At 58.5% G+C, this 49,432-nt stretch carries 38 protein-coding genes and 3 pseudogenes (1 of these 41 running past the window's edge); 11 read left to right on the top strand and 30 right to left on the bottom strand.

The genetic code is table 11. The features are described from left to right. From ASD03_RS40135 to ASD03_RS13015, 3 genes and pseudogenes are all read left to right on the top strand, one after another. A pseudogene (locus tag ASD03_RS40135) lies at positions 1-202 on the top strand (hypothetical protein); the annotation flags it as partial. Further along, the gene (locus ASD03_RS13020) at positions 199-918 is read left to right on the top strand and encodes a hypothetical protein (protein ID WP_057214134.1); all 720 of its coding nucleotides are present in this window, start codon (positions 199-201) and stop codon (positions 916-918) included. The pseudogene ASD03_RS40135 and the gene ASD03_RS13020, both read left to right, overlap by 4 nt. Before the next feature lie 150 nt (positions 919-1,068). Beyond that, entirely contained in the window at positions 1,069-1,638 is a 570-nt protein-coding gene (locus tag ASD03_RS13015; RefSeq protein WP_156407964.1) for a hypothetical protein, read from the top strand. Between the two features lie 273 nt (positions 1,639-1,911). Here ASD03_RS13015 and ASD03_RS13010 read toward each other — a convergent pair whose 3' ends face one another. From ASD03_RS13010 to ASD03_RS12955, 12 genes are all read right to left on the bottom strand, one after another. Next, entirely contained in the window at positions 1,912-3,732 is a 1,821-nt protein-coding gene (locus tag ASD03_RS13010) for an ABC transporter ATP-binding protein (RefSeq protein ID WP_057214131.1), read from the bottom strand. 16 nt (positions 3,733-3,748) lie between these two features. Continuing rightward, complete coding sequence (locus ASD03_RS13005; protein WP_057214128.1) at positions 3,749-4,042, bottom strand: muconolactone Delta-isomerase family protein; 294 nt, start codon at positions 4,040-4,042, stop codon at positions 3,749-3,751. Positions 4,043-4,053: 11 nt separating this feature from the next. Continuing rightward, positions 4,054-5,664, bottom strand: coding sequence for an NAD(P)/FAD-dependent oxidoreductase (locus ASD03_RS13000; RefSeq protein ID WP_057214125.1), 1,611 nt, complete (start codon positions 5,662-5,664; stop codon positions 4,054-4,056). Between the two features lie 64 nt (positions 5,665-5,728). Beyond that, positions 5,729-6,703: an ABC transporter substrate-binding protein gene (locus ASD03_RS12995; RefSeq protein ID WP_162250504.1), complete on the bottom strand. Its 975-nt coding sequence runs from the start codon at positions 6,701-6,703 to the stop codon at positions 5,729-5,731. Positions 6,704-6,725: 22 nt separating this feature from the next. Beyond that, positions 6,726-7,505, bottom strand: coding sequence for an ABC transporter ATP-binding protein (locus tag ASD03_RS12990; protein ID WP_057214119.1), 780 nt, complete (start codon positions 7,503-7,505; stop codon positions 6,726-6,728). Positions 7,506-7,515: 10 nt separating this feature from the next. After that, positions 7,516-8,331, bottom strand: a complete 816-nt coding sequence (locus ASD03_RS12985; protein ID WP_082557317.1) for an ABC transporter permease — start codon at positions 8,329-8,331, stop codon at positions 7,516-7,518. Between the two features lie 66 nt (positions 8,332-8,397). Next, positions 8,398-9,423 carry a membrane dipeptidase gene (locus tag ASD03_RS12980; RefSeq protein ID WP_200957324.1) on the bottom strand — a complete coding sequence of 342 codons (1,026 nt, stop codon included), beginning with the start codon at positions 9,421-9,423 and terminating at the stop codon, positions 8,398-8,400. Positions 9,424-9,446: 23 nt separating this feature from the next. Further along, entirely contained in the window at positions 9,447-10,928 is a 1,482-nt protein-coding gene (locus ASD03_RS12975) for an aldehyde dehydrogenase family protein (protein ID WP_057214112.1), read from the bottom strand. 50 nt (positions 10,929-10,978) lie between these two features. Continuing rightward, positions 10,979-11,926 (bottom strand): ABC transporter permease, encoded by a 948-nt coding sequence (locus tag ASD03_RS12970; protein ID WP_057214111.1) that lies wholly within the window; start codon positions 11,924-11,926, stop codon positions 10,979-10,981. Positions 11,927-11,930: 4 nt separating this feature from the next. Beyond that, entirely contained in the window at positions 11,931-12,818 is an 888-nt protein-coding gene (locus ASD03_RS12965; RefSeq protein WP_082557316.1) for an ABC transporter permease, read from the bottom strand. A 20-nt stretch (positions 12,819-12,838) separates the two neighbouring features. After that, positions 12,839-13,561: an aspartate/glutamate racemase family protein gene (locus tag ASD03_RS12960; RefSeq protein WP_057214108.1), complete on the bottom strand. Its 723-nt coding sequence runs from the start codon at positions 13,559-13,561 to the stop codon at positions 12,839-12,841. Between the two features lie 41 nt (positions 13,562-13,602). Next, positions 13,603-15,183 (bottom strand): ABC transporter substrate-binding protein, encoded by a 1,581-nt coding sequence (locus ASD03_RS12955; protein ID WP_200957323.1) that lies wholly within the window; start codon positions 15,181-15,183, stop codon positions 13,603-13,605. A gap of 158 nt (positions 15,184-15,341) precedes the next feature. On the opposite strand from ASD03_RS12955, the gene ASD03_RS12950 reads away from it, so the two are divergent. Then, a complete protein-coding gene (locus ASD03_RS12950) occupies positions 15,342-16,313 on the top strand; it encodes a LysR family transcriptional regulator (protein WP_057214103.1) in 972 nt (323 codons plus the stop codon). Positions 16,314-17,166: 853 nt separating this feature from the next. On the opposite strand, the gene ASD03_RS12945 is transcribed toward ASD03_RS12950, so the two are convergent. The 9 genes and pseudogenes from ASD03_RS12945 to ASD03_RS12895 form a co-directional block, all read right to left on the bottom strand. Next, entirely contained in the window at positions 17,167-17,451 is a 285-nt protein-coding gene (locus tag ASD03_RS12945; protein ID WP_057214101.1) for a hypothetical protein, read from the bottom strand. Positions 17,452-17,535: 84 nt separating this feature from the next. After that, positions 17,536-18,786, bottom strand: coding sequence for an AGE family epimerase/isomerase (locus ASD03_RS12940; RefSeq protein WP_057214099.1), 1,251 nt, complete (start codon positions 18,784-18,786; stop codon positions 17,536-17,538). Positions 18,787-19,296: 510 nt separating this feature from the next. Continuing rightward, on the bottom strand, positions 19,297-21,333 hold the full coding sequence (locus ASD03_RS12935; RefSeq protein ID WP_057214096.1) for a DUF5054 domain-containing protein: 2,037 nt from the start codon (positions 21,331-21,333) through the stop codon (positions 19,297-19,299). Between the two features lie 49 nt (positions 21,334-21,382). Further along, complete coding sequence (locus ASD03_RS12930) at positions 21,383-22,477, bottom strand: ABC transporter ATP-binding protein (RefSeq protein WP_057214093.1); 1,095 nt, start codon at positions 22,475-22,477, stop codon at positions 21,383-21,385. Positions 22,478-22,489: 12 nt separating this feature from the next. Continuing rightward, a complete protein-coding gene (locus tag ASD03_RS12925) occupies positions 22,490-23,347 on the bottom strand; it encodes a carbohydrate ABC transporter permease (RefSeq protein ID WP_244494639.1) in 858 nt (285 codons plus the stop codon). Between the two features lie 2 nt (positions 23,348-23,349). After that, positions 23,350-24,246, bottom strand: a complete 897-nt coding sequence (locus ASD03_RS12920; protein ID WP_057214090.1) for a sugar ABC transporter permease — start codon at positions 24,244-24,246, stop codon at positions 23,350-23,352. Between the two features lie 77 nt (positions 24,247-24,323). Next, a complete protein-coding gene (locus tag ASD03_RS12915; protein ID WP_057214087.1) occupies positions 24,324-25,709 on the bottom strand; it encodes an extracellular solute-binding protein in 1,386 nt (461 codons plus the stop codon). 49 nt (positions 25,710-25,758) lie between these two features. After that, the gene (locus tag ASD03_RS12910; protein WP_082557314.1) at positions 25,759-26,838 is read right to left on the bottom strand and encodes a LacI family DNA-binding transcriptional regulator; all 1,080 of its coding nucleotides are present in this window, start codon (positions 26,836-26,838) and stop codon (positions 25,759-25,761) included. A 581-nt stretch (positions 26,839-27,419) separates the two neighbouring features. After that, positions 27,420-27,840: pseudogene (locus tag ASD03_RS12895) on the bottom strand (LysR substrate-binding domain-containing protein); the annotation flags it as partial. Positions 27,841-27,945: 105 nt separating this feature from the next. Here ASD03_RS12895 and ASD03_RS12890 point away from each other — a divergent pair. Continuing rightward, entirely contained in the window at positions 27,946-28,281 is a 336-nt protein-coding gene (locus ASD03_RS12890) for a hypothetical protein (RefSeq protein WP_156407963.1), read from the top strand. Between the two features lie 518 nt (positions 28,282-28,799). Here the strand turns inward: ASD03_RS12890 and ASD03_RS12885 are convergent. The 3 genes from ASD03_RS12885 to ASD03_RS12870 all read right to left on the bottom strand — a co-directional run bounded on the left by ASD03_RS12885 (position 28,800) and on the right by ASD03_RS12870 (position 34,105). Continuing rightward, complete coding sequence (locus tag ASD03_RS12885; protein ID WP_156407962.1) at positions 28,800-31,382, bottom strand: hypothetical protein; 2,583 nt, start codon at positions 31,380-31,382, stop codon at positions 28,800-28,802. Positions 31,383-32,497: 1,115 nt separating this feature from the next. Further along, positions 32,498-33,139: a hypothetical protein gene (locus ASD03_RS12875; RefSeq protein WP_057214066.1), complete on the bottom strand. Its 642-nt coding sequence runs from the start codon at positions 33,137-33,139 to the stop codon at positions 32,498-32,500. Positions 33,140-33,193: 54 nt separating this feature from the next. After that, the gene (locus ASD03_RS12870) at positions 33,194-34,105 is read right to left on the bottom strand and encodes an HNH endonuclease (RefSeq protein ID WP_057214063.1); all 912 of its coding nucleotides are present in this window, start codon (positions 34,103-34,105) and stop codon (positions 33,194-33,196) included. A gap of 143 nt (positions 34,106-34,248) precedes the next feature. Between ASD03_RS12870 and ASD03_RS12865 the strand changes: the two genes are divergently transcribed. The 5 genes and pseudogenes from ASD03_RS12865 (at position 34,249) to ASD03_RS12845 (ending at position 41,413) form a co-directional block, all read left to right on the top strand. Next, positions 34,249-36,597, top strand: a complete 2,349-nt coding sequence (locus ASD03_RS12865; protein ID WP_057214060.1) for a hypothetical protein — start codon at positions 34,249-34,251, stop codon at positions 36,595-36,597. A 57-nt stretch (positions 36,598-36,654) separates the two neighbouring features. Further along, positions 36,655-37,013, top strand: a pseudogene (locus tag ASD03_RS38920) (type II toxin-antitoxin system RelE/ParE family toxin). Then, a complete protein-coding gene (locus ASD03_RS38915) occupies positions 37,003-37,326 on the top strand; it encodes a DNA-binding transcriptional regulator (RefSeq protein WP_057214057.1) in 324 nt (107 codons plus the stop codon). Before ASD03_RS38920 ends, ASD03_RS38915 begins: the two are co-directional and overlap by 11 nt. Positions 37,327-37,663: 337 nt before the next feature. Then, positions 37,664-39,475 (top strand): hypothetical protein, encoded by a 1,812-nt coding sequence (locus ASD03_RS12850; protein ID WP_156407961.1) that lies wholly within the window; start codon positions 37,664-37,666, stop codon positions 39,473-39,475. A 324-nt stretch (positions 39,476-39,799) separates the two neighbouring features. Then, positions 39,800-41,413, top strand: coding sequence for a hypothetical protein (locus ASD03_RS12845; protein WP_057214051.1), 1,614 nt, complete (start codon positions 39,800-39,802; stop codon positions 41,411-41,413). A gap of 251 nt (positions 41,414-41,664) precedes the next feature. Here the strand turns inward: ASD03_RS12845 and ASD03_RS12840 are convergent, their stop codons facing one another. The 6 genes from ASD03_RS12840 to ASD03_RS12815 form a co-directional block, all read right to left on the bottom strand. After that, positions 41,665-42,957: a hypothetical protein gene (locus ASD03_RS12840; RefSeq protein WP_057214049.1), complete on the bottom strand. Its 1,293-nt coding sequence runs from the start codon at positions 42,955-42,957 to the stop codon at positions 41,665-41,667. Between the two features lie 158 nt (positions 42,958-43,115). Next, entirely contained in the window at positions 43,116-43,847 is a 732-nt protein-coding gene (locus tag ASD03_RS12835) for an Abi family protein (protein ID WP_244494638.1), read from the bottom strand. A gap of 52 nt (positions 43,848-43,899) precedes the next feature. Beyond that, entirely contained in the window at positions 43,900-44,382 is a 483-nt protein-coding gene (locus ASD03_RS12830) for a helix-turn-helix domain-containing protein (RefSeq protein WP_057214042.1), read from the bottom strand. A 344-nt stretch (positions 44,383-44,726) separates the two neighbouring features. Next, positions 44,727-45,569, bottom strand: a complete 843-nt coding sequence (locus ASD03_RS12825; RefSeq protein WP_057214039.1) for a hypothetical protein — start codon at positions 45,567-45,569, stop codon at positions 44,727-44,729. Positions 45,570-45,578: 9 nt separating this feature from the next. Then, complete coding sequence (locus tag ASD03_RS12820) at positions 45,579-46,304, bottom strand: DUF6602 domain-containing protein (protein ID WP_057214036.1); 726 nt, start codon at positions 46,302-46,304, stop codon at positions 45,579-45,581. Then, on the bottom strand, positions 46,301-47,056 hold the full coding sequence (locus ASD03_RS12815) for a hypothetical protein (RefSeq protein WP_057214033.1): 756 nt from the start codon (positions 47,054-47,056) through the stop codon (positions 46,301-46,303). The genes ASD03_RS12820 and ASD03_RS12815 overlap by 4 nt, the downstream gene beginning before the upstream one ends. Positions 47,057-47,578: 522 nt before the next feature. Here ASD03_RS12815 and ASD03_RS12810 point away from each other — a divergent pair. Next, positions 47,579-49,432, top strand: the 5' portion of a protein-coding gene (locus ASD03_RS12810) for an NERD domain-containing protein (protein ID WP_057214031.1). Its footprint extends 1,404 nt past the window's final position; the window shows 1,854 of its 3,258 coding nt (coding positions 1-1,854); its start codon is at positions 47,579-47,581; its stop codon lies off the right edge, out of view.

Genomic DNA, 49,432 nt, shown 5'->3' with positions numbered 1-49,432 from the left:
CTATAACTACGTCTGGCCCTACTCCGCTGGACGAGAGATGGGTCAAGCGGTCGATCCCCTTTTCAAAAGCGTGCCGGAGGCCGCTTTGAAAGACGAGCGACTTTATGAGTACCTGGCACTGGTAGATGCGATTAGGCTCGGGAACCAGCGGGAAGTCGGTCGCGCCACCGATCACCTCAAGTCGAAGATCATGAGTAAATGACAGCGATCCGCGCTCAATTGCTAGAAATGCTCAAAGCCGTTGCAGCCGCACTTGGCGAGGACCTGCGTGAGCGCCTGGTCTTCGTCGGCGGCTGTACTACTGCGCTATTCATCACCGATCCCGTAACGCTCGAGGATGTTCGCGCCACCGATGATATTGATCTCATCGTTGATCTGACAGGCCAAGCGGCATGGGCACACCTTCAGAAAGAGCTTCGACAGCGCGGTTTTATGGAGGCGGCTGACGAGGAGGTGATATGCCGGATGCGTCTTGGTGCTCTCAAAGTCGATTTCATGCCCGACGACGAAGAGATCCTCGGCTTCAGCAATCGCTGGTACGCGAAAGGCATCGAAACGGCGACGAAGCATCAGCTTTCAGAAGACCTATCCATTCAGGTGCTGACGCCGGCGCTGTTTCTTGCGACAAAGCTCGAAGCCTTTGCCGGGCGCGGAAACGATGATCTTTTCATGAGCCGGGATGCGGAAGACATCCTTCTTATCGTCGACGGAAGAGAAAGCCTCTTCGACGAAATTACCACAACAGAGGACGACGTTCGGGAGTTCATAGCCGGCCAATTTCGCGCGCTGTTGGAGCACCGTGACTTCGATGACTTCCTTGAAGGCAACATCCGTGGTCCCGCCGGTCGCGTCGATATCGTGCGGGATCGCTTCGTCGAAATGAGCCATAGTGCGGATGGTGTCGTAAATGGACATTGAAGCCCTCTGGCTAACTCAACAAGGCACGCGGACCTCCGACAATCGCGATCATGCGGGGTTCGGCATGCGCCAGAATGAGTTCTTGGGCGTCGTGGTGACGGGTCCACGAACGGTGCAGCCAACGGTGGCTACGCCCGGGCAATCGTACAGATGCTGGTGGACTGGTTTGTCGAAACCGCCGAGGCTATAACCGCTGATCTGATGGTGAATGTTCTCAGGCAATTGCATGAGAACTTGCGCGAGCAGTTTCCAAGAGGGTCCGCCAGCGTCCTCCTCATCCATGCGACAGGGCGCAATTCCATCACCGTCTTTCATTCCGGTGATTGTGTGCTCGGGGAACTCGACACGAACGATGTCATCGCCTGGCAAACCAGGCCGCATACTTTGACTAATGCTGTGGCCGAGATGCCCTTGAAGGTCATCGCACAATCCCCCACCCGACACCTGCTGACCAGAAGCTTCCGCTCTCGGGCGTTCGAGCCCCCCGACATCCTCGAACGCGAGGAGTTTTCGGGGACGCTTCTGCTTGCCTCCGACGGGTTTTGGGCTGAGCTGCTCGAGAAGGATCAGGCCAAATTCCTTGCGGGCGACCAATCATCGGCTGAGACGGACCGGGACGATCGAAGCGTTTTGCGGCTGCGCATTTCGTTCAGCGATCACCTCATGTTTGCCATGCACGATAAGTCCTCAAAGAATCTCTATCTTCGAACCCAACCATAGGGCCGACGCTCACATACTAGGAACTTTTCCAGCCCCCCAGCCGGCCGGGATCTGCGGCTCGATCGTTCTTCGATGCGTTCGAGAAGAGCGGCAAAGCCCTTGCGCAGACGTGCTGTTATATGCTGCGCGCGTCCCTCCGATGACTCGATTTTGCGTTTGTGGGCGCTGTTCACCTCTGTGCCAGGTTGACCAAACAGTACATGTCACTCGATTGGAGTAATCGGCGACACATCTCCGGATGAGAACCGCTCAAAAGAGTGCCCATTTGCGAATTCAAACCTGGACGAGGTGACCTTCGGAGACCTGCCGGTATTGGCGCTTGGGCGGTATGTAGTCGATGGACTGCACCGGACTTCTGATCTCGTCGATCTTCATGGACCGTTTGACGTTGCGCCGTACCGGATCCGGTACGGGGACGGCTGCCATCAGTTTGCGCGTATAGGAATGCTGCGGGTTTTCAAACACCGCCTGACGCGGGCCGATTTCGACGATCTCGCCGAGATACATCACGGCGACCCGATGGCTCACCCGCTCAACAACGGCCATGTCATGGCTGATAAACAGATAGGCGAGATTAAAGCTTTGCTGGAGGTCGAGGAGCAGGTTGCAGACTTGTGCCTTGATCGACACGTCGAGCGCCGACACCGCCTCGTCGGCCACGATTACTTTCGGATCGAGCATTAGGGAGCGCGCGATCGCGATGCGCTGTCGCTGGCCACCGGAAAACTCGTGCGGATAGCGCCGCATGAGATCCGGGTTGAGTCCGACTCGTGTCAGGAGATCAGCCGCCTTGTCACGTGCTTGCAGCCTCGTGCCGAGACCGTGCTCGATGAAAGGCTCCATGACCGCCGGGCCAATTGTCATCCGAGGGTCGAGACTTGCGAACGGATCCTGGAAGACCATCTGGACGGTGCGCCGCATTTTGCGCAACTGCCCGCGCCGAAGGTCCATCACATCGTTGCCGTCGAGCAGGATCGTTCCCGCTGTCGGTTCGACCAGCCGAGTGATCGAACGCCCCGTCGTCGACTTGCCGCAGCCGGATTCGCCGACAAGCGACAAAGTCTCGCCGGGCTTGAGGTCGAATGATACATCCTCGACCGCATGCACGGCACCGCTCTTGCGGCCGAGCAGCCCGGAACGGATGTCGAAGCGTGTGGTCAAATTTTTGACCTCGAGCACTGGGCGTTGACCGGCCGCCGGCAGCACTGCCTCGCCTTCCTCCTGGGTCGCCCGACCGGTGACGATGTCGATGACTGGAAAACGCATGGGCCGCTCACGTCCCGCCATGGATCCAAGCCTGGGTACCGCCGACAGCAGCGCCCTTGTATAGGGGTGTTTGCCGCGCTTGAAGATGTCGTCGGTAGCACCCGTTTCCACAGCATCGCCGCGGAACATCACGATCGTCCGGTCGGCGACTTCGGCCACCACGCCCATGTCGTGGGTGATGAACAGAACCGCCATTCCCTCCTCTTCCTGGAGCACCTTGATCAGATCGAGGATCTGGCCCTGGATTGTCACGTCGAGCGCCGTCGTCGGCTCGTCCGCAATCAGGAGTTTGGGCTTCGACGCGAGCGCCATGGCGATCATCACGCGCTGGCGCATGCCGCCGGAAAACTGATGCGGATATTCGTCGAACCGGCCCTTGGCGTTCGGAATACGCACCTTTTCCAGAAGCCGGATCACCTCCGCCCTCGCCTCAGCCCTGGAGATGTTGCGATGGCAGGTGATTGCCTCGGCGATCTGCCTGCCAATCGGGTAGATCGGGTTGAGCGAGGTCATCGGCTCCTGGAAGACCATCGCGATTTCGTTGCCGCGAACCTTGCGCATTTCCTCGTCGTCGAGTGTGAGCAGGTCGCGGCCGCCAAGACACACTTTGCCTTCTATCCGACTCGAATATTTCGGCAGCAACCGCATGATCGACAAGGATGTCACGCTCTTGCCAGATCCGGATTCCCCGACGATCGCCACCGTCTCGCGCGGGGCGATCGAGAAAGACAGGTTGCGTACAACCGGCTTCCATTGGTCACCCAGTCTGAACGAGGTCGTCAGGTCGCTGACTGATAGAACGGGAGGCTGAGCGGCAGATGTGTCCATCTCGCTTTTTTCCTTCTCAAGCGGCGGTTTGGATCGGGTCTACCGGATGCTTGGCCAGGGGAAGAACGTCAATGTCGTACATCCATGGATTGGCCGGCAGACTGGTAATGATCTCGTGCAACTGCGTCGCATCGGCGGCGCGCCAGAGACCCCAGTTCTCGAAGCGGCAAGGTACGCGCCACATGCGGACTAAATGCCCCTCCTTGATCAACTCCGCCGCATGGGCGCGTTCGTCATGGATCACCTTCGCCTTCAAATCGGGGTCCATGTCTTCGGACCAGCGAAGCTTGATGTTGACCAGAAATTCCATTGCGTTTTCCCTCATTGTTTGAACTCCAGATCCTTGATGATGGTGTTTGCGGCGTTGTAGCCGGGAATGCCGGTGACATAGCCACCCGGCCAGGTGCCTCCGCCCGACAGGTAAAGTCCGGCGAGCGGCGTGCGGTAATCGTGCGCCTTGCGATGCGGACGCGCGCCGAAGAGTGCATTCGGCAGCATGTCGCCATGCGTGATGTTCGACTGGACGAGACCCAATTCGCTTTCGATCTCGACGGGGTTGAAGTAGCGCAAGCCGACCAGCCGATGCCGCAAGTCCGGCATGTAATGCGTAAGCTCGTCAATGCAGATGTTGGCGAAGCGCTCGCCCGCCTCGGGCCAGCTGCCTTCGGAGAGCGTATAGGGGGCATGCCAGGCGTTGACGCTGAGAAGATGCCGACCCTCGGGCGCAAGATCCGAAGACGTAGCCGACGGCATCAGGCCCCACATGATCGGTCGCTGAGCTAGCCTGCCGGCCAGTCCGTCCGCTATTGCCCGTTCGATGTAGTCCAGAGACGGCGCGATACGGAACTGGACCTGCCCTGCCTGCCCGGGATCGACGTCCGCCGGCAAGCCGGCATATTGGGGCATACCGTCGAGCGCCAGGACCAGTTTGAATGCCGACCCTCGCATCGGAACGGCGGCGATTTCGCGCCTGACGTCTGCGCCCACTGCCTCGTCATCGAGCATCTGACCGAAAAGGGTCTTCGGGTTCATGGCCGAGAGTACGATCGGCGCGCGGAATTCGTCGCCTTCGACCGTAACCACGCCCCGGGCCCCGCCCGACGCATGCAGGACCCGTTCGACCGGCGCGGCCTTGAGGATCGTGGCACCATGCGCCACGCAGCAAGCTTCGAGCGCATCGATAATAGCGCCCATTCCACCCACCGGCAGCCCGGTGGAGCCGCGCAGCGCCGCCCTTCGCGGATCATCATCGTCCAGCGCCGCATAGGAAGCCAGCGAGATCGGACGCATCATCAGACCCACGGCCGAACCAGGAGCGGATGGCGGGGTGAGCGTCGCGTTGAGCGCCAGCATCCCGAGGAGAGCCTTGGCCTCTTCCGACTTCAGCCGCTCGTCCAGCAACTGACGCAAGCTGCCGCACATGACGCGGTCGAAAAGCCCGGCAAGGCGTTCAGGCACATCACGGGCTGCCCGAGCCAGATCGGGAGAGGGCGTGAACATCGACGCACCCAAATGCCCTCCCAATTCTTCCAGATCGGACAACAGACCGAAGTAGCGTTTTGCCTCGCCGGATGAATAGGCGTTGAGCTGCTGGGTTAGCCGCTCCCTGTCGCGCCAGCCGATAAAGGCGCCCCGCGGGAAAGGGTGGACGACCGTTGGGTCGGTGCGGATGAATTTCAGGCCGAAATGTTCGAGCTGCAATTCAGCAATGAATCGCGGCTCGAAACTACCGGGAGAATTGGTGAAGGCGCAGCGGTAACCGGGGAGGAACTCGAAGGTTCCGCAAGGGCCTCCGAGCGTTGGCCGCGCCTCGATCAACAACGGGCGCAATCCGGCCTTGGCGAGATAGGCGGTCGCAACGAGACCATTGTGCCCTCCCCCCACGACGATGACGTCGTATGTGCCAATCGATCTATCGACGATGTCAGACATTCGGTTTCCATCTGGTTTGCAAAGAATGCCGGCGGCATGCCGCCGGGTTGACTTCAAGGTGGCGCTACTGGGGAAGCTGGTCGTTAGAGAAGTAGGCCGTTGCGTCCTTCTTGCCGATCATCGTGCCGAACTGCGCGAGCGTCTCGTTCATCGACTCCCAGTCCGCCTCCGCCATCCAGCCGAGCGGCTTGCCGTCGCTGCGTTTGGTGTGAAGCGATGCCTCGTAAGCATCGAGGACGCCGCGATGAAACTCGGCCGACTGGGTGTTGCCGGACACCTTGAGGAAAATCCCGATGGCTTCGTCCTTGTTGGCGAAGGTGTATTCCATGCCCCTTTTCGTCGCGGCGAGGAAACGCTTCACGATGTCTGGGTTCTGCGCCAGGTAGTCGTTGTTGACGACGATGCCGAAGCCGAGATTGGTCACACCCCAGTCCGCATATTTCAGCACCGAGACTTCCTTGCCCTGCGCCTTCAACTGCGGGACGTAGAAGTAGTCGTCCCCGCTGATGCAATCGAGCTGACCGGAGGCGATCCCCGCGAACTTCGCGTCGCCCGGCATGTTCACAAGCGTTATGTCGGTCAATTCCAGACCATTGGCCTTGAGAAACGCAGGTAGGATCTGGCCGTCGGAGCCGGTCGGTGTGGAACCGATGCGCTTGCCCTTAACGTCGGCCGGGGTTTTGATGGCCGGGTCGACACAGATCAGCGAGATCGGGCCCTGCTGCCACCAGCCAGCAACGGCAGTGATCGGCACGCCAGCGGATATCGACTGCGCGACAGTGGAGAGATTGGCGTGACCGATCGGATCGGCGTTTTCGCCGACCACCATGGTCGTCGTCTTCGATCCCTGCCCCTGGACAATATCGACATCCAGATCGACCTCGTCATAAAAGCCCTTTTCCTTGGCGAGGATCATCGGGGTCTGTCCGGCCCACCAGCTCCAGTCCAGGCGCAGGCGGAGGCTGTCAGTTGCCAAAGCCGTCGTGCTCATCAATGCGAAGGCGAAGAGCGCACCGCCTGCATGCTTGAAGTATCTCATGTCCAGTTCCTTTTTGCTGGTGTCAGGCTGCGTCTTCGGCGTCATCGCGAATGACGCCCATGCGTTCGAAATGAATGAGGATCTGGTCGACGATCGCGTTGAACTCCGGCGTGCTGCGGACGGAAAGCCGCCGGCGGCGTGGCAGGGGCACATCGAGAACCGCCTCGACGCGACCGGGGCGAGGTGCCATCACCACGATGCGATCGGACAGGAAAACAGCCTCCTGAATACTATGGGTGACGAAGACGACGGTCGGACGGGAGCGCAGCCAGAGCGACTGGAGATCCACCATCATCTGATCGCGGGTGAGCGCATCTAGAGCGCCAAACGGCTCGTCCATCAGGAGTAGCGAGGGATCGTGCACAAGCGCGCGGCAGACGCTGACACGCTGGCTCATGCCGCCGGAAAGCTGATGCGGATAAGCATTCTCGAAACCCGCAAGGCCAGCGGCTGCAAGCAGATCCCCCGCCTTGGCACGATACTCGCCGTCCGGCAGTCCGCGCGCTTCGGCCTGCAGCATCACATTGCCGATGACGCTCCGCCAGTCCAGCAAGACCGGCGATTGAAAGACGAAACCGAGGTCAGTTTCCGCCTTGGCGACGCGCTGCCCCCCCACCCGGAGTGTCCCCGAGGTGGGAAAATCCAGACCTGAGATGATGCGCAGCAACGTGCTCTTGCCGCATCCGCTCGGCCCGACGATCGAAAGGAACTCGCCCGGCTCGATGTCGAGTGAGGTCGGCACCAAGGCCTCCAGCCCGGCATAGGACCTCGAGACCTTATCAATGGTGATGGACTTGCCCATGTCGTGCTCCTCAATGTCCAACGTTGCGCTGCGAGCGATGCCAGGGCATGACACGCGCCTCGACCATTTGGACGATGGCAAAGCTGACGACACCGATCAGTACCAGCAGGATGAGGGCCGCAAACATCAGCGCGGTCTGCAACTGCCCGCTGGACAGTAGGATCAGGTAGCCGAGCCCGCGGTCAGAGCCTACGAATTCGCCCACAACGGCCCCCACCACGGCGAGTGTCACGCAGACCTTCAGACCGCCAAACAGGCTTGGCAGTGCGTGCGGCAAATAGATCTTGCGGAACATTTGCGCCGACGAAAGACCCATGGTTTTACCTAGGAAGATCATGTCCTGCGGCACGCTTTTAAGACCGACCACCCCGCTGATGACGACAGGAAAGAAAGCCATCAACACGCCGACCACAATATTGGTGTGCAGGCCGAAGCCCAGCCAGACAAGAATGAGAGGAGCAAGCGCAACCTTCGGGACCGCCTGGCTTGTAACGAGAAGCGGATAGACGGCATCCTCGAACCATCGGAACCGGGCGATCAATACTGCTAGCGGCAGTGCAATGGCTACGCTGAAGAAGAAGGCGATGACGGTCTCGAGCGCCGTGATGCCCGAATGGTAGATCAACAGCGGAAACTGCGAGACCAGTGTGGTGGCGACCGCACCGGGCGACGGCAAGAGATAAGGTGCCGGCTTCAGGACCGAGACGACGAATTGCCATAGCGCGATGATCACGATCAGCGACAGGATCGGATAGACGATACGGGAAACCCCGACGGGAAATCCCATGCCTCCGCTCTGCTGCATTGTTAAATCGGTTTGGCTCATCTTACTCTCCGGTGCTCGTTTGGTGATGGCGGACTATATCGCGCGTGGCCGCCATCACCGGATTTTTTAGGCCGCGTTGGCCGTTCTCACCGAAGCGGCAGGAACGAAGCCTTCGTGGAAAAACTTGAGCCAGTTTCCGCCGGCAATCTTGGCGATCTCGTCGCTGGAAAAACCGCGCGTTTCGAGGCCCTCCAGAATATTTGGGAAGTCGACCGGCGACTTGAACCAGGACGGCCACTTGGAGAAGCCCTTGATCGGAATTGCGCTCTCGCGCGCCCAGCGACCCGCACGCCACCACTTGATCTGGCTTTCCGGCCAACCATCGTAAAAGTCTGTACCGAGGCCGACATGGTCGGCGCCAACCAGGTCTACGGTCCATGAAACCATGTCGAGGAAGGTGTCGAGCGTGCAGTCTGATCCGTGCTTCATGATCTTCGGGTAGTTGCTGAGGCCGATGACGCCGCCGGTCTCGGCCAGTCGCTTGATCAGTGCCGTTGACTTGTTGCGGCGGTTCAGCTCGATGTCGGTGCCCACGAACTCCTGCGGATTGGCGTGGGTGACTGCGATCGGACGCGAGGAATATTCGATCGCATCGAAGCAGGTGCGCTCCGTGCAATGCGAGACATCCACGACCATGCCGACGCGGTTCATTTCCGCAATGACGTTGCGACCGAAGAACTTGGAAACACCAGCCTCATCCGGTTCCCAGCAACCCGAGGCAACCCGGTTTTGAACGTTGTAGGTAAGTTGCGCGACGCGGACGCCAAGCTGATGGAAGATTTCGATCAGTTCGATGTCGTCTTCGAAGGGCGACGTATCCTGGAAACCGTAGACCACGGCCGTGCGCCCGGAAGCAGCGATACGCTCGATATCCTCGCCGGTCGTGGCAAGCGCGATCAAGTCGGCGTTCTTCTCCAGCAGGCGGTTCCATTCACCGATCACGGTCAACGTTTCGCGCGCGTTCTCCCAGATCGACAGCGTCACATGCACACAGCCGATGCCTCCACGCTTCCACTCCTCGAACCGTGCGCGCTCCGGCTTGTTGTATTGCAGTGCATCGATCAGCAGGGGCTTCTTTGCCGACAGTGTCATCGGATTTCCTTTCCGTTCATGAGTCAATTTGAGAAGGGGTCGACCGCCGGGCCATGTTCCACGACGATCGCCTTGATCTGGGAGAATTCCTCCATGGCCTCGACGCCGTTCTCACGGCCGATGCCGGACTGCTTGTAGCCGCCGAAGGGCACACGTAAATTGATGGCCCGATAGGTGTTCACCCAGACGGTGCCGGCCTGCAATTGGCGCGAGACACGACGGACACGGCCGATGTCGCGTGTCCAGAAACCGGCAGCCAGACCATATTCGACACCGTTTGCCATGGAGATCGCCTCGTCTTCGCTCTCGAAGCGCTGCACGGTGACCACCGGCCCGAAGATCTCCTCCCGGCAGATCCGCATATCGCCTGAGACGTCGAGGACGACGGTCGGCTGGACCCAGTAGCCGCCTGCCAGCTCGGATCCGAGATCGGGCTTTTGTCCGCCTAAAACCACGCGCGCTCCCGCCTCCACGGCCTCGCTGACAAAACCGCTGATGCGCTCGTATTGGCGCTTGTTCGCGACCGGCCCAATGTGCGCCCTGGGCGAAGAGGGATGGCCGACGCGGATACGGCTGACGGAAGCAATGTATCGTTCCACGAAGGTGTCGTAGATCTCCGACTGCACGAGAATGCGCGAGCCGGCGACGCAGGTCTGGCCACTGCCGGAGAAAGCGCCTTGGGTCGCAGCGATCACGGCACCGTCGATGTCACCATCGGCAAAGACGATATGCGCCGACTTGCCGCCCGCTTCGCAGACGAAACGCTTCATGCCGGCGGCGACTTTCGCCCCCAGAACCTTGGCCGTCGCCGTACTGCCGGTAAAGCTCACCATTTGTACGTGCCGATGTGTTGCAAGCGCCTCGCTGGCGATGGCATCGCCGATGACGACATTGACGATGCCAACCGGGAAGCCCGCCGCGATTGCCAGCTCAGCCAGCGCAATGCTGGAGCCCGGGGCTTCGGCCGGCGGCTTCAGGATGACCGCGTTGCCCATGGCAAGCGCCGGCGCCAGTTTCCAGGAGCCCAGCGAAAGCGCACCGTTGAACGGTGTTATCGCGACAACGACGCCGAGCGGTTCCCGCACGATGCGGGCATCGGCTGTGCGCGATACGGTGCGCAGGATGTCATCGTGGGTATCAAGCGCGCTCGCATAGTAGTCGTACCAGGTGGCGGTCGCCTTCATCTCGGCGGAGGTTGCGGCATGGCTCTTGCCGTTGGCAAGGCTTTCCAGCGCGCCCAATCGATCGGCGTTGGCAGCGATCAAGGCACCCAGCTTGCGAAGGAGGGCGCCGCGCTCGTAACCGGTCATCGACGCCCAGGGTTCGGAGACGAAGGCCTTTGCTGCACTAGTCGTTGCAAGATCCACCGCGTCGTCCGATACGAAAGCCGTTGCCCAGACAGCGCCCGTCGAGGGATCGTGAAGGGGAATTTCCCTGCCGGCGGGCGGGATCGCCACGCCGGCGATATACGAAGTGAAATTGTCCTGTTGGGAGGATGTAGGCATATTCGAAACCGGTTCCGTTTGTAGAGCGTGGGAGCGCATCGTCAGCCCCGTTACAGTTTGAGCTTCGGATTGAAGCAGGTGTAGAGAACGTCGACAGCGAAGTTGATCAGCACGAAGGCGACCGCCAGGATCAGGATCCCGCCCTGGATCAGCGGTATGTCGCGGGTGGAGATCGCCTGGTACATGGCGAGACCGATGCCGGGCCACGAGAAAATGGTCTCGGTGAGAACGGCGCCACTCAAAAGGAAGCCCATCTGCATACCGATCACCGTGATGATCTGCGGCATTGCATTCGGCAGCGCATGACACAGCACGACGCGCGATTCACGCATGCCCTTGGCACGAGCCGTGCGGATGTAATCGCTGTTGATCACTTCAAGCAGGGATGAGCGGGTCATGCGGGCGATTGTCGCCAACGACCACGCGGCAAGCGTGATGGAGGGTAAGATCATGTGGGCGGCCAGACCGAGCACACCGTCGCCACCGCCCACACTCTGCATGCCGCTGACCGGCAAAAGGCGCAGGTTGAGGCCGAAGATCATGATCAATACGAGGCCCAACCAGAAGGACGGCATCGAATTGAAGAACAGCACGACGACCGAAAGCGACTGGTCGCGAAGTGAGCCCGGTTTCAGCGCGGCCCAGGTGCCTGCTGCGACACCGGCGAAGGCGGCCAGGATGATTGCGGCAATCGCGAGAATGGCCGTGTTGCCGAGGCGTTCGACGATGACGTTGGCGACGGGCTGCGCGAAGGTAAATGACTGACCGAGATCGCCCTGCAGTAGATTTCCGACATAGATGAGGTACTGGACATGGGCAGCCTCATGCAGTCCCATGCTCGAACGCAACGCTTCCTTGGCTTCTTCCGAGGCTGTCGCGCCGAGCAGCATGTCGGCCGGATCGCCGGGAATGATCTTGGCGAGCAGGAAGGTCGCGATCGTGACCCCGATGATGACCGGAACGATCTGAAGCGCGCGTCTGATGGCGAATACGATCATCGTCTTAGTCCCGCTGCTTGTTGAAACGTGGATCGAGGTAATCGCGGGCACCGTCGCCGATGAGATTGAAGGCGACTGCGAGGACGACGATGGCCAGGCCCGGAATGGTTGCCACATGAGCGGCGGTCGCAAGCGCAGTTCGACCGCTCGAAAGCATCTGGCCCCATTCAGGCGTCGGCGGCTGGGGTCCAAGCCCGAGAAAGCTCAGACTTGACGACAGGATGACGTTTCGCCCGGTCTGCAACGTGCCGTAGACGATCGCCGGGCCGAGAATGTTCGGCAGGATATGTCGAAACGCAATCCGCCTTCCGCGAAAACCGAGGGCATGGGAAGCCTCGATGAACACCTCTTCCTTCACCTGCAGCACTGCACCGCGAATGATGCGGCCGAAAGCAGGAACAGTAACGACAACCATTGCGATGATCATCGAAGACAGGCCCGGCCCGAGCGCCGCACTGATGCCGAGCGCCAGAAGGATGCCCGGGAAAGCGAACATGACGTCGAAGAACCGCATGATTGCCGTGTCGAGGAACCCGCCGACATAACCAGAGACCATTCCGAGAAACCCGCCGATGACAAGAGCGACGATGGTCGGCACGATCGCGACAAGGAGCGCGTAGCGCGTGCCATGGATGAGGCGGCTCAGGATATCGCGCCCGAGTTCATCCGTGCCGAGGATATTCCAGCCCGAGAACACCCCCTTGTAGCGATCGAGCGGATTGGCCCGCAGAGGGTCGAAGGGCGATATCCAGTCGGCGAAAATCGCGGCGAAAACGATGGCGACCAGGATGCCGAAGCCGATCGCCAGCGATGGGTTGCTCCGGACGCTCCGCAGCGCGGCTTGCCATCTGCGCGTCGGGCTGACAGTCGTCTGTTCGATCATGATCGTCATCGTTCTCTTCCGTCTCGCGGTCAGGCGGTGTGCCAGAGCTTGCCGAGGTTCGGGATTTGATCCTTCAGGCCGACGGCCCTGAGGGCGCGCCAAAGCGTGGCCTGGTTGCTCGAGACGACGGCAGCACCAGTGTCCATTTCCAGGTATGGAAGGATCGGGAACGTGCGGTAGGTGCCGCAGGAGATCAGGATCGCGTCGCATTTGCCGGCAGCCTTGAAGGCCTGCTTGCCGAGCTTGTAGGCACTGTCGGCGTCATGCACGCTGGCATCGAAGGGATCGGTTATCTGCAGGCCGACCATGGATGCAATCTTGAAGCCCTTGGCCTCCATGAAGGCGGCCATCTTCTCATTGACTTCGTCCGAGTAAATCGTCGCGACGGCAACCGACGTGGCACCGAGCGCCTTCAGCGCATCCATCTGGGCAGCCATCATCGTGATCGCCGGAATACCGGTTTCGGCCTCGATCTCAGCGCAAACCTGTTCATCGTGACCGACGCCGCGCAGGAATGTTCCCGGCGCACCACACTGGACGATGAGATCCACTCTGGCGGTGGCGAGCTGACGCGACGCCTCGAGCACCTGAGACATCATCACCTTCAGGCCTTCTTCGTCGACCCGTGGCACGATGGTGCGGGCATCGGCGAAGGCGACACCTACGGGCGCAACCGAACGCCACTCCTCGGCCCCCTCAATCGCCGTCGCCGGCCTCATCTGTCCGATACGTGCGCGCCAACCTAACATCATCTGCGAATTCTCCTCTTTTAAATGCTAACTAAAACAGCAGGTTACCTGACCTGAATGCGGGGGTAATCGATGAAGACCGACCTTGCCGGCGAGATACCGCTGACGCGGGCGCTCAGCACCCTCGGCAGGCGATCCTGATAGAGAAAGATCCAGGGGCTATCGTCCGCCAGGCGTTCCGCGGCCTGTCGGTAGAGGTCGAGACGCTTGGTCTCGTCGCTCTCACCGCGGGCTCGCGCGAAGACCTGATCGGCTTGCGCATTCGAGAACCAGCCACGATTGACGCCGCGCGGAGGCTGTTGGTCACCGGCGAACATGCGTTCCAGCCAGTAGGCGCTGTCGGCGCCCGTCGTCCAGCCGTTGAATGAACCCTGGATGTCGTCCTTGTAACCCGGCCCCTCGGTCGACACGAGGGTGGCGAACTCCAGGAACTGCGGCTCCAGATTGATGCCGACCTCGCCCAGATCCTGTTGCAAAAGGGTGATGATCTCGGACGCCTGCCCGAAGCCGGGGCCGCTATTCGGCGCAAGGAGCCTTATGGTGACGCCGGTCGAAATACCCGCCTGGGCCAGCAGTTCCTTCGCCTTCGTCGGATCATAGGTATAGGACATGCCGGAATTGCCCGGCAGTTCGTTGCCCGAGGGCACGGGGCCGCCGAGTGGCGTAACCTGTCCATTGAGCAGTGCCGCCAGATTGTCCCGGTTGACGGCGTAGTTCAACGCTTGACGGAAGAGCTTGTTGTCGGTGTATTGCGCCTTGGTGTTCAACCGCACGAAATACTGGTTCGCAGGCTCCGGGTATTGGATCTGCAGGCTCGGATCGACGGAAAGCTGGGCTATTTGCTGGGAGCTGGCGCTCGGGATAATGTCCACCTGGCCGGTCTGCATGGCGATCGCCATCGCCGTTGGATCCGTCACTGGTCGGAAGATGAGGCTTTCGACGCCGGCGGCACCGCCCCAATAGGCATCATTCCGCTTGAGTTCGAGTTGCTGCCCCTGCTGAAACGCCTTGAGTGTGAAAGGCCCGGTTCCAACGGGGTTCAGACCGATGCCATCCCCCTTGTGGGCGCTGATGTTGGCGGGGCTGATGATGCCGGAGCGCCGATCGCTGAGGAGCCGCAGGAGACCGGCGAAGGGCTCCTTCAACGTGATTTCGAACGTCCCGGCATCGATTGCCGCGGTTTTTTCGATCCAGCGCGTCAGGAAGGTCATGTTTCCGGCGGCGCGCTCGTCGTAGGCGTCGGATGCCTTGTCCATGACCCGAGCGAAATTGGCTTGCACGGCGTTAGCATCGAAGTCGGTACCGTCGTGGAACTTGACGCCGGAGCGAAGCGTGAAGTGATAGATCAAGCCGTCGTCGCTGACCGTCCATTTTTCAGCAAGGCTCGCCTTCAGTGCGGGTGCGGTATCCGTGACTTCAGAAAGATCTTCGCGCACGAGTGGATCGTAGATGGCATCGATCACCCGCAAACCCTGCGTGCCCGTCATGCGATGCGGGTCGAGAGGCGGTATCGCGCCTTCGGAACCGATGACAACGGTCTGAGCAAGGGCTTGGACCGGGGTCATGAGGGCAGAACTGGCGACAAGGCATGCGAATGCGGTCGCCAAATGGCGTTTCATCAACATATTCAACATCCTGTTCCCCTATTGGTTGGCTTTTTTCACAGCGAGGATGAGTGGCTGCGACCCGTGACAATCATTAAATGCGCCGGGCTTCGATAAATCAAATTGAAAAATTTCGAGGATTGATCAGTATTACCTATAAATAGAAGCGGAGAGACCCGATGTCCGATTCACCGGCCCAGCCAATGGCTGCACCGTCCTACAGCGCAACGATCCGTCATCTGCGCGCGTTCCTCAGCGTCGCAAGACATCGCAGCTTCACCCGCGCGGCGACGGAACTGCATCTGTCGCAGCCTTCACTCACGATGACGATCCAGCAATTGGAGGATATCGTCGGCGGGACGCTTTTCGACAGGACCACGCGCAATATCCTCCTGACGCAGGAGGGAACCGATCTCTTTCCGGTCGCCGAGCGGGTCGTCGATGATTTCGACCTGGCCATTCGCAACATCCGGTTGACCGCCTCGAGCCGCAATAGCTGTATCCGTGTCGGGGTTGTCAGTTCGATTGCGACCAAGATCATGCCACGCATTCTCGAGGGCTTTCTCGCCACGCGGCCAGGGGTGCGCGTCCAGCTGCGTGAAGGAAATTCGAACGACGTGCGCCGCCTCGTTCGGCGCAACGAGGTGGACATCGGCTTTGCCAGCATGGACGGTGCTGAAGCCGAACTCGTCTTCAAGCCGCTTTTCAAGGACCAGCTCGGTCTCTTCCTTCGCCATACCCATCCCTTGTATGAGCGCGCGAAGGACGGCGTTCTGCGGTGGGCCGATCTTGCGAACCACAACTTCGTCGGCCTGACGCTGGACACGGCGACAGGCCCGATCCTGTCGCAGATGGAGCACCTGCCGGAATCCATTCGCGTGCCGAAATACGAGGTATCGACCTATCCAACGCTTTGGGCGCTGATTGAGAATGGTCTCGGGATCACGACGGCGCCGGCACTGGCGGCGGAATTCATACCCGACAGCCGTATCGCTTTCCTCGGGCTCACCGAACCGGTGGCCTGGCGCAACGTTTATATCGTCAGCAGGCTTGGACGGACCGTCCCCCCGATGGTGACGGCTCTTGTGAAGGCGATCGAGGCGGAGCTTGCCGTCATCGCAAAGGGACATTCGAGGATCAGCACGTTCTAGAATGGCAGAATCGAACCGGCAGGCTCAGAGACTTCCCGCTAAAGCTTCTGAAGATAGGCGGACCAATGTAGCGCTGCTGTTGACGTCGAACAGGCATAGTCGACGCTCTCGACATGCCGACGAACACCGTCAGCGCGAGGGTGCTAGCAACATGAGCGTACCAGGCGCCGGCAGCGTCGATGCCAGAGCCCGTTCGCGCGCTGCTTGACCGGTTAAAAAGCCTCGTCTCGGAGGATCAGCATCGCGACGGCCAACGGCCGGGACCCGGGAAGCCTAGGCCCGGCAAGCCGCTCCGTTTGATTAATGCGATTGCAGAAAAACGACTTTCTCGGCACATCGCGCATCACTTCCCCGCTCGGACCAGCGACCGGGCGATATCGATGTGTCGTCACGAGCGAGTGGGGTCGAGCAAGACGAGGCCGGCCCGCGGGGACCACCGCCTGTCACTGTCGCGGCGATCAAATGGGTGTATGAAGCGCGCGGCATCGTGTTCTTCGACGAGGGTCCTGCGCCCCACGGCGGCCCCGGTGTAAGATTGGCTAAGGGCTAAGTCTTCCCAGGGTCGGGAAGACAACATCCGCAACCAGTCAATACAATATGCGATCTTCGGAGCACATAACGAGAAACTGCCATCGTTACGACTACCTGCGTTGCGCCTTCATCTTTTAAGGGCAAAGAACCCCTGCTCCGTTACATTGGCTTCCTCCATCATGTGCTCCGTATGAACTGACCGATCATTGCCAAGCTCGGCAAGAACCACCTTGTCAACGTGGTACAGGTGGCTCGTTTCTCTTAGGCAGTACGACATGCACCGGAGAATTTGTTCCAAACGGTTCAAGACTTGCGACGCACGTCAGTAGCGTCTCCTTGATAACGATTGCGACCGATATCCATCTGCGTCGCCCTGCGATGGATTTCCACGATGTCGGGCGCGAAGACCCTGTTGCGGCGCTCGAGGTTGAACATGTTCGGCAAGATAGGCCGGAATTAGCTCGACAATCTCGTCGAAGACAGCTTGTTCGTTGATCGTAGTCAGACGCCCATCCTGCATGACGATCCGGCAGACGACCATCACGGTCCCAATCGCCCAGCCGTTTTCCGAATTGACCAACTGCTTCGCGCCGTCATTGAGCGGCACGAAGAGATAGCCGCGAACCCGCCCTCAACAACACCCTCTGTTCCGCTGATTGGAACAGGGGGCGCAAACACATTCCCTCCGGTATCAGTGCTCCCTGCCAAGTACCGCGAGGCCGCGCACCGGATATGAGATACCCGGCGTCAAGGGATAGAGCACAGCCTGAATGGAATGGTAGAGGTCGGGCTTTCCTCGGAATTGTTTGTCCGCTGGCCGGTTGCCGGTGTCAAGTTCCGGAAACCAGCCGCCATTCTGGTGGTCGATCAACCGGTCGGCGGCGAAATTCCACAGGCGCCGGTACCACTCCTCGTCCCCGCTCCGCCGCTCCAGTTTGATGACGGCGGCGACCGCGCCGATCGCTTCGGTCACCGGCCACCAGTAGCGGTCCGCGCGAGCCACGGTCCCGTCATGGGCAAGGGTGTATATGAAGCCGCCGCGCTCCGTGTCCCAAGCATCCTTTAAAGCCTGTTCCATCAGGCGCCGTGCCTTGGCCGGCGAACCGTCGTGAGGACGGCCGGAAAGGTCCCAATATTGCAACAGAAGTCGGCTGAGCTCGAAAGAGTGGCCCGGCGTGCTTCCGGCGGGCCGAAACATGGGATTGCCTTCATAGAGCCGGTCGATCTGCCAGTCGGCTGTATAGTGTTCGGGCAGGCGCCACCCTTCGCGAGGAGCTATCCCTTCGATGAAGAAGTCAAGGATTCTGCCGGCTTTGCGGAGATAGGAGGTCTGGCCCGTCGCCTCGAAGGCGGTTAGCATCGCTTCGATAGCATGCATATTTGCATTCATGCCGCGATAGGTGGAAAACGGGGTCCAGTCCCGGTTCCATTCGTCGGCGAAGAGACCCGGCTCCTCCTCCCAGAAATACCGATCCAGAACGTCGGTGACATCTTCAAGCAGATATTTTGCATCGGGATGACCGCAGGTCATGGCGCTTGCGGCGGCCAGGAGCACGAAAACATGGCCATAGGCGAGCTTTCGACCGTCGGATACCTCGCGGCCGCGCGTGGCATAGACATAACCACCATGATCTCGATCCCGATGGACATTCAGCAGATGACGCATCCCTTGCTCGATCATCACATCGGCCCCCGGCGTGCCAATATGCCGTCCGAGGGCGAAGGAATGCACTATGCGAGTGGTTGAGTGCAGATCTTGCGTGCGATCTTCCAGCGGGTTGCCCGGGCTGTCCAGATTGAAGAACCCGCCCCTGGGATCGAGGCTTTTTCGGAAGAAGGCGAATTGTTGCCCGGCGTCGGCAAGCAGCCATGCGCGGTGCTCTGCCTGGTCGAGCCAGAAGTCGGGCAGCTTTGAGCCGGTCGAGTTGGAGGAAGTGATCATGGAATCAGGCCTAGTCTTGTTGCAAGGATGGGCGCGGCATCGTCCGGTAAAGGAGAGGTGGTTGGGTTTGCCCGAACAGTTTGAGGCGTTTCGCTAAGTGGATTTCCGTCGATTAATGTGCCGCGACTATTCGCGTCAGCGTATTGAAATAGGCTTGATCCGCCGTATGCTTTCGATTGACCTCCAGAGCCGCTCGACGAAGACAGTGTCCCGCCACGCCCCTAGCACCGATCGAGATCCAGGTCGCAAGCGACGGAGCGCTGATTCCGATTGTCGGAACCGGAATTGCGATTGTCACTTTGAGGGCAAATGTCTCGACCTCTCAACGCGCAGTTCCATTAGCTTCCAAGCGAGACCGTCTTGAGGAGTGACTGATTGTGTGGCGGACGCCGCTTATGGTCGTGCATAAGGACAGTCCGCCGTCTTGAGATCATCGAAACGGGTCGTCGGCTACGTTCTCCGCAGAAGCGGCCGTGCGCATTTTCGAGGATTGCGGAAGTGGCTCAGGTTTTAGCGAGTAGGCGTCTTAGCGGCCGGATCAAGGGTTTGTGCCACATGACGTTCTCCGCGTTCGAACGCCAGACGGAACTGAAACTGGCCATCCTCATCATACCAAGCGGGAAAATTCGTTCCCCAGACATTGTTGTGAAGATTAATGCTGATGCCTTCAAAGCCATTTGCCGGACGCTGGAAATTGAGAAGCTGAGGATAGCCCGGTGCAATCAATGGCGCATCTGGCGTCTCAATCGTCACGATGCCATCATGGCTGGCATAACGCGCGCCCGACATAACACCGTGGAGGTGGAAGCCGCCGCCACTCGTCACCTCGAACGGCGAGATCCATTGGTCCATCTTATCGAATGCCCAGGCTTTTGAATCGGCGAGTGCGGGGGTGAACCGCAGCCAACTGGCTTCCGGCAAGCGAGTGGCAAGTTTGCCCTGCCAATTCACCCGTAATTCGACCTGCTCCCCTGCGGCTGGAAAGCTATAGAGCAATTGCCAGTTTGGGGGGGCGCCTATCGCAGTAGCTTCATCCGCCATCTCGAGGCTAACAAGAACCTCTGTTTTGCCCGCAACATCCCGACACCAAACCGCTTTTAGTGCCGGACGCCATGCTTCGCCCGTTGCCCTATGCGCCGCCAATCCCGGTTTACAATAGTCCTTGGACGACCAGGCAACAATTTCTGGGCGGTCCCGATTGGCAATGTACTGCGACCAAAACCGGTCGTAGTCGTCCTCGCCAAAGCCCTGATAGAGAATGTCGACCAAGCCTTCGGCACTGGCCCATTCCCGGCCATCGCCTTGCGATTTGAGACTTGCAATCCGCCCGTTGCGACCAACCCTCATGGTGAAACACCCTGCTGCAATCTCTTTCTCCGGATCGATCGCGCGCCAGTCTTCCCCGATAATTGCCACAGAGGGCATCACCGCCGCCAACGCAGTCTCCGCCTGCATTGCGCGCGCCTCATCAAGGGTTGCGACGGCTGCGCCAAGATAGGCGCGCTGTTCTTCCCATGATTGTTCCACAACGCCAAATGCTCCTTTGCCGCGTACGTCGGCAAGCTGCGCCGGCGCATAGGACTCCCACTCGGGAAGATAGGTCTTGTGATCCATGCTCCAGGTATGTTCAGGCACCATCATTAGTTGATCGCTAAAGGCGACGATTGCTGGATCATCCGCCAAAGAGGCGTCTTGGTCGATCCAAGACCGACGCAAACGCAGAAGACTTCGATATCGGGCCATTTTAAGTGGGTCACTGCCGGCACCATGGATCCAGCTGTCACCGATCTCGTTCTCAACAACAGGGAGATCTTCGCGCACACTGCGCAATGCCAAGGCGAAGTCATCCAGTGACGAGGCACGAACCTCCGCGTCAGGAAAGCGGTTACGCGCACCTTTGAATACCTGCAGTATTTCATCGACAGACTGCGGGCCTAGATTGTCGTTCGTGTGGCCGAAACCAAGGACGTCGTTGAGCCCCGCAACACGGCAATCCTCGCCATAGGCGTGCTGACAAATCACTGTGACAGCATGCTCGCCGACCTTCCAGCGAAATACCGGCGGGACGTCAGGCCTGGTGGATGCCTCATTGATGCCGATATGAAGAAACTCGATCCCTGCCTCTGCGAGGATGGGGACAATACCCTTGGTATGCCCTGGGACGTCAGTCATTTTTGCGGCAATTGTCGTGCGCCCGAAACGATGATCGAGTCGACGCGACACGGTTAGTCCATGGCGGAACAGAGATGAGTCCATCAATTCGCTGTGGAAGGTAAAAGGCAAGGCATGCCAGACAAGATCGCCAGCTAGAATACCTGCCTCAAGCGCCCGTCGCCGGGACGTATCACTCACTTCAAGAGCGCGGAAAATCATCCAGGCCGGCAACGTCCACACGAGGCGTTCCATGCCATCGGCCTGCCGCAGCTCCGCTGCGGCTTGGAGAGCGTTCGGAATATATTGCGTAACATACCGGTCCACAACCCGGGCGGCTGTGTCTGTGAACCCCAAATCAAGGTGGGTTTTGAAAATAAGATGCACTCTTTTCACGAGGTGTTTCCGATCTCGAGCTTGGTCTGTGGGAGAACTTGTTTCCGTGCTAGCTGCCTGAAACAACGTTGCCATCGGCCCCATAAAGCAGGCATCGGTCTGCTTTCGGACGCACGTGCACCACGTCTGACAAATGGCCCGGCTCATCCGAGTTCAGCCGAACGATGATCAGAGTCCCCTCAATTTCGACCGAGACAAGTGTCTCGGCACCAAGGACTTCCACAAGGCGAAGCTTGCCCGATAGACTTTTGCCAGTCACGGGGCTATCGCAGATTTCGATGTGCTCGGGTCTTACGCCGAGTAAAAGCTTCTGCCCGGCCTGCACATCGTCGGAACCGACAATTCCGGAGCCGTCCAGGACCTGCCCGCCTCCAAGATCAAGCGCCGGGACGCCCGCGAGGGATGTCACCGTTGCCGGCAACAGATTCATCGGCGGACTACCGATGAAGCGGGCGACAAAGGTGTTGGCGGGCCGCCGGTAAACATCCATCGGCTTACCAACCTGCTGTGCGACACCTTTGTTCATCACCACCATCCGGTCCGCCATTGCCATCGCCTCGACCTGATCGTGAGTGACGTAAATGATCGTCATGCCGATTTCGCGCTGTAGTCGTTTGAGAAATGCACGAGCTTCGAACCGCAGTTGCGCATCCAAATTCGAAAGCGGTTCATCGAACAAAAATACATCGGCAGGGTAAGCAACCGCCCTGCCGACTGCCGCGCGCTGTTGCTGGCCGCCAGACAACTGCCCCGGTCTCCGATCAAGAAAGTTTTCGAGTTGCAAATGCTTGGCAATGGCACGGACCCGATCATCCCGTTCGGCCTTTCCAACCCCCCGCACCTTGAGCGGATAGCCGACATTTTCGGTCAGTGTCATATGCGGATAGAGAGCATAGTCCTGGAACACCATCGCCACATTGCGACGGGCGGGCTCAATATCCGTGACATCGCGCCCATTGATCATGATCTTCCCGGCAGAGGGCAGTTGCAGTCCAGCAATCATCCGCATGGTAGTCGTCTTGCCGCAACCGGAAGGCCCGAGCAGCGCGAAAAACTCTCCGTCCTCGACATCAAGATTGAGATCCTGCACTGCTTTGAAATTGGTGAAGAATTTTTCGACACCGCGAAGGCTGAGATTGGCCATGATTACAGGTCCTTACTGTTTGATGCCGCCAAAGAAACGGAAGCCGTAACGGGCATTGACCCACAGATACATTGCGAGGATCGGAAGCGCGTAAAGCAGCGAATAGGCCGAAAGCGTGGTGAAAACCGGCGTTCCGGACGACGTATAGAATGAGAAGGTTGCCACCGACGCCGGGAATTTTTCCGGGCTGCGCAACAGAATGAATGGGATCAAAAAATTGCCCCACACATTCATAAATGTCCAAATACCGACGACCATCAGCGCCGGCCGCAGAAGGGGAAAGAGTACGTCGCGTAGCATTTGCCCAGTGCTGGCGCCGCAGATTTGGGCGGCTTCTTCGTAAGACTTCGGCAAAGCGTCAACGAAATCCTTCATCAGGAAGATCGCAACAGGCAACAATCCGCCGGTGAAAACCAGAATCACACCGACATGTGAATCGATCAATCCGATCTGATGACAGAGCAAGAACAAAGGCACCATCGCAACTGTGCCCGTCACCACCGACGAGAACAAAATCAGTGCATAGACGAATAAATCTTGCCCAGGCAGACGGCTGCGCGACAATGAATAAGCCGCAAGAGCCGCTACCAATGTCGTCAATACGGTAACGCCAATTCCTTGGATCAAACTGTTAACTAGGCCGCGCATCGCCAACTCGTTGTGCATTACCGTGACAAAATTGTCCAAGGTCAGCTGTGCCGGCCAGACAAGCCGTAACGACGCCTGCGCGTTGAATGGCGCGGAGAACAGCCACAGCAAAGGAATGACAAAGACCGACCCGATCAACGCGCACAATAGATTGAAGCCGATCCGTCCTAACACCTGACTGACACGCACGAAGCGGGTGCGCCGTTTTGAAACCGGATACATGGTTAGTGTTCCTTCCGTTGGACACGCAGATGAATCGTGACCAAGACAAAATTGAGCAACATTACGAGGAGCGCGATGGCGCCACCGGCACCGAAATCGAACTCTTTGAATGCCAATCGGTAGGTAAGAATGGACAGGACTTCGCTCTTGAATGCGGGCCCGCCACCAGTGATGAGATAGGGTGAGAACAAAGTGAAAGTCCAAAGGGTCGTCAGCAGCGTGGAACTCAGCAAGTGCCGGCGCACCAACGGTAAAGTGATGTCAAAGAATATCGCCCAGCGCGATGCTCCAAGCACCTTGGCGTTCTCGAAATAGGATGGTGGCAGGCTTTCAAGCGCGGCGGAAAACAGAAGAAGCGAAAAGGCCGTGCCGCGCCAAATATTGAAAACACAAATCGACAGCAAGGGATGGTCGATCTGCCAGTCTATCGGATTGAACCCTAGTCCGGCCGCAGCAGCGTTCAACAAACCGTCATCGTAATCCAGCACGGATTTCCAAGAAAAGGCCACGGCAACATCGGGCAATATCCACACTAGTGTTATCAGCGTGAAGATGACGCTTTTCACGATCCCCTTACGCCCCAGGAACATGAGCGCGACAGAGAAGCCAATCCCTGCTTGGCCGATAACAGAAGCCAAAACGAATGCACACGTGATGACGAAGGCGTTGCCGAAGTTTCCGGGCTCCATGAACGTGGCAAAATCGAAGAGCCGTACGTAGTTGCTTAGGCCAACAAACTCGTAATGGGTTGCCGTCGCGCCCAGGAGCGTTTGATTGGTGAAGCTAATCGCAAAAACCCACAAGAACGGCAAAATTAGAAAAACCGTCATGAACACGATGGCAGGCGCGAGCAATACGGCCCCGAGGCCAGGTCGGACGATGCTGGATGTCGAAGTCAATGGTGCAATCCTCTTGGCGAAAGCGGGTCAAACGGGCACGCCAGCCCGACAGGTTGGCGTGCCGTCGTCATGTCAACTTATGGCGTCGAGGTTATCCGCTCCGGTCCCACGATCTTGACAACGCTTTCGCTGAAACGTCTGCCTGCCTCTGCTGGGCTGGCACCACCCGAGACGACCTGCTCGGTTGCCAGCTGGGCGGCGGAGCTGACCTTGCTATAGGCGGGACTCAATGGCCGAACCGTCGTAACGTCGAGAAGCGCCTTCATTTGCGCCGCAATCACCGGATCCGGGATTGCGATATCGCGACGTACCGAAATACTTGGCTCGAGCTTTTCGTAGGCATCGATCATCGGCTTACTGTTCATAAAGGCGAACAGTTTCCAGGCGGCATCGGCCGACTTCGTATTCGGGTTGATGAGATAGCCATTGCCACCCGACACCGAAACAAAATCCTGTCCCTTGATCCCTTTCCCAGGCGCCTCAGCCGGCATCTTCGCCCAGCCGACGACTTCGTCCCGATTTGCAATGCCAAATTCAGCACCGGGGACAATTACGCTACTGTAGAACCAGTTGCCTTCCACCAGCATGGCGATTTTGCCATCGCGAAATTTACCGAAGCTCTTTTCACGACCACCGGGACTGAGCTGAAGCCGAGCGTCTCCCAGTTTTTCGTCAACATAGACTTTTTTGTAAAAGTCGAGAACGCCGACAACACCTGGGTTGTCAGCAAGCCATTTGTTGCCGTCTGCATTAACGAACGGGGCATTGGCACCGAGGGCAAGCATGGTCCAGCCCTGCATCGTCGTGGCTTCGCCCATGGCGGTGCCCGCGTCAATCTGAAGCGGCGTAGTCTGGGCATCTGCTGCTTTGAGCTTCCGAGCTGTATCAAGAATGTCCTGCCAGCTCGTTGGCTGCCATGGGACTGGAATTCCGGCCTTGGCGAACACGTCCTTGCGGTAATAGATCACGCGGGTATCGGTCGTGGTAGCAAGGCCATAGCGCTGCCCCTTGTAACTCATCAGAGCTTGAAGACCTTCAGGCACTTGAGTCCAAGCATCCCAGCTGTCGACCCTATCTCCCGCGATCGCCTTTAGCGGCTTCAATAGTCCAGCTTCGACGAAATCTGGTATCCAAAAACCATCGAAGAAAAGGATATCGGAGCCGCCACCGACTTTGAGATCAAGCGCATGCTGTTGTTTTAGAGCTTCATCGCTGCCGCCGAACTCGACAAGCGTCACAACCACGTCACGACCGGCCGTCTTTTCCTGCGTTTCGAACGCGGGGAAAACGGAGTTCTTTAGCCAGTTTGCCATGCTGCTGCTGACGCCTCCGCTGACGCAGCGGCAGGTAATTGAGAGTTCAACCGGATCGGCCAGGGCACTTCCAAAAGTCGACAATCCGATGGCTGCGGCAAGCCCAATAGCAGCGCTGGTTTTTACTGCGAACTTCAAGTATTTCGTCATCGTTTCCTCCTCCTAGTTTTTGCTTCCTCGTCCCAAAATCAGTCGTCGCTCACGTGCTCGAACGAATTTTGAGCTCGTGATTGATCCAAGTGACGGGCTCCAACGGCCTGCACTCGATCAAATCCATCAACACCGTGACGGCGGCCGCTCCGAGCTGTTCGGGATGCAGCGCGACACTTGTTACCGGCGGATTGAAATATTGAGCGATGTCGTCGGCGGTGCTCGCGAGCGCGACATCTGTCGGCACCGCGCAGCCGCGGCGTTGAAGTTCATGCAGCGCACCGAGAGCGAGCATGTCGTCACCGGTGACAATGGCGTCAATCGAAATGCCGGAATTGAGCGCCTCGGCAAGAGCCATTTCGGCTCCGGAGGTCGAGGGCTGCGTGTCGATCCAACGCAGTTTTTCTTCATAAATCTGCTGCAAGCCGATGAAGCGGTCTTCAGCATAAGTGAGGTGGCGTGGGGCGAGAAACACTGGAGCGCGGCGCCCCCGCGCAACTAGATGCTCGGCCACTTCCCGGCCAAGCCGAACGTTGTCGGTATCAATGCGAACCAAAGAACTCTCGGCAACGGGCGGGCGGCCGACAACCACATGCGGAACATTTTCTTCGCGAAGGATTGCGTAGATATCTCGGTGCCCGGGACTGAAGAACACAAAGCCGTCAGCGGCGCGTTCTTTAGCGAGACGCTCAACGCGCTCGACCAGGGCCGCCTCTGTCGAGATTACGTTCATGCCAAGGCGGTAACCCCGCGCCTCAGCCGCCGCATCGGCGCCAACCAAGATACCACTGGTGAAACCACTCAAGTTCTGACCACCGGCGGGGATGACAAGGTCAAGCTTGCGACTCCTCCCCTCCGACATCGACCGGGCGGTATAGGAGCGCACGTATCCAATACGCGCTGCCGCTTCGAGGACAAGGCTGCGGGTTTCCGGCCTGACGCTAGACCGCCCATTGAGTGCCGCCGAAACAGTTCCGATCGACAAATTGAGCTCCTTGGCCAACTCTTTAATTGTTGTGTTTCGCCGCTGCATCCGCAAACCTATCAATCTGTTCAGGTTGAACCGGTTCAGATTTGAATTGAACCGGTTCAAATCTGCTGGCTTGAGGTATATTAGAATATCGAACATGGCAAGTGAAAAATTGTCTCTGCCCTGGAGTGCACGCCTGAGGGCGGACAGATATGGCTGCGCGATCGACTACCGGAAGACAGGATGATCCTGCTGAGACAGGGCAGCCGCCGGCCTGGGACCAGAAGCCCGGTTAGGGAGATAATTGAAAACCTGGAAACGCGCGATAATGCCCGAAAGACGCCTTCAGCGGCACATACGGCCGCCCTGCCCGTCCCGCTGGCAAAGGCCGATAGGATCCGCGCTGCTCTGTTCAATCGGAACCACCTGCCGCGCTAAATCAGGAGAGCGGCATTTTCGGTTCGGGTGGCAGCGCCGTTCACCTGCAAAATGTCTTGGTCACCGCGCATATCATGCGGACGAAGCCAGTCGGCTTCGAGGTGCCGGCAAAAATGAGCGTACCAGGCGCCGGCAGCAGCGCTGCCAGAGCCCGTTCGCGCGCGGTTTGACCGGTTAAAAGCCTCGTCTCGGAGGATCAGCATCGCGACGGCTAACGGCCGGGATCCGGGAAGCCTAGGCCCGGCAAGCCGCTCCGTTTGATTGAGGGTCGCACAGGGAGCGACCATTGGTACCTCGTCCCCTCACTTCCCCGCCCTGACCAGCGACCGAGCAATGTCGATGATGTCGTCACGGGCCGCCGTCGGATCGTCCTTGGACCAGGCGACCCCAAGCCCGATCCGGAAGTCGACGCCCCTCACCTTCCTCAGCTCGAAATTGCGGTTGGGAAGATCCAGCGTCCATTCCGGCGCAAAGCCGATGCCAAGACCGGCCGACACCAGTGACACCAGCGAGAAGGTGTCGTCGCAGCTGTAGGCAACGCTCTTCGACAGATCGTGCTCCTCGAATTTTTCCGTGAAGTAGCGCTCGGTATAACTAAGGTTCTGGCGCGAGAACGAGATGATCTTCCCCCTTCAGGTCCTCGATGCCGATCTCGCTTCGGGCAAGCAGTGTGCTGTTCTTTTCCACCGCCAGCAGATAGCTGCTTCTGTAATGGGCCTTTGTTCGTCAAGTCCCAGTGGGTCGTATCGTTAACTACCGCACAGTCGTTGACCCTGTTGCAGACCGAGGCGTGAAAAACTCGCCAACTCAAAGGACCTAACGCCCGAGTTGCAAAAAATCCTGTCCAAGAAAATGAGTGATTTCGCGCGCTTCGATATCCATGTTGATGAGGTGCTCATTGGCAAAGCTCCAAAGACGCTGCCTGTCACCTGGGACAACTCTACCTTTGGTGAACCCGAGGAGATGCTTACCGGACCTTTTCTGATCGGCCTGCGCAAGGCAACTTCTCAACTCCCGCCGTTGCGGGGCCCAAGCGCCACGGTTTTCCCCAATCCAGATCCCACCGCAATGACAGTCCTCCAGGCCCCCTGCTCGAACGCATTCATAATCGAAGTTGGAACGAATGAGGCAAACGCGATTCGCGGCATTTTGGACGCTCGTTAAAATGGGTTCGCGGCGCAGCGGTCCTCCTCTCTTGCGAGAGGTTGGAGAACCAAATGCGGCTCGATCTCACGATTTCAGTTGATACATTATGCGATCTTCGAGGCCCAAAAAGTGAACGTTCCGGCAACAGGCCGTCCAGGGCTCATGGGAGCACGATCGGTCCGCCCTAAGGCGCGTCCACGCTTAGACTAGGTCTGCGAACGGCAGCATTGCGCCGCCAAGTCGGACAGTTGGGCAAACTGTGTCTTCGCCTAGAACGGGCGTAGGAAGCTCCAATCAGTACCCTTATCGCTGTCATGCAAGTGGCCGGAGGCCGCACTGTCGTCCTCTGCATCAAGGCGCACTAGGCCGAACAATGGCCCGCCGCGCTGCAAAGCGAAACCGCACACGAGACGACCGTGTGCAGGTGACTACCTCCGACATCCGACCTGACGAGGAAACCGCCTGTGGGAATGACGGCCACATGTGGCTCGAACTCGGCCCGGAAGCCTTTCGATTTCTCGGAACTGACCTAAACATCAGAGCCACGGAGCATGGGATTGGGACATCGTCTGTGTGAAGAACAGCGTGTTCTTCACATCCTCATGCCTCTTCTTAATGGCGCTATTCAGGTCGGTTGCGTTGGCGTTCCAATGACGTTGCAGGAACTCCGGGCGACCGTCCAGGTCGTTCCCTTTCAACCAATAGACGGACCGACGATCGGCGCAAGATAACAGCAACTCGTACGCGGCGTAGGCATCGGCGGGGTCTTCTGCATTGAGATAAGCGTGATACCAATGCCGTGCCCACCGGTTATGGTCATATTGTTTGCGACTTTCCCCATACACATGGGCCAGCCACCCGCGCTCGGGCTTTCTCTTCGAAAAATCTTTCCAAACCGCGTCAAATTCCGGACTGACGTCTGCAAACCCCAGCAAGGTGTAGGCCCGGGCCATGTCTGCGGCTCGCCCTGTTGCCTCGCCGTCACGAATGACCCGTTCAAGCCACGTTGCATGGCCGAACTTCAGCGCGCTTCGCGCCGTAGCCGCCAAATCCTGATCCGTAGTTGCGGATGTGATGACACCCATCCGGACAGCATTCCATGTGTTGCCCGCGGGTGACCTCATCGGAATCTGCGACAGCTCTGGATTTTTGAACACGCCACTCGCCATCGCATTCATGACCTTGGCCCAAAATCGCTCTGCGAGCGGATCGCCGGCCTCGAAGAGAGCTTGGCAAAGCCAAATCAAAGGGAACTCACCCACGAAAAATGCGTGGTTAGGAATCTCCGGGGTCCGGTCAAGCCAATCTGCCAGCCAAGGGGAAAATGTGCTTCCACTACGCGACACCAGCGTCCGCATGGGTTCACCGTGCAATACCCAATGGTCCGCAATTGGTCCTGGTTTGACGACCGTGATCCCTTCAAGTGCGGCCCGAACGTATTGTTCGTATCCGGCCAAACCCGCCGGATCGTCCGGATTGCGCAAGAGTTGCAGGGCTACGACTTCCGGGTCCGCCCGATCCAGCAGTTCAGGGCGGCGCAATATCCCGCTGGCCGTGAGCAAAGCGCCAGAGCCGTAGGCCCGGTCGGCTCGGCTTAACTCACTTCGCGAAGCCCATCCGCTCGCGGCGACGGCCTCACATACCGCTCGATTTTCATTCTCGGACGCCAGTTCCCACGCAAGCTGCCTGACATCAGCGTCTTCATCCGTGAGAAGCGGAGCGAGCCTATCCAAGCGTTTCAGCGTCTCTCGATAAGCCCGCTTGCTGAGGTAGTAGAGGTCAATCAGTTTGCCCTGTCGCGTCTCCTTCTTGAGGAATTGCGAAAGATGGCGATGGAGGACTGCCTGATCGGCACGCGGCAATGCCTTGTCGAGCAAGGCGAGTTCATTGGCGTCAAGACATTTATCGTGGATGACCGTCAGTTGCTCCTCCGTCGGGGCGTCCCAAAGTAAAATTTCAAGCCGCCGGGCGCGCCACCAGACCAACTCCTTGTCGTCCTTGATCACGTCGCTCGCAACAACCTGGTCGATTGCATGGGCGAGTTTCTGGCGACCGTCAGCAGGGATCAATATGAGAACCCTACGGAGTGCGTTCAGAAGACCCCATAGCTGTTCGGCAGTTCGGCCATCCGCACTGTTCGCCGCCGCTGCTGCTACTGTCTTGAAGGCTTGACGATCAATCCGAGCCAGACGAGTCTTGTTGCGTGCAAAACAGAGGTCGGCATCACCGATTTGGCGGTGGTGCATCCAGAGCTGCGCCCCATCGACCATCTCGACCTGCTTGATTTCCGGAGGCGGTGATGAGGGATCGCAGGGATCAACCCAATGCTCGTGCTCCTGGGGCAGCGTCGGTTCTGACACTTCCAGGATATCGAGCTTTGCCTGGGCGGCAGGATCTCCGGCCGCTTCCAGCAGATACTTCGCGGCAGTTACTGCGACATGGTCGCCTACCGCGATCAGGCCGTCGATCAATTCATCCAGGACGGGACGAAAAGCGTCTTGATCTTCGTCGTTCAGCCTGAGAACCCAGCCGACCTCGTCAATGTGGCGAGGGACGCCCATAATAGCACGGCCCAGGCTCCAAGCGGCAAACGCCCGGGCAAACGGCCGTCGCGGCAGAAACGACAGGATCCCAAGTACCCGACGACTGAACCAACTGACGTCGCCATCCAGGCGCGGCTCTATGGGCGGCAATTCGGGCCGGGTGATCGCTTGCCATTTTTCGAGATTGGCCCTCGTCCGGGCCCGATTGTCTTTGGAACGCTGGGACTCGGGATTGACTTGCCCAAGAAAGCGTCCCTGATCCGGATCGGCCCAAATCCACCCAAGCCATCTTTCAGCCCGCTGCACCAAGTGATGGGCAACCTCGGGGAACCGATAGGCCTGTGCCATTCCCTTGATCAGAATCTCGTCCGTAAGGACGCCCGTGCCCCCGCGAGCCAACCACGTCTCTTCGGCGTTCTCGCAAATGAGATCGACATCTAGGCCGATCAGCCGCCAGTAAGCGTCAAAATCTGGCTGGTGAAAGTTTTGTTCGGCGAGCCAGCGTTTGAGGATGGCGCGCCTCGCCCCGCGTCCAACCTGCGGATCGAGTAGCGCAACCGTCGTGGCGGCGCGCAAGATTGCAACGCCAAGCTCTGCCCCTTGAACGGGTCAAGGAACTCGGCCACCGTGGTGCCAGTCTGCGCGTCCTCGGGAATGCCCTTCAATTCGTTCGCCAAGGTTAATCCTAGGACGAAAGGCGTCAATTTGGGGTTGACGCGAAACTGGTGCGGTTTCGACCCCACCTCCAGCCAACGTCCGGCAACGATTTCGCCCAGTGTCTCCGAAAGATCAGCTCGATCCCGCCCGCTGTCGCGTCCCAAGCGCTCCAGAAGGTCTTTTCGCGTGAAGAAAGAACCGTCGACGGAGCTTTTTAGGGCTTCTCCCAATTCCCCGACGAACGAGAGGAACTCGTCGTCGCCGATGGCAAGGGCCGCGCCGCGCCGCGACACCCGGTGCTTCCAGTCTTCATATGCGAGGCGCTCAGGCGTTACATCGCCGCTCGCGGCGAGTGCCTGATGCCGTGCAATGGCCAGCCGCGAAAGCCGCGGGACCTTCATCAGCGTCAACATAGGTTCTGCAAAACGCTCACGGGATAGGCCATTAGCAGCTAACACAAGATCAAGCTCGGGGTCGCTGAACGATCCGACCGGTACTTCCAGGGGCTCGGGGGTTAGCGGTGCCAGCTTTCGAAGATTGGCCCAGTGATCAGGCCAACAGGTCATCAAGACGACGACGCGGCGATCCCAACGCTCGTCATAGAGGGGTTGTAGGAACTCCGCCCAATCGGTCTTGGTCCAATTCTGGTTCAGCCCGTCGATCACGAGAATGAATTGCGGTCCGTCGGCCACCGCTTTCCGCCATTGCCCGACCCGTCGCCGCCAAAAGTCTACATCCCGGATGTCCAGTCGTGCCGTCAGTAGACGAACCATCATTTCCTCGGCCGTTTCATCGCGGACATCTTTGGCCGAAACAAAAATGGTCAACGGAAGGCTTCCACTTCCCGAGCTCCTTTCGACCCACCACGACAGAAAGGACCATGTCTTTCCCATGCCCTCATCGCCGACGAGGGCGCCAGGCGTGCGATTCTCGAACCATTTGTCCAGTTGGTCACTTAGACTCTTCCTCGGAACTCGCTTGTCCGCTTCAGCAAGGACATTGTGACCCCGGCCACCCAACCGGGAACCCGCGCTTTACTCGCTTGCCAAGCCACCTTGTATCCATGTGCGCATAGCTGCCACTGCTGCGGCGTATCCTATGTCCGGTACAATGAGGCGTTTACGTAGCCGTGCTCGCCCTTCTACGAAGGCGGGATGTGACTGTACCGCCAAGACTACGTCAGTCAGTTTGGCCACATGACCGAGATGGTGGTTAAGGGCCACTGGCGCAATGATGCAGATGACGGCTAGGTCAGGGATGGTCGCTCCTGATGGCCAATCGAGAACCATGGTCGAAAGCCCCTGAGATCGTCCCGTCTTCTCCAGCGCCTCCTGGTCGGTCGCCGAGATTTCCCTTGTTGCCGCCAATATCCACAAGTCCACAGGGTCGTCCTGAGACGCGGCATCAAGAACCTTAGCGCGCAATTCATCCAGCCCGAGCCGCGTGTTCTCGCCATACCGCTTTCCTTCGAGCCCGATCTTGAAGGTATTGGTGTTGACGGCCCGTACATCAGAGCCCCCTTGGGGGCCCGACTTGGCAAGGCGGAATGACTGGCCCGTAATCTCGGTCAGCACATCCCGCATCAACCCCTCAAAGCCTTCAGGCCCGGCGGCATCGAGTTGCCGGAGCGAGTCGGCCAGAATTTGTTTAGCCTCGTCAAACGTGAACATCGTCATGGATGCGCTCATTACAAGATCAGGGTGATGCAAACGCGAAGCGCGCAAGTCCCCCTACTGTTTGAAACAATTCTCGCGATGCCAGCGCAGGAAATGTGGATGCGGCCTCTCAAATGCCCGCGTCGGCACGATCGCCCGCCCGGTCTTGTTGATCAGTCCTAGAATGCTGTCTGGGTCGTTGGCATGCCTCGAGACTAGGATGTCGAGGTCATCGGAAAGGCTGATCAGGCCGCGATCGAACATCCAGTGCGCCGTGCCGGACAGAGCGATACCATTGGTCAGGATATCGGGCCCTTTCGCCTCAACCGGCCGTATGTGCGCTGCATCGACTTCGGCGCGTCCACCGCTGTTGATGAGCTTCAAGCCAGTGATTGCACAGCGCTTGTCGTAGGCCTGAACGACGAGGCGGCGGAACAACCGGTCACGAACAATCCGTGACGAGAGCTGTGTGACGCGGTTGCGCTCTTGCTCGAATACGAAGGGCGTTTGAACGCCTTCCCCCAGTCCTCCACCCGAGACCCTGGTGTCCAATTCCCCGGTCCGCGGCAACTCTGGCTCTTGCTCGTCAAGACCAATGCCTACGATACGGTTGAAGTCGGCGTTCGAAATAGGCCTTACCGCAGACTGTGCCCTGCCAGATATCTTGCCCTCTTCGTTTAGAACGCCGCGTTCGACCACACCTTCTGTTCCGCTGAAAGGAACCGGATTGATGAAGTCGAGATAGCTGCCCGGTTCGATGAGCGCGAGATACATGCCCGGCGCCTTTGGATCTGGGATGACCTCGGCCACCTTGGCGACAGCGAAATAGCCTCGCGTCGCCGCAACCTTGCGCGGCTCGTAGTAGACAATCCAATCGCCAAGGCAGGCCCGCACCCGTCCAAGATATTGGCTTGGAAACTGGTACTGTTCAGCCGGGCTGTCGTCGTAGATCGAATCTGAGCGATGAATGAAAACCCCGAATCCCATGACAGACGCTTAGCACAGCCTGAGCGTTTGCCGATACGATTTCACACGCATCTCTGTGTCGAATTTAGAGTTCGTTTACCACATGGCCTTAGCAGGCCACGCCCCGGCACCCGTGCCGATCAGCGATACGAATTCTGGATCTCATGAAAACCCAATCTGCTTCATCCCTTCATTTTCAGCGTAAGATTTTCGACTTCTGCGATGTCCGCGTCGCGCCACTTGTTTCCGGGCGGACCCTGGAGAACATCAAGCCCTATCTCTCTAGCTTGATCCTTTACCGCAAGTATCCGCCGACGCGGATGGGCCGTATCGACTGGCGATCCGTTTCTGACGCCTGCGGGTTGGAAGACGAGATGCCCCCCGCCCTCAAAAAGGGCCTGCAATCCGGGCTCGAAGCGATCATCCGCTGGATCGACCAGGAGCGACCGGTCGAGCACGACCGGCCCACGCCGACACCGCCGATCGAAAGGCCGCGCCGCGCGACCCGCGAACCTATCGTGAATGCGAGATCTTCGAGCGCACCACGACCAACACCGTCGACGCAGCCGAGGGCAAAGCCCGGGGTCCCACCGCGGGCGGTCGAGGAACACCCGGCGCCTCTCTTCGACTGGACTGAAAATCCGTCAGATTTCCAAGAAGCGCTGAACTACCACATGCGCCGACACGGTGACACGTACTGGCATCTTCACCGGGCAGTCGCCGGTGACCACCCGACCTTCGACAACAAGACGCTGCTCAGTTGGACGAACGGCACGCGCGTCCCAAGATCGACAGACAGCTTAGAGATCCTCACCCTCATTGAGCGACGGTATCGGCTCCCTGGCGGATACTTCAAAGAGCGGTTGCCACATCAATCGCGCTCCGCATCCGGACATGAGTTCGACAGTGACGTTAGCCCTGCAGAACGGCGGCGGCTTGCCTGGCACCTGCCCGATGACTTCAACAGTTTGCCCTTCAGCAAGCGCGAAGAAATCATCGCTTGGGTACGCCGCGTAATCATTTCCGGCACCACCGACTATCGACGCTTCCAGGCAGCCGCGATCCGGCAGCGATACGCCATTCGCTTTCCTGGCATCTCTTATGGAAGCTCGCTTTCGCCGCGGCTTGCATCGAACGATATGGAGTGGACTGGAGGATCCGATCATGCGGCGATTGAAGATCCGGACCTGCTTGCTGGCGTTGTCGATGCCCCTCCCCGGCTCGCGATGGAGATGGCAAACCTCGTACGCTTCAAGACGGCGACCCTGACGACGCTCGGGTTCCAGCGTAACGGTGTCTGGGGAGAGGAGACGGCTGCACAGAAGATTGAGCATCTGGGCCTCATGTTCGGCGCACTGGCAGCTTCACCAAAGAGCGCTGTCAAAGGCTATGGTGTGCCGCTCAGCCAGCTGACCTTTGGTCTGCTTGTCTTCCCCGGGATCTGGGATTGGTATCTGCAGTGGCGAGAAAGGCGCCGTGGCTTCTACACCAAATGGGAAGAAGACATGCTGAGCGTGCTTCTTGGCATGGTTCGGCCCGAAACGGGTTGGATGTGGCAGCATCCGGAACTCGTCCAGAACACCAAACCAATCCCCGGCCTGGTGACATCTGCAGAGATAGCTGCCGCTGAAAAGGACTGGCATGCGTCGTGTGACATCGTCTTCAAGCATGCGTCGCAACGCTCGAGGGAGATTCAGCGTGTCGCGCGTGTACACCGCGACCCCTTCGAGCCGATCATGGCCGTGCTCGAGGCTGACAGTCCGCTCGCCGAGTATCGCAAGATCACCGACGAAATCATCAGGCGAATGCCGGACAAGGATCGCTATCCGCGGCCAGCGGCGGAATCCGTTCGATCCTTCCTTATGCTGCGCCTTGGCCTCCATCTCGGTCTTCGCCAGAAGAACCTGAGGCAATTGCTTGTTTGCCCGCGAGGACGTTTCCCGACATCGGAGCGTCGTCTTGAAGACATGAAGCGTGGTGAGATCCGTTGGAGTGACCGCGATGGCGGTTGGGAAGTCCTTATCCCCTCCAACGCCTTCAAGAACGCAAACTCATCATTCTTCGGTTCGAAGCCGTTCCGTCTCGTGCTTCCGAACCTGCAGGACCTCTATCCCCATCTGAACGCCTATATCGAGCGTCATCGTGCCGTATTGCTCGCCGGCGCCGAAGATCCGGGCACCCTGTTCGTGAAGACAGTCAAAACCAAGACCAAAGATGCGTCTTACGACCAGACGACATTCTACGAGGCTTGGCGGACGGCGATTCAACGCTATGGCATTTACAATCCATATACCGGTCGCGGCGCCATCAAGGGCTTGCTTCCGCATGGTCCCCATAACGTCCGAGATGTCCTTGCGACGCATACCCTCAAGCAAACCGGATCCTACGAGCAGGCAAGCTACGCCATCCAGGACACGCCGGAGATGGTTGCCAACCATTACGGCCGCTTCTTGCCGCAGGACAAAGCGGCGCTTGCGGCCAGGATTTTGAATCAGGTATGGGAAGCAGCGTAGTCTCCGCAATCTTTCCCGACAACTTGATAGGTGTAGCACCCAGTGCTATATAAAGCGATGTCAGAACGGACTTTCAAAACGGCGTGGTTTTCCAAGGCAGCGAAGAAAGCGCGGATCTTCGACGAAGCCCTTTGCAAGGCGATTGAGCAAGTCGCACGCCGACAGGCAGACGATCTCGGTGGCGGCGTGTTCAAGAAGCGGCTCAACGATAACATGCACCGTTCGATCGTTCTGGCAAAAGCCGGTGAATATTGGGTGTTCGCCTATCTGTTCGCGAAGAAGGACCGCGCAAACATCGATGACGACGAGCTCATGGCTTTCCGGAAGCTCGCTGAACTCTATCGGCGCAAGACACAGGCCGAGCTTGATGCCGAAATCGGGACCGCGCCCTATTGGAGATTTGCAATGTCGACTAAGCGCAAGTTCAAGAGCGATGCCTTTGAGGCGATCCATAGCGCCGTCGAAGATATGTATGCGGCAGGCAGCATCGACAAGGAAACCATGAAAACCTTCGACGAGACTTGCCTGTCCGTCCCGCAGGAGCTGACGCCGGGTGAAATCAAGGCGCTGCGCGAGAACAACCATGTCAGCCAGCCAGTCTTCGCGCGCTACCTGAACACCAGCGAGTCGACCGTACAAAAGTGGGAAACCGGTGCTAAGAGGCCGAGCGGGCCCGCACTGAAGTTGCTCTCGATCGTGCAAAAGCATGGTCTCGATATGCTGTCTTAGAAGGACGCTGCCACCTTCGACCCCAAGCGGGCATCAGTGGTGCAGAGACGACAGATTTGCGACTTGATTGCGGTCATTCGGGCCGCTTCGAAGAATTCCTCAAGCTTCCTCGTCAGACTTGATGGCTTTACGGTGACTTGGTCCCAAGCCTCCGCCGCACCACGTCGATTACTCGTTCGCCGACAAGCCCCAGGTAAACAAGGGGGATCTCGTTAATTGCGTCTCGTCACGCGCCAGAAAATCCGCGCGCGTATTCGGCCTTGACACTCAACTACAGCGCGATTACGGGCTTTGCAGTAAGACGATGCAAAAAGCGTCGCCCAGACGGAATATGGCCGTGGCAAAAGCAACGTTAGACACCAAAAAACTGACCCCCTTTCTTGCGCCGGCCTTGTTGGACAGCTCCGACAAATCCGCCGACGCGGTCCTGCGTGATAGGCTCGGAAAGGCGGCGAGGGCGAAGATTAAAGGGTCTGACGGCGTCGCTCGTCGTGTGATCAGCGACGGCGATGATCAGGTGCGCGACTTCTATCTTCGGACTATTATCTATGAAGAAGTGCGTTCGCCGGCATGGGCCCCGGCGAATACTCTAACTGATAAAACTCATCAATTCATCATCATCGCCGTTCAAGGCGCGCGGGCGGCCTTGAATGCTTCGGACGGCGCGATGCGTGACCGCATTTTGAAGGGCTTGAAACTCGCCCGGCCCGTACCGCGCGCTATCATCGAATCCTTTGTCGGCGACGAGGCGTCGGTCCTGCATCTTAGCGGCGTCCACACCCCAACCGCGGTCAAGCCTAACAGCAAGTCACTGACCGGATCGGCTCTGGAACATGCCCTAGATCCCCTCGGCGACCAGACCTTCGTCCTCTCGGCTGTAAGGAGTCGGCCGAGCGTACCGGGGCTAACGGACGCCAAAAATCGCCCGGTCTCGATTGGCGCCGCTCCCAGCAGCGGACGAATCTGGATTGGACGCCAGAAGTCTCTAGACGAGTTCGTGGAAACGATGGAGCGCGTCTTCCTCCACGCGCAAACGGCACCAGCCTCGCCGCGCTTTGCAATGCTGGCTCAGCAGATCACCGATGTATCGGCTGTACAGGACGCCTACGAGATCAGCGTGACACCCAAGGATCTTCTCTCTGAAGACGTAGTCGACCCGGCCGACTACGCCTTCGCTCGTAAATGGGCCTATGACGCGACCTTCGAAGTAATTCCCCCTGCCAAAGGAGCGGCATCGGGGCTTTCGTTCACGGTCGAATGCACCCTTCTGGGCGTGGCTCTGGGGCAGGCGGACATCGCGGTGACCTTTACCGACGGCGTTGTGGGGCTGGCATTGACCTGGAAGAACCCCGCGGCGTCCAGCACGGTAGACCACCAAGAGTGCCGACGAGCGCTGACCGATGTGGACATGGTCAAGATCCACTACGAAAGCGGTCACGCGATTGCGCAGGGTCGTTGCTATTCTAGCCAGTACACGGATCAGCCGTTTGATTGGACATTCCAGTCTTTCCAAGGCTTCGATGTGGAGAAGGAGAAGCCGGCCCTCGTTAAAGGGCAGTCGCTGGCGAGCGCGATCGGCGTGAACGGGGACAACTCGCTGTTCGCATTCGTCTTGGAAAAAGTGTTCGTTGACGCCGCTGGACGGCCGGCAGGTTGGCTCGCGTGCGACGATGGATCGATGGAACTGGCCGACTTTATCCACCTTGATCCCACGAAGAAGGTCGTCACACTGGTTCATGTGAAGGCCTCCGGCAGCGCAAAGGTCAATCGCCAGGCCTCGGTCTCTGATTTCGAGATTGTAGTTTCGCAGGCCGTCAAAAACCTGCGCCACCTCGAGCGCCGCCCCTTGGGGACGGAGTTGACCAAGGGTAAGGGCAAGAAGATCGGCTCGGCGGTTTGGAAGGATGGCGTCCGGCAGAAGAACCGCGACGACTTCATCAAGGCCATCGAGCAGCTTCCTGATCGTTACAAGAAAGTCGCTATGGTAGTTCAGCCTCGACTGACGCAGTCCGAAGTCACAGCCTGTGAAGCCCTCACGAACGGCAGTAACAGGCTGCTTCGGATGAAGCAGCTGAGCACCCTGCTCTTGGCATCTCGCCTCTCAGCCATGGCCTGTGGCGCCGAGTTGTACGCTGTGGTGGACATTTAGTTGGCAAAGTCACCATTACTAACCCGCTGAGACCCCAGCGGCCACTGCGCGTGCGCCGGAGAACTCTCTCGGGTGCTGAGCCGGTTCTATGCCGGAATCTCGAGCAAAAAGGCCGAGTTGTTGAAGGGACTCGAACTGCCGACCCTTTTGATATAAGAGCTATCTCTATGAAATTGTATAGGATATCGGCTTTGCCTGCAGGGAATATCTGATTTGAGGCCGTGAGCGGACTGGCTGTTTTGGCGCTAGGAACGAGATACACAAGTAATTCTTGCTGGTTCTTCAATATAATCGAAAAATTGATTCTTTCGGTAGCACCCTCAAATGACCCTCGACGGATTCCTAACCTTCCTTGGACTAGCCGCTGCTGTCTTCGCGATTATTCCGCCAGTTGCGAGGTTACGGATCCGCTTGCAGCTTGTTCCGCAAGCCATCTTGGCGGGCGCGGCATTAGTACTCGCCCTCTACTTCGAGTTTTTTCAGTTTGTCTCCCAGCCTTGCCTACCGGCTTTTCGGATGGTCTGCGACGGGCTCGTAATCCAGCCCGGCGCCGCCTTTACACCCGCGATGGCCGCGTTTCTCGTTGTTTTGGTCTGGATGTTACTCGCCTGCTTGGTGGCGATATGCCTTCCACCAAGCCAGCGATCGATCCGCGCAATGGCAGATCTCGTCGAGCAGTTGTTTCATCAGCAGCGCTATGGTGAGGCGGTGGACTTCGTCCTTCCGCATCTGGGCTTCTTGGAGCGCGCCCAAAACCGCAAGCTCTGGAATCAAAAATCGAAAGACTGGCTCACCGGCAAGCGCATCCCCGATCTTGAGGAATGGCTAAGTAATCCCGAACGCGCGGAGAGGAAGCGAAGGTGGCTGAGGCCGTTTCGGGTATTATCGAGGGGCATTTCAGGGGGGGAACATGCGCAGGAGCACGCCGAGCGAATCTTGAATTCCCTCTACCTGAGCCGGCAATTCATGGACTACGCTGCCCTTCAGCGGCCTAGTGTTACAGCGGTGCTCCTGACGCTCGATGCCCATCAGCGTTTTGACTTCTCCAATCGACTTTTGGCCAGCCTGGCTTCGTCGCCAGGAAGCCGCCTGTATGAGGAAGTTGAACGAAACGCCAAATATGAAGGCCTCGGCGACAATCTCGTGGTCGGCCACAATTTCATCCTGCGAGCGTATTTCTTGGACGCAAGCGTGGCCGAGACCCTTGCGGCCTGGAAGCCCATCGGCGATTTCGTGATCGATTATATTAGGAGTGATGACGCCGTCGTTCGAGCAAAGCTCAACGGAAAAAGCGATGGTTTCGACCAACGAAGGTGGCGAGATCCGGTTGCTTTTGCCATTGCCTATTTCGACTTGATGATCCGTTCGGCGTTCAGTCAGGACATCAAGGATCACATGTGGCTGGCCTACCTGGATCACTTCGTGGACGAGCTCGTCGAAATCTTCGATGCCACCGGTCCTGAGACCGATCAGGGTGACGAATTCCCAACTTGGAATGCTCATCTGATCTATGAATGTATCGACACCTTGGGACACTGGGTTCAGTTTACTCGCAAGGCGCCGGCGGGATCGGTTCATCGTAGTTTTCCGGGAAGCCTCCACCAGGGATCGGCGGGCATTCCGGCGAATGCGGCACGCAGTCTTGGCACGTGCCTCTACCATGTCCTCCAATCCCACCGTGTCGGCGATACGTTTGCAATGTATTTGGTCGAATGCGTCTTGAGGGACATCAGGTATCTCGTCCAGCCTGGGGACGAGGAAGCTCGGAAGTTCCTCATCCGTTCAATTGTCACGGGCGGCGGCCGCGACAATGAACATGATTATGGGGCAAGGCTGGCACACCTACTGGGTGGCATCGATTATATCCTTCTGAATGATGTCCCGGATTTTCTCGCTGCAGCGAGGGTTGCCCACCCCCGAGCAGAATTTCCCGATTGATAGGCTTATGCCAATCTCGGCAATGCAGGAGACGATGTCGATGTAATTGTTGAGCCTTGCCGATTGCGACGCTTGCGGCCCAGACATTGTTGCATCTTTGTGGGGAGGTGCGCTTGCAGCCGCGAAAAGGACCGAGGACGAGATCGGAATCGAGAACCTCGGACCGTGGGCGATTTCGAATGGAGCATGATCAACGGAAAGCTCTCGGCTTTACGTTGGGTCACGGGTGATGAGTGGGACATGCTCGGCACCTAGCCTGTCAATGCGCACCGTGCCGCCTCACGGGTGAGTGCCCGAAGCAGATCGGCTAGATCGAGGATAATCTGGTCATCCTCTTTGCTGGAATAAGGTGAAACGAGCTTGCCGTGCATCACGCTGTTACGAATTTTAATCCAGGACTTGACATGGGCGCCGGTCCCTACCCCCTGGTCCGCCAGCATATAAAGCGCCCGCTGCACGGAAACCCCATCCGCTCTTTTCACCGCGGATAGGGCCGCATCTCTTATCCTCGATGCGCCTTGCCACTCTTCGATGTGCGCGACCAGGGAATCGATGGCCGCCTGATCGGCATCGGTTCTGAGCGTCCCTTCAGGAACCAAACGACGCGCCAGGCCTTCGATGCTGCTGGCCAGCGTCAATGCCATCACCCGTCTGGAACCCTGCGCGGATTGGATGACTTCCTCGTAGAACGTCGTGATCGTATGGCTTTCCCATTCTGCGTCGCGCGCGATCAGCGTCAGGAGGCCGGCGTAAAGAGCAAAGAAATCGCCGTCGTTCGTAAAATGGTCGTCACCGTTCCACAAAGCGGTCCATGTCGAATCTGCAGTCCAGGCGGGAGACTGTCGCACCCAGAGCATCGACCGCCCGTCCGGAAACCGACGCTCGACCAGACGCGGAAACACCAACTGTCCGAAAAGAATCCGGAGCGGTTCCCCGAACCAGTTCTCCGCGTTGTGCGCGGGCAGAGCCGTGCTGCTACCAGCCGAGATCGAAAGCACGTTGGTTTCGCTGTCGAACGCGAACCCGACCGGTACGCCAAGAGCTTCGATGGTGCGAATGGCTTGTAATCCGCCCTTCCCGTCGTCGCTTTGCACAAAGCGACGGAAAATGATCGAGGCGCTATGATTTCGGGGAATGAGAAAGCGGGCTTCGGCGCTGCCTTCCCCCATCGCAGGCCCCTGAACGCCGGCGCTCAGACTTTGAACCGTGCCTTGAAGCACCCATTGATCGCCATCCGGATCTACATCGGGCACCGTCCAGCCGCCCATCCATTCTGTTCCGTCCGCGTCGGTCATTACGAGACGGAACCTGTTGAGAGGGTCGTACGGCTCATCCCGCTCCCGATTGAGAGCTTGTAGGCTATGCTTCAGATCGACAGGCAGCCCCGTCATGCGATAGCGGAATTCCCGGTCGGACACGATCTCGAACTCGCCTTCCCCCTCCGCCAAGGGCGGTTCGAAGTCCCGGGCTAAGAGCGTCATTTTCGGGGCACGGATCGTGACAGGGCCCTGCAGATAGGGGTTCAGGCGATCGATTTGTGACATCGGGATTAGCGCGTTTCTGATGAAGTGGAATAGTTCTTAAACTCTGCGATCGTAGGTCTTGGTTCTTTAAGACGACGCCCGTCTTCCTCCATTTGTGGTCGATCAGCGTGGCATGGTTGGCGCAAAGCCCGATGGCGTTGTCGCGGTTGCTCATCCTATCAGGATTCCCCGGCTTTCGCTTCCTTGGGCGGCTGATGCAGCACGATCGGTTCCGCCGGATATACCTGCTGAAACCGGCAATGCGTCTGGCACCATTCGGCGGCAGGAGGGGACAGCCAGCCGGTCATCTCCATCATGCTGTCGTGACGCTTCGGCAGGTTCCACATGATGACAGGCTCGTGATGGGCGATGCGATTGCGCAGGCTGCGGACTTGCGCCAGCGGGCCCGAGAAATCCTTTCTTCGCAGCCCCTTTCCGTCTGGCTTACGGCCGATCTTGTGCAGCGTCGTCTGCCACAACGTTTCATAGTCCTTGCCGAACATGGCGGTCCAGAAGCTGAACGTCAACGCCGCGACGACCCGGCCGGGCGTCGGCTCCTTCTTGGCTTCCTCAATGTCCTGAATCGCCTTGGCGAGCTGTTCGGGCTGCCATTCGCCGAGCAGCAATCCCGGTTCGTGAAACCAGCTTTCATTGACCGCTTCGGTCATGACTGCATGAATTCGGTTGCGCAGCGCCACTTCAAGCATCTGCAGCGGCGTATAAAGGCTTTCCGAAATCAACGTATTGAGCGTATATAGCTCAATAGCACGGCTACGGTCGCCGTTCGCCCAGTCGAGGTAACGGCCAAACCGCTCCAGGGAAAGCGCCATTTCCAGCGCATCATAGGAAACTGGCTTCCCTACTTCCCCTTGCATTTTTTCCCCACCTCTTCTATATCGGTAATCGTACACCCCGGTACCGTCTCTGCCCTAGGCATGCGGCCGGGGTAATTTTTTGCCCTAATCACTTGACGTGCTTCGGAATTTGCAAAGCTGCCTTGGCTTCCTTCCGCTGCTTCTTTTCAGCCGCGAATTCCGGCTCAAGCGCCTGGATCTTCGTCACCAGGCCGTCGAGGTGGTAGATATTGCTGTTCCAGTCTCCGGCAGCCGTCTTGCGCATTTCGCGCCTGATATAGCCGGCCTTCTCCAGGGCGCGCATATTGTTCTGGATGGTTTTCTCGGTGACATCCATGCGTTTCGCCAGCTCCTTTTTGGCCGGAAACGGCTTGCGCGTCGGCTCGTGCCAGTAATCCAGGAGCTGGATGATGATGTTCATCTGCATCGCGTTGATGCCGAGGCGCCGCTGTGCCTGGATCAAGATGGAGGGGATGCCCGCATAGCCGTGACTATAAACAGCCTTGCCCCAGATGCGCTCCGTAGAGGACGACTTCTTGGCTGCGGGCTTTGGAAAATTGATGACTTCTGCATCGGTAGGGGTTGCGCTCATGTTGGTTTAAATCTCCTTCGGTTGCAAAGAAGATACGCAGGCGCATACCAGCTTTCAATGAGGCGGGCTGTCGGGGGTATGGAAAACGCAGGGGCTACCCCTATCTGCGTTAATTGTGCTGTGTCCACCACTAAAGCTATATGGTTCACGATGCTTTACTGGTCGGATTTCGCCCCTACCTTGGGAAGCCTCGTTCCCGACGGGTGGGGTTGCTAGTTTCCATACTTAAGCATCCTTTTTTGTACCGCGAAGCGGTTGTAACATGCTCGAACACCAATCGGAACGGAAAATACGCCCTGTTCCAATCCAATTCGACCGATTCAAAGCGATGCACTCGCGCCGCTTCACGCTGCAGTGGTTCTCATCTTCTGAAGACGCTCGTGTTCCTCGATGAGATAGGTGATGTAGCTCCGGATCAGATTGCAATACAGTCGCGCCTCATTCTGCTGGATGGCGACCCCGGCCTTGAGATCCATACCGTGACGTACGCCGCCGCCGGTTGGCGAGGACAGATAGCCGTGCAGTTTCGTCATCCAGTCAAGGATCTGCTCCTGAGACGTGCCGCGATTGCCGGATCTCATTTCGCCGACTATCTTGTTGAAATATTTCCCCTGAACTGTGCGATCACTCGTGCCGGTTCCCCGGAACACGGTCGCAACAGACTCCAGAAGCCAGAGGATTTCAGAAACCGCCTGGCGGCTTTTCCCTTCTCCGAGGAGCCGGTTCGAATCCTCGAGCGATGCTTCAATCAGCTCCCGCGCCTGCGCGTCGAGGGAAGGTGCGGCGTCGGGCACGGAAATCGGTGGGGCCAGCGGGTTTGTGGCGACCAGATGGGGCGGTTCGATCCGATAGCCCGCGCCGTGTTCCGCAAGTACGCGATTGATCATCGCCACGTCGGGCACGCCCAGGCCGTCATCAGCGCACTCCATGCAGACCGTATAAAACGCCTCGATGAACAGTGGCGCGTTGTCTTCCGCCCGGCGCATTGCGCTATCCATATCGGACCACGCCCAGCTAAGGCTGCTGCTGTTCCCCGAACCGCCGAACGCTTCCTTAAAGCGTTCGACGATCCCCCAGGTATTTCCCTGAGAGCCGATTTTTTCGATGAAATCATAGAATGCGCGCGACAGCGTCGCCGGCGCCGGTCCAGGGCTGGAAAACCGCCATGCAGGGTCAAATTTAAGCATCAAGCGCTCCTAGTCTTCCGCCAGCCAGCGAGCATAAGCCCGCACGTCGATCATCGGTACGGTTCCGATCTCCTGCAGCCGGGCGATCAGCTCCAACAGAAAGCCGGTGACGGACTTGCTGTTGAGCGTCACCGCCGTAACGCCGTCGGCGTTGCGGCCGAACCAGCCGTGCGCCGCCACGCAGCCGATATCGAGCAGACTTTCATCCGGTGCGCTGTCGAGCAGGTCCGTCATGGTTTTGCCCATCGGCGGGCTCCACTCGCTTTCGAACGTCAGGATGCCACCGAGAATCCAGTGCCGCTTCTTTGGTTCCGACTTCCCGCCGAGCCACGTCACCGCCAGGCTGGTGCGGTCGAGCTTACGGACGCTCGCCGCCTTGTCGCGGGCATATCCCACATAAGTCGCGTTCAGCGTCTGCTTGGCCTCAAATACGGCATAGACGCTTTCGGCCGGAATGATTTTGATGCCGTGCATCTCGAAAATCAGCGGCGTGTATTGCCGGTCGTAAATGACGACGTCGATCTGCTGACTGAACGTGCCGTGATTGTCCACGATATGGGCGGTGTCTACCTGATACCGCTTCGGCAGATAGGTATCCAGCAAATCGACCCAAACGGCTTCGCTGGCGTCGCCTTTCGTGCCCGAATGGGCGAACGACCTGCGCGCCCGGTTCAGGTCCTCCTGCACCTTGTCGTGCAGCCCGGCCAGTAATTCCTGCAGCGACCACCCACTCATGTGACAAACTGCTCCCAACTACCACTAAGCGCCTGCCCCGCGGCTGCGCTGATCCTCTGTTTTTCCGCAGCCGTCAGATCGTCCGAAATCACGTTGTTGGTGTTGGCCGGATCGACAAACCGCGCATTCGAAAATGTGTCGCGCAGATAGGTGAGGCACGCGACGATCCGATCGCTCAAGGTCGGGTAATTCGTATTGCTCAGCGCCACGATGACGGCCAGCTCAATGTAGAAGGACAGAAAATCCAGCCCTTTCTGGTCTCGCCACAGCTTGATGAGGCGCGACTCCTGCTGCCGGGCGCCCGCCCAGACAGTCGTGATATGCGTCTGGACGTTGGTTTTGGTCCATGTGCTGGCCTTGCGCCGATAAAGGCTGTGATCGTTCGACAAGGCGTTCTGCCGCTTGGCCGGGACCAGGTCCACGTCGTAGCCGCCGACCCTGATGTTTATGGAAACGTCCTGTCGTTTCGGCGCGTATCCCACCCCTGCGAGCTTGGCGAACAGCTTGTCGTATATCTCCTGGAGCGTATCAGGCGTGTTCTCCGACAGCGAGATGAACAGGTCGATATCCGTGCCGCTGTGGTTGGCTGTTCCCTTGGAAAATGATCCACTCGCGCTAATCGAAATCAGGTTGCCTTTCGCCCACTCGCCAACCAGCGGCGCCAGGATCCCCTGAACACCCCGCACCGGCGAATATGGCCCGGTATCGACGGCCTCGCGGGCCAATATTCCCTGCAAATAGGCGTCGCTCATGCGTGTGGGTCAGTTCCTTGAAGATGGGCGAGTGTAACGTCACATTTTACACAATATCTCGCAAGAAGCCTTTTCGTGGCCGATTTCAGATCAGGACAGGCAGTGAGCAACGTGGACCGTTCCACGCCCGTCGTCCAAAATTAGGCGGTATGAGCTGGATTACTGCGTTTGGGACATCGCAGAACTTGACGCACGGCCGAAATGGACGACGCGAAGTCATTGGACAGATCCATTGCAAATTTCGGGACATTTCCGAAGACCATAGCTTTCAAAGGTCTTGATGGCGAAAAGACGAGCCCTCGTTTGCCAGCCCCAAAAGCCGCCTGCGATCGATGAATGCGCCGAATACACCGCCCAGCGTTGCCGGATAAATTCTTATGCCGCCGATATTTCGGATGGTATGCAGGCCCACGATTCAGGTCCGTCCGTGGCGCCAGGGCGGGAGCTTTCCACGCTTCCCGCGCTCGCCCGTCCAGATCGGCGTTGGTGCGTGTCAGCTAAAACTTTGCTAGAATAAGTCGCATGAGTCACGATGAATATTTGGACGTTTTTATAGGCGACCCAATCGCGCACCGCTCAGAAGTAAAGCTTCTCAGAGCTTTGAGTAAATTCTCCAACGAACACAAACAGCCACTTCTGGTATTCGCCAATTTTGAGCTTTTAGGCCGGCAGTTCGACTTCGTTGTCATCACAGCTGCCCGCGTTGTCGTTACGGAGGTCAAGTCAAGCGCCTTGCCGGTGCGCGGCGATATCGAGGGCACGTGGGAGTACGCGACGGCCGACGGCAGTTGGGCTTCCGTCACCAATGGCTACAAGCAGGCTCTCCAGCGGAAGAACATCCTCCGTGATGCCATGGGGCGCTTGCCGGAAAGATTTCATCCAGAGGCACACGTCGTTTTCAGCGATAACATTCCTGAAGGGTCCGATCTCACGCCCGGAAACTTCAAGGTGCATGTTGGCGGTTTGCCGGACTTTCTTGCAGCTCTTTCTCTGGAGGACGGCAATCCCTGGTCTCTTGAGGAGTGGAGGCGATGGGCTGAACGTCAGCGCCTCAGGCGGGTGCCCTTAATCGAGGCATTCGACAATGCGCCGGCCGAACTCATGGGGCGGTATCGAGATGCTCTCGTCAGGGACTATCAGCCGCAGGCCGATGGCTGGATCGCCGCCAGCGATCAGCAACGTGATGCCATTGCGTCTGCACTGGTTGGGGGAAGTGCGGGAGTATTCGTCACAGGCCCTTCAGGATGCGGCAAGACCCTGATGGCGAAGGCGGCTGCGGTACATCTCGCGCGGGATGGTGCAGTAGTCCTGTTTGTGCAGGCAAAAGACATTTCGGAATCGCTTGCCGATGCTCTGAAAACCGAAATTGCGCTCGTGGCGGATATCCCCTTGGCCTCGCTGCTAAAAGCTGTCCGGCAGACGTCTGGGCGTGCGTGCATCTTTCTTGACGGCATAAACGAGCTACCCGGCGCCCTTTTCGAAAAAACGCTACGCGGATTGAGAATCCTTGCTAGGAGATACGGAGCGCAGCTGGTCGTTACCAGCCAGGGCAAGAGACCCGTCATTCTGGAAGGACTGGCACTGATCGCAGTGAGTGAACCGGATAATGACCTGAAGAACAGGATCGCGACATCTGCAGCAGCCTCCTCTCTGTCCGGCGAGGCGAAGAAGGTTCTCGCTGGGGTGCGAAGCGGCCTCGAGGCGAGGATGGTGGCCGAACTTCAAGACGTGCTAGGTCCCGATGCCACGAGAAGCAGCCTTGTTGATCAAATCATCCGCAAACGCTTGGGAGAGAAAACAAGAACCTGCTACGCCGGCCTGAGATCCTTTGCCCTTCAGCTCTTTGGTCAGTTCTCTTATTCAGTCACCGAGACGGCATTCGACGATATCATGATCGCGAACGGCCTTAGCGATGAGCAGTGCGAGATAATGCTTTCGTCCGGCCTGCTCGAACGTCGCGCTGGACGCATCTCTTTCTTCCACGAAATGTTCCTGTTTGGCTGCGCCGCGCAGGCTTATGCACAGCTTGCCCGTTCGGAAACAGGCGCAGTCTCGCAAACGCTGAATACCGCCTTTGCCGAGGCCTTGGCACCGGATGTCTTGGCGGCAGTCGACGACGAGACAACAGCCTGTGAAATTCTGGGCTCCCTGACAAGCGCCGATATTTTAGCAAAATGCGCTATGGGCGAATCCGGCGCGATAGCCAGGTCGGCGTCCCGAAAGATTTTAGCCCAAGCCGCTTCCCGGATACTTTCCGACATTGAAAACCTGCGTTTGGCGCTTCGTGTGAGCGAGGAGAAGGTCAGTGTTGAGTGGGAGCAACTGCCGGACTACAGCAAAGAAGAGATTGCTCAGTTCTGCGGTTTGGGCGTTGCT

The organism is Ensifer sp. Root127 (assembly GCF_001425225.1).
GTDB lineage: Bacteria > Pseudomonadota > Alphaproteobacteria > Rhizobiales > Rhizobiaceae > Ensifer > Ensifer canadensis.
Note: the sequence above shows the minus strand (reverse complement) of the source record. Positions and strands in the feature narration are given on the sequence as shown.

Excerpts from the sequence above, each read along its gene's own strand:
- ASD03_RS13020 (WP_057214134.1), top strand. The coding sequence starts at position 199 with ATGACAGCGATCCGCGCTCAATTGCTAGAAATGCTCAAAGCCGTTGCA.
- ASD03_RS13015 (WP_156407964.1), top strand. The coding sequence starts at position 1,069 with ATGCTGGTGGACTGGTTTGTCGAAACCGCCGAGGCTATAACCGCTGAT.
- ASD03_RS13010 (WP_057214131.1), bottom strand. The coding sequence starts at position 3,732 with ATGGACACATCTGCCGCTCAGCCTCCCGTTCTATCAGTCAGCGACCTG.
- ASD03_RS13005 (WP_057214128.1), bottom strand. The coding sequence starts at position 4,042 with ATGGAATTTCTGGTCAACATCAAGCTTCGCTGGTCCGAAGACATGGAC.
- ASD03_RS13000 (WP_057214125.1), bottom strand. The coding sequence starts at position 5,664 with ATGTCTGACATCGTCGATAGATCGATTGGCACATACGACGTCATCGTC.
- ASD03_RS12995 (WP_162250504.1), bottom strand. The coding sequence starts at position 6,703 with ATGAGATACTTCAAGCATGCAGGCGGTGCGCTCTTCGCCTTCGCATTG.
- ASD03_RS12990 (WP_057214119.1), bottom strand. The coding sequence starts at position 7,505 with ATGGGCAAGTCCATCACCATTGATAAGGTCTCGAGGTCCTATGCCGGG.
- ASD03_RS12985 (WP_082557317.1), bottom strand. The coding sequence starts at position 8,331 with ATGAGCCAAACCGATTTAACAATGCAGCAGAGCGGAGGCATGGGATTT.
- ASD03_RS12980 (WP_200957324.1), bottom strand. The coding sequence starts at position 9,423 with ATGACACTGTCGGCAAAGAAGCCCCTGCTGATCGATGCACTGCAATAC.
- ASD03_RS12975 (WP_057214112.1), bottom strand. The coding sequence starts at position 10,928 with ATGCCTACATCCTCCCAACAGGACAATTTCACTTCGTATATCGCCGGC.
- ASD03_RS12970 (WP_057214111.1), bottom strand. The coding sequence starts at position 11,926 with ATGATCGTATTCGCCATCAGACGCGCGCTTCAGATCGTTCCGGTCATC.
- ASD03_RS12965 (WP_082557316.1), bottom strand. The coding sequence starts at position 12,818 with ATGACGATCATGATCGAACAGACGACTGTCAGCCCGACGCGCAGATGG.
- ASD03_RS12960 (WP_057214108.1), bottom strand. The coding sequence starts at position 13,561 with ATGATGTTAGGTTGGCGCGCACGTATCGGACAGATGAGGCCGGCGACG.
- ASD03_RS12955 (WP_200957323.1), bottom strand. The coding sequence starts at position 15,183 with ATGTTGATGAAACGCCATTTGGCGACCGCATTCGCATGCCTTGTCGCC.
- ASD03_RS12950 (WP_057214103.1), top strand. The coding sequence starts at position 15,342 with ATGTCCGATTCACCGGCCCAGCCAATGGCTGCACCGTCCTACAGCGCA.
- ASD03_RS12940 (WP_057214099.1), bottom strand. The coding sequence starts at position 18,786 with ATGATCACTTCCTCCAACTCGACCGGCTCAAAGCTGCCCGACTTCTGG.
- ASD03_RS12930 (WP_057214093.1), bottom strand. The coding sequence starts at position 22,477 with ATGGCCAATCTCAGCCTTCGCGGTGTCGAAAAATTCTTCACCAATTTC.
- ASD03_RS12925 (WP_244494639.1), bottom strand. The coding sequence starts at position 23,347 with ATGTATCCGGTTTCAAAACGGCGCACCCGCTTCGTGCGTGTCAGTCAG.
- ASD03_RS12915 (WP_057214087.1), bottom strand. The coding sequence starts at position 25,709 with ATGACGAAATACTTGAAGTTCGCAGTAAAAACCAGCGCTGCTATTGGG.
- ASD03_RS12910 (WP_082557314.1), bottom strand. The coding sequence starts at position 26,838 with ATGTTCGATATTCTAATATACCTCAAGCCAGCAGATTTGAACCGGTTC.
- ASD03_RS12875 (WP_057214066.1), bottom strand. The coding sequence starts at position 33,139 with ATGACGATGTTCACGTTTGACGAGGCTAAACAAATTCTGGCCGACTCG.
- ASD03_RS12870 (WP_057214063.1), bottom strand. The coding sequence starts at position 34,105 with ATGGGATTCGGGGTTTTCATTCATCGCTCAGATTCGATCTACGACGAC.
- ASD03_RS12865 (WP_057214060.1), top strand. The coding sequence starts at position 34,249 with ATGAAAACCCAATCTGCTTCATCCCTTCATTTTCAGCGTAAGATTTTC.
- ASD03_RS38915 (WP_057214057.1), top strand. The coding sequence starts at position 37,003 with ATGTCGACTAAGCGCAAGTTCAAGAGCGATGCCTTTGAGGCGATCCAT.
- ASD03_RS12845 (WP_057214051.1), top strand. The coding sequence starts at position 39,800 with ATGACCCTCGACGGATTCCTAACCTTCCTTGGACTAGCCGCTGCTGTC.
- ASD03_RS12840 (WP_057214049.1), bottom strand. The coding sequence starts at position 42,957 with ATGTCACAAATCGATCGCCTGAACCCCTATCTGCAGGGCCCTGTCACG.
- ASD03_RS12830 (WP_057214042.1), bottom strand. The coding sequence starts at position 44,382 with ATGAGCGCAACCCCTACCGATGCAGAAGTCATCAATTTTCCAAAGCCC.
- ASD03_RS12825 (WP_057214039.1), bottom strand. The coding sequence starts at position 45,569 with ATGCTTAAATTTGACCCTGCATGGCGGTTTTCCAGCCCTGGACCGGCG.
- ASD03_RS12820 (WP_057214036.1), bottom strand. The coding sequence starts at position 46,304 with ATGAGTGGGTGGTCGCTGCAGGAATTACTGGCCGGGCTGCACGACAAG.
- ASD03_RS12815 (WP_057214033.1), bottom strand. The coding sequence starts at position 47,056 with ATGAGCGACGCCTATTTGCAGGGAATATTGGCCCGCGAGGCCGTCGAT.